Annotated in this window: 49 protein-coding genes (1 of these 49 running past the window's edge); 36 read left to right on the top strand and 13 right to left on the bottom strand. The window is 74.6% G+C overall.

Annotated features, from left to right (window positions below; all coding sequences use genetic code 11):
- Together MLV88_RS12125 and MLV88_RS12130 are read right to left on the bottom strand one after the other, a co-directional pair.
- Positions 1-1,632 (bottom strand): methyl-accepting chemotaxis protein (locus MLV88_RS12125; RefSeq protein ID WP_243337598.1); only part of this gene is annotated, 1,632 nt, incomplete at its 3' end.
- Positions 1,633-1,877: 245 nt separating this feature from the next.
- Positions 1,878-2,918, bottom strand: a complete 1,041-nt coding sequence (locus MLV88_RS12130; protein ID WP_242341117.1) for an aminoglycoside phosphotransferase family protein — start codon at positions 2,916-2,918, stop codon at positions 1,878-1,880.
- A 120-nt stretch (positions 2,919-3,038) separates the two neighbouring features.
- Between MLV88_RS12130 and MLV88_RS12135 the strand changes: the two genes are divergently transcribed.
- Together MLV88_RS12135 and MLV88_RS12140 are read left to right on the top strand one after the other, a co-directional pair.
- Positions 3,039-4,418 (top strand): pyridoxal-phosphate dependent enzyme, encoded by a 1,380-nt coding sequence (locus MLV88_RS12135; protein WP_242341118.1) that lies wholly within the window; start codon positions 3,039-3,041, stop codon positions 4,416-4,418.
- A 43-nt stretch (positions 4,419-4,461) separates the two neighbouring features.
- Positions 4,462-5,628 carry a cystathionine gamma-synthase gene (locus tag MLV88_RS12140; RefSeq protein WP_242341119.1) on the top strand — a complete coding sequence of 389 codons (1,167 nt, stop codon included), beginning with the start codon at positions 4,462-4,464 and terminating at the stop codon, positions 5,626-5,628.
- A gap of 14 nt (positions 5,629-5,642) precedes the next feature.
- Here the strand turns inward: MLV88_RS12140 and MLV88_RS12145 are convergent, their stop codons facing one another.
- A complete protein-coding gene (locus MLV88_RS12145; RefSeq protein ID WP_242341120.1) occupies positions 5,643-7,097 on the bottom strand; it encodes an MDR family MFS transporter in 1,455 nt (484 codons plus the stop codon).
- Positions 7,098-7,212: 115 nt separating this feature from the next.
- Between MLV88_RS12145 and MLV88_RS12150 the strand changes: the two genes are divergently transcribed.
- Entirely contained in the window at positions 7,213-9,300 is a 2,088-nt protein-coding gene (locus tag MLV88_RS12150; RefSeq protein ID WP_242341121.1) for a hypothetical protein, read from the top strand.
- 44 nt (positions 9,301-9,344) lie between these two features.
- Here the strand turns inward: MLV88_RS12150 and MLV88_RS12155 are convergent, their stop codons facing one another.
- Positions 9,345-9,632, bottom strand: a complete 288-nt coding sequence (locus MLV88_RS12155) for a P-loop NTPase family protein (RefSeq protein WP_242341122.1) — start codon at positions 9,630-9,632, stop codon at positions 9,345-9,347.
- 92 nt (positions 9,633-9,724) lie between these two features.
- On the opposite strand from MLV88_RS12155, the gene MLV88_RS12160 reads away from it, so the two are divergent.
- The 3 genes from MLV88_RS12160 to MLV88_RS12170 all read left to right on the top strand — a co-directional run bounded on the left by MLV88_RS12160 (position 9,725) and on the right by MLV88_RS12170 (position 12,435).
- Positions 9,725-10,078 (top strand): hypothetical protein, encoded by a 354-nt coding sequence (locus MLV88_RS12160; protein WP_242341123.1) that lies wholly within the window; start codon positions 9,725-9,727, stop codon positions 10,076-10,078.
- Positions 10,079-10,319: 241 nt separating this feature from the next.
- Positions 10,320-11,297 carry a BON domain-containing protein gene (locus tag MLV88_RS12165; protein WP_242361873.1) on the top strand — a complete coding sequence of 326 codons (978 nt, stop codon included), beginning with the start codon at positions 10,320-10,322 and terminating at the stop codon, positions 11,295-11,297.
- Between the two features lie 79 nt (positions 11,298-11,376).
- A complete protein-coding gene (locus MLV88_RS12170) occupies positions 11,377-12,435 on the top strand; it encodes an NADH:flavin oxidoreductase/NADH oxidase (protein WP_242341596.1) in 1,059 nt (352 codons plus the stop codon).
- Here the strand turns inward: MLV88_RS12170 and MLV88_RS12175 are convergent.
- From MLV88_RS12175 to MLV88_RS12185, 3 genes are all read right to left on the bottom strand, one after another.
- Complete coding sequence (locus MLV88_RS12175) at positions 12,332-13,117, bottom strand: hypothetical protein (RefSeq protein ID WP_243337600.1); 786 nt, start codon at positions 13,115-13,117, stop codon at positions 12,332-12,334. The two genes, MLV88_RS12170 and MLV88_RS12175, sit on opposite strands and share 104 nt — an antisense overlap.
- Positions 13,114-14,442, bottom strand: coding sequence for a purple acid phosphatase family protein (locus tag MLV88_RS12180; protein WP_243337602.1), 1,329 nt, complete (start codon positions 14,440-14,442; stop codon positions 13,114-13,116). Before MLV88_RS12180 ends, MLV88_RS12175 begins: the two co-directional genes overlap by 4 nt.
- A 231-nt stretch (positions 14,443-14,673) precedes the next feature.
- Positions 14,674-16,257, bottom strand: coding sequence for a CotH kinase family protein (locus tag MLV88_RS12185; protein ID WP_243337604.1), 1,584 nt, complete (start codon positions 16,255-16,257; stop codon positions 14,674-14,676).
- Between the two features lie 205 nt (positions 16,258-16,462).
- Between MLV88_RS12185 and MLV88_RS12190 the strand changes: the two genes are divergently transcribed.
- The 5 genes from MLV88_RS12190 to MLV88_RS12210 all read left to right on the top strand — a co-directional run bounded on the left by MLV88_RS12190 (position 16,463) and on the right by MLV88_RS12210 (position 24,566).
- Positions 16,463-17,308, top strand: coding sequence for an MBL fold metallo-hydrolase (locus tag MLV88_RS12190; RefSeq protein ID WP_242340951.1), 846 nt, complete (start codon positions 16,463-16,465; stop codon positions 17,306-17,308).
- 148 nt (positions 17,309-17,456) lie between these two features.
- Positions 17,457-18,623 carry a class I SAM-dependent rRNA methyltransferase gene (locus MLV88_RS12195; protein WP_242340949.1) on the top strand — a complete coding sequence of 389 codons (1,167 nt, stop codon included), beginning with the start codon at positions 17,457-17,459 and terminating at the stop codon, positions 18,621-18,623.
- 114 nt (positions 18,624-18,737) lie between these two features.
- Entirely contained in the window at positions 18,738-20,882 is a 2,145-nt protein-coding gene (locus tag MLV88_RS12200; protein ID WP_243337607.1) for a cyclic nucleotide-binding domain-containing protein, read from the top strand.
- Between the two features lie 8 nt (positions 20,883-20,890).
- Positions 20,891-22,669 carry a sensor histidine kinase gene (locus MLV88_RS12205; RefSeq protein ID WP_242340946.1) on the top strand — a complete coding sequence of 593 codons (1,779 nt, stop codon included), beginning with the start codon at positions 20,891-20,893 and terminating at the stop codon, positions 22,667-22,669.
- 694 nt (positions 22,670-23,363) lie between these two features.
- A complete protein-coding gene (locus tag MLV88_RS12210; RefSeq protein WP_242340945.1) occupies positions 23,364-24,566 on the top strand; it encodes an HNH endonuclease in 1,203 nt (400 codons plus the stop codon).
- Positions 24,567-24,693: 127 nt separating this feature from the next.
- Here the strand turns inward: MLV88_RS12210 and epmA are convergent, their stop codons facing one another.
- On the bottom strand, positions 24,694-25,710 hold the full coding sequence (epmA, locus tag MLV88_RS12215) for an EF-P lysine aminoacylase EpmA (protein ID WP_242340944.1): 1,017 nt from the start codon (positions 25,708-25,710) through the stop codon (positions 24,694-24,696).
- Between the two features lie 189 nt (positions 25,711-25,899).
- Here epmA and MLV88_RS12220 point away from each other — a divergent pair, with 189 nt between their 5' ends.
- Both MLV88_RS12220 and MLV88_RS12225 read left to right on the top strand, forming a co-directional pair.
- The gene (locus MLV88_RS12220; protein WP_242372629.1) at positions 25,900-26,712 is read left to right on the top strand and encodes an alpha/beta fold hydrolase; all 813 of its coding nucleotides are present in this window, start codon (positions 25,900-25,902) and stop codon (positions 26,710-26,712) included.
- On the top strand, positions 26,703-27,557 hold the full coding sequence (locus MLV88_RS12225) for a methyltransferase domain-containing protein (protein ID WP_242341513.1): 855 nt from the start codon (positions 26,703-26,705) through the stop codon (positions 27,555-27,557). The genes MLV88_RS12220 and MLV88_RS12225 overlap by 10 nt, the downstream gene beginning before the upstream one ends.
- Here MLV88_RS12225 and MLV88_RS12230 read toward each other — a convergent pair.
- Both MLV88_RS12230 and MLV88_RS12235 read right to left on the bottom strand, forming a co-directional pair.
- Positions 27,499-27,936, bottom strand: coding sequence for a PAS domain-containing protein (locus MLV88_RS12230; RefSeq protein WP_242357034.1), 438 nt, complete (start codon positions 27,934-27,936; stop codon positions 27,499-27,501). The two genes, MLV88_RS12225 and MLV88_RS12230, sit on opposite strands and share 59 nt — an antisense overlap.
- A gap of 93 nt (positions 27,937-28,029) precedes the next feature.
- The gene (locus MLV88_RS12235) at positions 28,030-28,242 is read right to left on the bottom strand and encodes a hypothetical protein (RefSeq protein WP_242341515.1); all 213 of its coding nucleotides are present in this window, start codon (positions 28,240-28,242) and stop codon (positions 28,030-28,032) included.
- Positions 28,243-28,435: 193 nt separating this feature from the next.
- On the opposite strand from MLV88_RS12235, the gene MLV88_RS12240 reads away from it, so the two are divergent.
- The gene (locus MLV88_RS12240; protein ID WP_242341516.1) at positions 28,436-30,142 is read left to right on the top strand and encodes a serine/threonine-protein kinase; all 1,707 of its coding nucleotides are present in this window, start codon (positions 28,436-28,438) and stop codon (positions 30,140-30,142) included.
- Positions 30,139-30,777: an FHA domain-containing protein gene (locus MLV88_RS12245; protein ID WP_243337608.1), complete on the top strand. Its 639-nt coding sequence runs from the start codon at positions 30,139-30,141 to the stop codon at positions 30,775-30,777. Before MLV88_RS12240 ends, MLV88_RS12245 begins: the two co-directional genes overlap by 4 nt.
- Here MLV88_RS12245 and MLV88_RS12250 read toward each other — a convergent pair.
- The gene (locus MLV88_RS12250) at positions 30,764-31,549 is read right to left on the bottom strand and encodes an enoyl-CoA hydratase-related protein (protein ID WP_242339114.1); all 786 of its coding nucleotides are present in this window, start codon (positions 31,547-31,549) and stop codon (positions 30,764-30,766) included. The genes MLV88_RS12245 and MLV88_RS12250 overlap by 14 nt on opposite strands.
- Before the next feature lie 218 nt (positions 31,550-31,767).
- Positions 31,768-32,319: a response regulator gene (locus tag MLV88_RS12255; RefSeq protein WP_242339116.1), complete on the bottom strand. Its 552-nt coding sequence runs from the start codon at positions 32,317-32,319 to the stop codon at positions 31,768-31,770.
- Between the two features lie 262 nt (positions 32,320-32,581).
- Here MLV88_RS12255 and MLV88_RS12260 point away from each other — a divergent pair, with 262 nt between their 5' ends.
- The 7 genes from MLV88_RS12260 to MLV88_RS12290 all read left to right on the top strand — a co-directional run bounded on the left by MLV88_RS12260 (position 32,582) and on the right by MLV88_RS12290 (position 40,517).
- The gene (locus tag MLV88_RS12260; RefSeq protein ID WP_242339118.1) at positions 32,582-33,355 is read left to right on the top strand and encodes an SDR family NAD(P)-dependent oxidoreductase; all 774 of its coding nucleotides are present in this window, start codon (positions 32,582-32,584) and stop codon (positions 33,353-33,355) included.
- Between the two features lie 115 nt (positions 33,356-33,470).
- A complete protein-coding gene (locus tag MLV88_RS12265; RefSeq protein WP_242339120.1) occupies positions 33,471-34,829 on the top strand; it encodes a TrpB-like pyridoxal phosphate-dependent enzyme in 1,359 nt (452 codons plus the stop codon).
- 14 nt (positions 34,830-34,843) lie between these two features.
- Positions 34,844-36,442: a cation:proton antiporter gene (locus MLV88_RS12270; protein ID WP_242355358.1), complete on the top strand. Its 1,599-nt coding sequence runs from the start codon at positions 34,844-34,846 to the stop codon at positions 36,440-36,442.
- Complete coding sequence (locus MLV88_RS12275; protein ID WP_242339124.1) at positions 36,439-37,764, top strand: cation:proton antiporter; 1,326 nt, start codon at positions 36,439-36,441, stop codon at positions 37,762-37,764. Before MLV88_RS12270 ends, MLV88_RS12275 begins: the two co-directional genes overlap by 4 nt.
- A 154-nt stretch (positions 37,765-37,918) precedes the next feature.
- A complete protein-coding gene (locus MLV88_RS12280) occupies positions 37,919-38,878 on the top strand; it encodes an ABC transporter substrate-binding protein (RefSeq protein WP_242339126.1) in 960 nt (319 codons plus the stop codon).
- Positions 38,875-39,702: an ABC transporter permease gene (locus MLV88_RS24600; protein ID WP_242339128.1), complete on the top strand. Its 828-nt coding sequence runs from the start codon at positions 38,875-38,877 to the stop codon at positions 39,700-39,702. The genes MLV88_RS12280 and MLV88_RS24600 overlap by 4 nt, the downstream gene beginning before the upstream one ends.
- Entirely contained in the window at positions 39,702-40,517 is an 816-nt protein-coding gene (locus MLV88_RS12290) for an ABC transporter ATP-binding protein (RefSeq protein WP_242339130.1), read from the top strand. The genes MLV88_RS24600 and MLV88_RS12290 overlap by 1 nt, the downstream gene beginning before the upstream one ends.
- A gap of 43 nt (positions 40,518-40,560) precedes the next feature.
- Here the strand turns inward: MLV88_RS12290 and MLV88_RS12295 are convergent, their stop codons facing one another.
- The gene (locus MLV88_RS12295; RefSeq protein ID WP_242339132.1) at positions 40,561-41,382 is read right to left on the bottom strand and encodes an SDR family oxidoreductase; all 822 of its coding nucleotides are present in this window, start codon (positions 41,380-41,382) and stop codon (positions 40,561-40,563) included.
- Between the two features lie 490 nt (positions 41,383-41,872).
- On the opposite strand from MLV88_RS12295, the gene MLV88_RS12300 reads away from it, so the two are divergent.
- The 14 genes from MLV88_RS12300 to MLV88_RS12365 form a co-directional block, all read left to right on the top strand.
- On the top strand, positions 41,873-42,310 hold the full coding sequence (locus MLV88_RS12300; protein ID WP_242339135.1) for a division/cell wall cluster transcriptional repressor MraZ: 438 nt from the start codon (positions 41,873-41,875) through the stop codon (positions 42,308-42,310).
- A gap of 20 nt (positions 42,311-42,330) precedes the next feature.
- Positions 42,331-42,633: an anti-anti-sigma factor gene (locus tag MLV88_RS12305; protein ID WP_242339138.1), complete on the top strand. Its 303-nt coding sequence runs from the start codon at positions 42,331-42,333 to the stop codon at positions 42,631-42,633.
- The gene (gene rsmH / locus MLV88_RS12310) at positions 42,630-43,562 is read left to right on the top strand and encodes a 16S rRNA (cytosine(1402)-N(4))-methyltransferase RsmH (RefSeq protein ID WP_242339141.1); all 933 of its coding nucleotides are present in this window, start codon (positions 42,630-42,632) and stop codon (positions 43,560-43,562) included. The genes MLV88_RS12305 and rsmH overlap by 4 nt, the downstream gene beginning before the upstream one ends.
- The gene (ftsL, locus tag MLV88_RS12315) at positions 43,559-44,068 is read left to right on the top strand and encodes a cell division protein FtsL (protein WP_242339144.1); all 510 of its coding nucleotides are present in this window, start codon (positions 43,559-43,561) and stop codon (positions 44,066-44,068) included. The genes rsmH and ftsL overlap by 4 nt, the downstream gene beginning before the upstream one ends.
- Before the next feature lie 4 nt (positions 44,069-44,072).
- Complete coding sequence (locus MLV88_RS12320) at positions 44,073-46,085, top strand: penicillin-binding protein (protein WP_243337610.1); 2,013 nt, start codon at positions 44,073-44,075, stop codon at positions 46,083-46,085.
- Positions 46,086-46,260: 175 nt separating this feature from the next.
- Positions 46,261-47,754: a UDP-N-acetylmuramoyl-L-alanyl-D-glutamate--2,6-diaminopimelate ligase gene (locus MLV88_RS12325; RefSeq protein WP_242339149.1), complete on the top strand. Its 1,494-nt coding sequence runs from the start codon at positions 46,261-46,263 to the stop codon at positions 47,752-47,754.
- A gap of 10 nt (positions 47,755-47,764) precedes the next feature.
- Positions 47,765-49,150 (top strand): UDP-N-acetylmuramoyl-tripeptide--D-alanyl-D-alanine ligase, encoded by a 1,386-nt coding sequence (locus tag MLV88_RS12330; protein ID WP_242339151.1) that lies wholly within the window; start codon positions 47,765-47,767, stop codon positions 49,148-49,150.
- Positions 49,151-50,293 carry a phospho-N-acetylmuramoyl-pentapeptide-transferase gene (mraY, locus tag MLV88_RS12335; RefSeq protein WP_242339153.1) on the top strand — a complete coding sequence of 381 codons (1,143 nt, stop codon included), beginning with the start codon at positions 49,151-49,153 and terminating at the stop codon, positions 50,291-50,293.
- Positions 50,294-50,298: 5 nt separating this feature from the next.
- Positions 50,299-51,690 carry a UDP-N-acetylmuramoyl-L-alanine--D-glutamate ligase gene (gene murD / locus MLV88_RS12340; RefSeq protein WP_242339155.1) on the top strand — a complete coding sequence of 464 codons (1,392 nt, stop codon included), beginning with the start codon at positions 50,299-50,301 and terminating at the stop codon, positions 51,688-51,690.
- Complete coding sequence (gene ftsW / locus MLV88_RS12345; RefSeq protein WP_242339158.1) at positions 51,687-52,919, top strand: putative lipid II flippase FtsW; 1,233 nt, start codon at positions 51,687-51,689, stop codon at positions 52,917-52,919. Before murD ends, ftsW begins: the two co-directional genes overlap by 4 nt.
- Positions 52,916-54,064 (top strand): undecaprenyldiphospho-muramoylpentapeptide beta-N-acetylglucosaminyltransferase, encoded by a 1,149-nt coding sequence (murG, locus tag MLV88_RS12350; RefSeq protein WP_242339160.1) that lies wholly within the window; start codon positions 52,916-52,918, stop codon positions 54,062-54,064. The genes ftsW and murG overlap by 4 nt, the downstream gene beginning before the upstream one ends.
- Before the next feature lie 19 nt (positions 54,065-54,083).
- Entirely contained in the window at positions 54,084-55,460 is a 1,377-nt protein-coding gene (gene murC / locus MLV88_RS12355) for a UDP-N-acetylmuramate--L-alanine ligase (RefSeq protein ID WP_242339163.1), read from the top strand.
- A 1-nt stretch (position 55,461) separates the two neighbouring features.
- The gene (gene murB, locus MLV88_RS12360; protein ID WP_242339166.1) at positions 55,462-56,421 is read left to right on the top strand and encodes a UDP-N-acetylmuramate dehydrogenase; all 960 of its coding nucleotides are present in this window, start codon (positions 55,462-55,464) and stop codon (positions 56,419-56,421) included.
- Between the two features lie 67 nt (positions 56,422-56,488).
- On the top strand, positions 56,489-56,636 hold the 5' end (the start) of the coding sequence (locus MLV88_RS12365; protein ID WP_242339168.1) for a D-alanine--D-alanine ligase. It continues 779 nt past the right edge of the window; the window shows 148 of its 927 coding nt (coding positions 1-148); its start codon is at positions 56,489-56,491; its stop codon lies off the right edge, out of view.

Genomic DNA, 56,636 nt, shown 5'->3' on the forward strand with positions numbered 1-56,636 from the left:
GGCCGCGGTGACGGCCGGGAGCGCGGGGGCCGGCCTCGCGCGCGGCGCGGCCGCCCTGGCGGGGCCCGGCGCGGCCGCGAGGCCCTGCTGCCTCGCGGGCGCCCCCGGCGCGGCGGCTGCCGGCCGGGCCGAGGCGAGCCCGGGCACCTGGAAGAAGCGGGTGAGCTGCTGGAGCGCCTCGGCCTGGGAGGCCATCTCCTCCGCGGTCGAGCTGAGCTCCTCCGCGGCGGACGCGTTCCGCTGCGTGACCTGATCGACGACCGCCATCGCGCGGGCGACCTGCTCCACGCCCTGCGACTGCTCCTGCGACGCGGCCGCGACCTCCTGGACGAGCTCGGCGGTGCGCCGGATGGCCGGCACGAGCGCGGAGATGAGCCCCCCGGAGCGCTCGGCGACGCCGACGCTCGACCCCGCCATCGCGCCGATCTCCTTCGCCGCCTTCTGCGACCGCTCCGCGAGCTTGCGCACCTCGGTCGCGACCACCGCGAAGCCCTTGCCGTGATCGCCCGCGCGCGCCGCCTCGATCGCGGCGTTCAGCGCGAGCAGGTTGGTCTGGTAGGCGATCTCCTCGACGATCGAGACCCGCTCGGCGATGCCGCGCATGGCCACCACGGTCTCGCGGACCGCCGCGCCGCCCTCCTCCGCGTTCTGCGCGCCCTCCCGCGCGGTCGTCTCGGTGTGCAGGGAGCTCTCGGCGTTGCGCGAGATCGACGCGTTCATCTCCTCGAGCGAGCTCGTCGTCTCCTCCACGCTCGCGGCCTGCTCGCCGGTGCCCTGCGAGAGCGCCTGCGAGGTCTCGGAGACCTGGGCGGACGCGCTCGAGAGCGCCTCGGCGCCGGCGCGGACCTCGCCGATGACCTGCGCGAGCCGCGCCGTCATGTCGGCCATGGCCGCCTGCAGCCGCCCGACCTCGTCCCGCCGGTCCACCGCGAGCCGCAGCGTGAGGTCGCCGCCCGCGATCCGCTGCGCCGCTTCGACCGCGCCGGCGAGCGGCACCGTCACCGAGCGGGTCACGAGGGCCGCGAACAGCGCCGCGATCACGAGCGCCGCCCCGACGAGGGCGAGCGCCAGCGCGCGGGCGTCGGCGTAGGCCGCGTCCTGGCGGACCATGGCGGCCTCCATGCCGGCCTCCGCGCCCGCGACGATCCCGCCGCAGGTCTCCGCGAGCCGCTCGAGCCCCGGGTCGAGCTCGGTCTCCATGGCCCGGACCGCCCCGGCACGATCGCCCGACTCGAGGAGCCGCTCGACACGCTCGTGGTGGAGCTCGACCTCGCCGAGCAGGCGCTGCGTCTCCCCGAGGGCGCGCAGGTCGCCCTCGCCGGCGAGCTTCGCGAGCCGGCCGCGGAGCTCCTCGGCCCGGCGCCGCGCCTCGTCGAGGCCGGCGACCGCGGTGCGGACCCCGGCGGCGTCGTCGGCGAGCAGCATCTCGTCGGCGAACGTGGAGATCGCGCGCGCCTCCTTCTCGAGGGCATGGGCGAGCTGCGCCTTCGTCCAGACTCCGCGCGCGATCTCCTCGTTCAGCCGGTGCATGTCGGCCATGGCGCGGAGCCCGAGGCCCCCGACGCCGACGAGAAACGCGCACAGGATCCCGAATGCGACGGTGAGGCGCGTCCCGATGCTGAGGTTCTTCACGTGGTCCTCCCGCGGCTGCGTGCCGCGCGGGACCCCTTTGCGGGGCACGTGCCGCCGCGACGCGGCATTCGACCGCAGCGGCCGCGCCGAATCCGTCAGTGACTTCGCCACGTTGGCGCAGCCGTCCCCGGTCCGCGGTGTCCGGGTGAACACCTACCCTGGGTCCCCGGTCGGGGCCAAGGCAGCGTCCCAGGGCCCTACGAGCGACGGGCGCAGCGGCGAGACCGCTCGCGCAAAAGGCGGCGTCAGGCGAGCTCGGGCACGTGCCGCGCGAGCACCCCTCGGAGCTCGGCGAGGTCGGGCCGCCGCGCGAGCGCGTCGCGCACGTAGCGCAGCGAGGCGGGGATGGAGACGAGGAAGCCGGGGTTCCCCTTCACGCGGTCGATGAAGACGAAGCGGCCCGCGTCCTTGAGCTTGCGCTGCACCGTGAGGAGGTCGAACACCTCGCGGAAGGGCTCGTACGCGAGGCGCGGCCCGCCCTCGGCGGCGAGGCGGTCGAGGTAGCGGCGGAGCATCGCCTCGACGAACGCGCCCTCGAGCTCGACGTAGCTGTCGCGCAGGAGCGCGACGAGATCGTACTGGCGCGGGCCGAGGAGCGCGTCCTGGAAGTCGATCACCGCCTGCTCGCCGCCGGGCAGGACCATGAGGTTTCGCGACTGGTAGTCTCGGTGAGTGAATCCCTTGGGCTCCGCGTCGAGGGCGCGGGCGATCCGGTCGAAGTCGCGGTCCACCACCTCGCGCTCGCCCGGCGTGAGCGTCGCGCCCTTCCAGGCCTCGAGCAGCCACTCGCGGAAGTGATCGAGCTCCCAGCGGTAGAGGTCGAAGTCGAAGCTGCGCGTGAACGCGATCGAGCCCGCGGGGCGCGCCTCGGCGGCGGCGCGGAGCCGCGCGAGCTGGTCGACCGCGCGCTCGTAGAGCGGCGCCTTCGGGTCGCCGGCGAGCAGCCGCGTCTCCAGCATGTCGTCGCCGAGGTCCTCGAGGACCATGAGCCCCTCCGCCTCGTCGAAGGAGAGGATGCGCGGGACCCGGACGCCCAGGGAGGCGAGGTAGCGCTGCACGTCGACGAACGGGTTCTCGGCGGGCGCCCCGCCCTTCGTCACCTCCTCGGGCTTCGCGTCGGGCGGGAGCACCATCACGACGTGGGAGGCGGGGGGCGCGCCGACGCGCCAGTAGCTCCGCAGCGAAGCATGGCCCGCGAGGCGCCGGACCGGCACGTCGCCGGTGGCGCGGCCGGTCGCGCGCGCGATCGCGCCGCGGAGGCGCGCTTCCGTCAGGGGATCGTTCATCTGGGTCGTCTCTCCTGCCCGTCGTCCGGAGCCGGCGGGTCGCGTTGACGGGGCTGGAACCGCCTGCCTATAACGCGCGGTCACCGGCCGATCTGCCGCGGCGGCCTGGACGGAGCGCCCATGCCCTACCACGAAGACGTCCTCTCCGCGATCGGCCACACCCCGCTCGTCCGGCTCCGCAAGCTCGTCGGTCCCGAGGACGCGACGGTGCTCGTGAAGCTCGAGTACCTGAACCCGGGCGGCTCCATCAAGGACCGGATGGCGGTGCACATCATCGAGAAGGCGGAGAAGGCGGGGCTCCTCCGCAAGGGCGGCACCATCGTCGAGAACACGAGCGGGAACACCGGCGTCGGCGTCGCCATCGCGGCGGCGGTGAAGGGCTACCGCTGCATCTTCACGATGCCGGACAAGATGTCGAAGGAGAAGCAGGACACGCTGAAGGCGTTCGGCGCCCAGGTCGTCATCACGCCGACGAACGTGCCCGCCGACTCGCCGGACAGCTACTACTCGGTCGCGAAGCGCATCGCGGCGGAGACGCCGAACAGCTTCTACCTGAACCAGTACCACAACGTGGACAACATCGAGGCGCACTACCGGAGCACCGCGCCCGAGATCTGGGAGCAGACGGGCGGGCAGCTCGACGCCTTCGTCGCGGGGCTCGGCACCGGCGGGACGATGAGCGGGTGCGGGAAGTACTTCAAGGAGAAGAACCCCAGGATCCTGAACGTCGGCGCGGACCCGATCGGCTCCGTCTACCACTCGATGTTCAAGACCGGGAAGCTCTCGCAGCCGCACGTCTACAAGGTGGAGGGGATCGGCGAGGACATGATGTGCGGGGCCATGGACCTGTCGGTCCTCGACGACGTGCGCCAGGTGAACGACCAGCAGGCGTTCACGATGGGTCGCCGCCTCGCCCGCGAGGAGGGCATCTTCGCCGGCGGCTCCTCGGGCGCCGCCGTCCACGTGGCCGTGCAGCTCGCCCGCGAGCTCGGCAAGGGGAAGACCATCGTCGTGCCCCTCCCCGACGGCGGCCGCGCCTACATCTCGAAGATGTACTCGGACGAGTGGATGCGCGACAACGGCTTCGCCCTCGACGGCGCGGAGCCGGTCGCGAGCGCCACCGTGAAGGACGTGCTCGGGCGCCGGCGCGGCGAGGTGATCACCGCGCGCAAGACCGACAAGGTCGAGGTGGTGGTCCGGGCGATGAAGGAGCACGACATCTCCCAGATGCCCGTGGTCGACGACGCGGGCCGCGCCATCGGGATGATCCACGAGTACGACCTGCTCAACTTCCTCATCGAGGGGAAGCACCGGCTCACCGAGCAGGTCGAGCCGCTCGTCCAGCCGCTGCAGGGCGTCGTCGGCGCCGACACGCCCGTCGGGCGCCTGCGCGACATCTTCAACGACGACCACGTCGCGGTGGTGAAGGAGGGCGACCGCGTGACGGGCATCGTCACGAAGATCGACCTCATCGAGTTCCTGGGCGAGCGGCTCAAGTAGGCGCGCTCGACCGTCGGAGAGCCGTCGCAGGAGGCACACGCACATGGACGACCGGAAGCTCTCGTTCGAGACCCTCGCCATCCACGCCGGTCAGTCCCCGGACCCCACGACGGGCGCGATCATGACGCCCGTCTACCTCACCTCGACGTACGTGCAGGAGAGCCCGGGCGTCCACAAGGGCTTCGAGTACTCCCGCACGCAGAACCCGACCCGGCACGCGCTGCAGGACTGCCTCGCCGCGCTCGAGGGCGCGCGCCACGGGCTCGCGTTCGCCTCCGGGCTCGCCGCCACCGACGCGATCCTCCACCTCCTCGACGCGGGCGACCACGTCGTCGCCTCCGACGACGTGTACGGCGGCACCTTCCGCATCTTCGACAAGGTCTACCGCCGGCACGGCCTCTCGTTCACGTACGTCGACATGAGCGACGCGCGGAACGTCGAGCGCGCGCTCACGCCGCGCACGAAGCTCGTCTGGATCGAGAGCCCCACGAATCCGATGCTGAAGATCGTGGACCTCGCGGCGGTGGCCGCCATCGCCCGCGCGCACGGCGCGCGCACGGTGGTCGACAACACCTTCGCCACCCCGTACTTCCAGCGGCCGCTCGCGCACGGCATCGACCTCGTCGCGCACTCGACGACGAAGTACCTGAACGGCCACTCCGACGTGATCGGCGGGGCCGCGGCCACGAACGACCCGGAGCTCCACGAGCGCCTCAAGTTCCTGCAGAACGCGGTCGGCGGCGTGCCCTCGCCCATGGACAGCTTCCTCGTGCTGCGCGGGCTCAAGACCCTGCACGTCCGGATGGACCGGCACGCCGAGAACGCGCTCGCGATCGCGCGCTGGCTCGAGAGCCACCCCCAGGTCGAGCGCGTCACCTACCCCGGCCTCCCCTCGCACTCGCAGCACGCGCTCGCCCGCCGGCAGATGACGGGGTTCGGCGGCATGCTGACGTTCGTCATCCGCGGCGGCCTCGACGCGGCGCGCGCCTTCCTCCAGAACGTGCGCATCTTCGCGTGCGCGGAGTCGCTCGGCGGCGTCGAGAGCCTCATCGAGCACCCGGCCATCATGACGCACGCGTCGGTGCCGAAGGAGACGCGCGAGGCGCTCGGCATCGCGGACGGGTTCATCCGCGTCTCGGCCGGCATCGAGCGCGCGGACGACCTGCTCGCGGACCTCGAGCGCGGCTTCGCGGCGGCGAAGCGGGCGTAGCTCCGCCGTCCGGCTCAGCCCTCCGCCCGCGCCGCCTCGGGCGCGGCGCTGCTCACCGGGAGGCGCGGGAAGCGCGTCGCGACGAGGAGCGCCGTCGCCGCGATGCCGGCGACGCTCCAGAACACGACGCCCATCGCCCCCTGCAGCGCGCCGCCCACCGCGGCGATCTCCGCCGGCGCGAGCGAGGCGCGCTCGGCGCCGAGCAGCTTCTCGGCGACGCCCGGCGCGGCGCCGGCGCGGCCGAGGGCCGCCGCGAGCACGGCGCCGAGGAGGCCGACCGAGAGCGTGCCGCCGATCGTCCGGAAGAACAGGGTGCTCGCGGTGGCCACGCCGCGCCGGTTCCAGGCCACGCTCGTCTGCACCGCGAGGATGAGCGGCGTGTTGGCGAGCCCGAGCCCGACGCCGTACGCGAAGGTGAGGACCTGCGGCACGAGCACGCTCGTCCCGGGCCTGAGGAGCAGCGCCAGCCCCGCACCCGCGACCGCGCTCGTCGCCAGGCCGCCGAGCAGGAGCCGCCGGTACCCGAGGCGCGGCAGGAGCCGGCCCGCGAGCGTGCTCGCGAGGGGCCAGCCGACGGCCATCGGCGCGATGGCCGCGCCCGCGGTGGTGGGCGAGCCGCCCAGGATGGCCTGCACCCAGAGCGGCACGTAGGTGACCATCGCGAGCATGGCCGCGCCGAGCAGCGCGCCGGTCGCGGACGAGACCGCCATCACCCGCTGCGCGAAGAGATCGAGCGGGAGGAGCGGCTCGGGCGCGCGCCGCTCCACCACGAGGAACGCCGCGAGCGCGGCCGCCGCGACGGGGAGCGCCGCGAGCCCCGCCGCGCTCGAGCGCGCCGCGGCGAGGAGCGCCACGACCGCCACGGAGAGGAGCGCGGCGCCGCCGAGATCGAGCCGGTGCGGGTGGCGCTCGGGGCGCTCGTGGTAGGCGACCGCCAGCACCGCGGCGCTCGCGAGGCCGAAGGGCAGGTTCACCCAGAAGATCCAGCGCCACCCGAGCGTGTGGACGATGGCGCCGCCGAGCACCGGCCCGACGAGGCCCGCGATCCCCCACACCGCGCCGAAGATGCCCTGCATGCGCGCGCGCTCGCGGAGCTCGAACAGGTCGCCGATGATCGTGAGCGAGACCGGCTGGATCGCGCCCGCGCCGAGGCCCTGGATGGCGCGCCACGCGATGAGCGCGCCCATGCTCCCGGCGAAGCCGCACCCGCTCGACCCGAGCAGGAAGAGCGCGATCCCCGCGAGGAGTACGGGCTTGCGGCCGTGGAGGTCCGCGAGCTTGCCGTGGATGGGCACCGTGACCGTCGCGGTGAGCATGTACGCGGCGAAGGCCCAGGCGTAGAGGGCGAGCCCGCCGAGCTCGCCGACCACCGTCGGCATCGCCGTCGAGACGACCGTCATCTCCATGGCGGCGAGGAACGTGCCGAGGAGCACGGAGACCACGGTGAGGGGACGGCTCGTCGCGCGCATGGAGGCGGACCCCTTAGCGCCGCCTGGCGAGAAGGTCAATCCGGCCCCACCGCGCGCATCCCCGCGGGCTGCGCCTTCCCTGGCGCAGCGCACGTTCCGCGCTACATTGCCGCGCATGGTCTCCCCCGCCGCGACCGTGCTCACGCTCATGGCCCTCGCCCTCCCGCCCTCCCGCCCCGCGATCCCTCCCCCGCCGCAGGCGCTCCGCCCCGCCGCGGCCCGCGCCGTGAAGGCGCTCGTGGCGAGGCACGGCGAGGCCGAGCGCGCGCGGGCCGAGCGCGGCGTCGCCCAGGCCGCCGCGTTCTGGCGGCCCGCCGACGGGGACGCGAAGGCGTTCGAGGCGTTCTGCGCCGAGCACTTCCTCCCCGCGGGCGAGGCGCTCGACGCGACGTTTGCGCGCCTCGAGGCGTCGTTCGAGGCGCTCGACGGGCACGCCCTCGAGATCTCCCGCGAGCTGTCGCGCTACGCCCAGCTCGACGAGGGGCCGATGCGGCCGGTGGACGCGCTCCTCGCCGCCTACGACGCCTCGGCCCACGCGATCGACGACCTCTTCGAGGGCAAGGTCGCGTTCGTGGCGCTCCTCAACTTCCCGCTCACCACGCTCGACGAGCGGCTCTCGGCCGGCGCGGGCTGGTCGCGGCGCGCCTGGGCCGAGGCGCGGCTCGCGAACCGCTTCGCGCGGCGCGTGCCGGCGGCGGTGAACCAGGGCATCGCCCGCGCCTCGGCGGACGCCGACCTCTACATCGCCGACTACAACCTCTTCATGCACCACGTGCTCGCCGAGGACGGGCAGCGCCTCTTCCCCAAGGGGAAGCGGCTCCTGTCCCACTGGAACCTGCGGGACGAGCTCAAGGCGCAGTACGCGCAGCCGGACGGCCTCGCGCGCCAGCGCGTGATCGCGAAGGCGATGGAGCGGATCGTCACGCAGACGATCCCCGCGGCGGTCGTGAACGATCCCGCGGTGGACTGGAACCCGTTCACGAACGAGGTGCGCCCCGCGCCCGCCGAGACGGTCGAGCCGGGCGCCGCCCCGCGCGCGGCGGCCGCGAAGGCCTCCGCGGCGCGCGAGCCGGACACCCGCTACGCGAAGATCCTCGCGAACTTCCGCGCGGTGAAGGCGGCCGATCCCTACTCGCCCTCCGCCCCCACCTACATCGCGCGGAAGTTCGAGCTCGAGCGCGAGATCCCGGAGGCGCGGGTCGTCGCGATGCTGGAGGAGGTGCTGGGCGCCCCCGAGATCGGGCGCATCGCGCGGCTCGTGGAGCAGCGCCTCGGGCGCAAGCTCGAGCCGTTCGACGTCTGGTACGCCGGGTTCAAGCCGCGCATCGAGCGGTCCGAGGCGGACCTCGACCGGCTGACGCGGAGCCGCTACCCCTCCGCGCTTGCGTTCGCGACGGAGCTGCCGGTCACGCTGCAGAAGCTCGGCTTCTCGGAGGAGAAGTCCCGCTTCCTTTCGGCCCACATCGCGGTCGATCCCGCCCGCGGCTCCGGCCACGCGATGGAGGCGGCCCGCCGCGGCGACCAGGCCCACCTGCGCACGCGCGTCGGTGCGGACGGCATGGACTACAAGGGCTTCAACATCGCGATCCACGAGCTCGGCCACAACGTCGAGCAGACGTTCTCGCTCTACGGCGTCGACCACACCCTCCTGCGCGGCGTCCCCAACACCGCCTTCACGGAGGCGATCGCGTTCGTCTTCCAGGCGCGCGACCTCGAGGTGCTGGGGCTCCCGCCGCCGTCTGCCGACGCGAAGCGGGTCCTCGCGCTGAACGACCTCTGGGCCGCGTACGAGATCGCCGGGGTGGCGCTCGTCGACCTCGGCATGTGGCACTGGATGTACGACCACCCGAAGGCGACGCCGGCCGAGCTGCGCGAGGCGACGCTGCGCCTCGCGCGAGACGTGTGGAATCGCTGGTACGCGCCGGTGTTCGGCGTGCGGGACGTGCTCATCCTGGCGATCTACTCGCACCTCGTCTCGAACCTGCTCTACCTGCCCGACTACCCCATCGGCCACCTCATCGCGGCGCAGCTCGAGGAGCACCTCGAGAAGCTCCCGCCGGGCAAGCGGCTCGGCGACGAGATCGAGCGCATCACGATCCAGGGGACCCTCGCGCCCGACCTCTGGATGAAGGGCGCGACGGGCGAGCCGGTCTCGGCGCAGCCGCTCATCCGCGCCGCGGCGCGCGCGCTCGAGCGGAGCTGAGGTCCCTCGGAGCCGGCGGCAGCAGCCGGCCGGCGCGGGATCGTTCAGGCCCGCGCGGCGACGTCCCGGGCGCCTCCGCACATCCACGCGCGCGCCGCGTCGGCCGTGCCGATGAACATGCGCCGCGCTCCGGGCGCGTCGTCGTACATGAACACGAGGCCGTTCACGCGGAACGTCACCTCGAACTCGTCCCAGCCGACGTCGCGCGCGTCGCACGGTTCTCCGGGCAGCGCGATCCACAGCCGCCCGCTCGCCTCGTCGCGGCACGGCCGGCCGCGCCTCGCCTCGGCCCAGTGCCGGATCTCCGTGACCGCCTGCGTGGCGCGCAGCATGTGAGGCCTCCTCGACGCGAGTGAGATCCATAACGCTCGAGCCCCCACGCGCACGCCCCGCCGCGGGCGCCTCCGATGCGCATCGTCCTCCCATGGCCAACAACGAATGGACCGACAGCGCGGCGGATGCGGCGGCGAGGGCGGCGCAGCGTCGGGAGACCGGCGGGGCGAGCGTACCGGCCGGCGGGGCGCACGCCCCCGCGGACGTGACGATTCCCGGGCGGCCGGAGCAGGAGGGGCGGACGCCCGGCCGCGAGGTGGGCGCCGACGTGAACGCTCCACCGAGGGCGGAGCCGGAGCAGCAGGTGCCAGGCCGGCGCGGTGCCGCTCCGGAGATCTCTCCGCCGGTGCGCGACCCGACCCCCGAGGAGGCGCCCGAGCTCCTGGGCGAACGCTCCGACTACCCGCTCCTCTACGGGGAGGACCCGGGCGACATCGGGCAGTGAGCAGGTCGAGCGTGGCGCTCGCGCTCCCTTCGCGGGCCGGCGAGCGGGCGGGCGGCTCCGACGCAAGGGCCCGCTCCCGGACACCCCGGCGCCGGGGCCGGCGGTCGAGCGTCCTTCGCAGCGGGACGCCTCCTGCCGGAACCTCCGCGCCGCCGGTGCGCCGCGCGACGCCCCGTGGTTAGGCTCTGTTCGGATCGCGCGGGAGGGACCGATGGGCGGGAGGCGGGGACGCGGCGCGTGGATGATGGGCGGACTCGGGGTGGTGGCGGCGGGCGCAGGCCTCGCGTGGATGGCCGATCCCCGCAGGCGTGGCGTGCTCGCCCGCAGCGCGGGGCGCGCGCTCCACGACGCGGAGGACTTCGTCGAGAGCGGGGCGCGCGACCTCGGCCATCGCGCGGCCGGCGCGGCGCACGAAGCGCGGGCGCGCCTCGCGCACGAGCTCCCCGACGACGACGTCCTGGCGGAGCGGGTCCGCGCGCGGCTCGGACACCTCACCGACCACGCGCACGCGATCCGCGTGACCGCGAACGACGGCGAGGTGGTGCTCGAGGGGCCGGTGTTCAGCGTCGAGCATGCGGCGCTCCTCGCCGGCGTGCGCATGGTGCGCGGGGTCCGCCGGGTGCACGACCGGATGAAGTCCCACGAGACCGCGGACGTGCGGGCGCTCCAGGGCCTCGGCCCGCGCCGGCGTGCCCGCGGCGCGATCCTGCCCATCTCCTCGCCCGCCTACCGCCTCGCGGCGGGGGCCGCGGGCGCGTTCCTCGTCGGGCGCGCCCTGCTCCGCGGCGGGCTCGGCCGGATCCCCGCCGGGCTCGTCGGCGCGTCGCTGCTCGGGCGCGTCCTCGGCGACGCCGGCGAGTCGCGGCGCGCCGACGCGCGCGAGGAGGCGGCGCTCGCGGGGCGCGGCCGGACCACGCCCGCCGGCGCGCAGGCTCGGTCGCGGCGCGCGCCGGAGGTCCACGAGGTGAAGAGCCCCGCGGAGCTCGAGCCGGGCCTCGCGTCGGCGCGGCCCGACCCGCTCCGGCCCGGGCGCGTCGACAGGCCCGATCTGCACGCGCAGGCGGGGAGGTCCGGTGAGGGAGGCGCGGCGGAGGACGTCGCGGAGCACGAGCTCGTGCACGTCGCGCCGCACGAGGGCTTCTCCGCCCCGCCCAAGGACGCCCACGTCCGCGAGGAGGACCTCGGGGCGGCGCTGCCGCACGAGGACGAGGAGCGATAGGCGAAGCTCGGGCCGCGGCGGATCGGTGACCCCGGAAGGCGCGCTTGCGCGCGCGCCCGGTCCGGGGCTTCATCGGGGGATGCACCTCTTCTCCCCGCTCACCCTCCGCTCCCTCACCCTCCGGAACCGGATCGCGGTGTCGCCGATGTGCCAGTACTCGGCCGTCGACGGACGCGCCAACGACTGGCACCTCGTCCACCTGGGCGCGCGCGCCGCCGGCGGCGCGGGGCTCGTCATGTTCGAGGCGACCGCGGTGGAGGCCCGGGGCCGCATCTCCCCGGCCGATCTCGGGCTCTGGGACGACGCCCAGGTGGAGCCCCTCGCGCGGATCGTGCGCTTCATCGAGGGCCAGGGCGCCGCGAGCTGCCTGCAGCTCGCCCACGCCGGCCGGAAGGCCTCGACCGCGCCGCCGTGGGAGGGAGGCGCGCAGCTCGGCCGGAGCGCCGGCGGGTGGCAGCCGGTGGCGCCGAGCGCGCTGCCGTTCAGGGACGGCGATGCGGCGCCGCACGCGCTCGACGCGGGCGAGCTCCGCGGCGTGGTCCACGCGTTCGCCGCCGCGGCGCGGCGCGCGGCGGCGGCGGGGTTCCGGGCCGTCGAGATCCACGCGGCGCACGGCTACCTCCTCCACCAGTTCCTCTCGCCGCTCTCGAACCGCCGCACCGACGCCTACGGCGGGCCGTTCGAGAACCGGACCCGGCTCCTGCGCGAGGTGGTGGCCGCGGTGCGCGCGGAGTGGCCCGAGCCGCTCCCGGTGATCCTGCGGATCTCCGCGACGGACTGGGCAGAGGGCGGCTGGGACGTCGAGCAGTCGGTGGAGCTCGCCCGCGGCCTCGCCCCGCTCGGCGTCGAGCTCGTCGACGTCTCGTCGGGCGGGCTCGTCCCCACCGCGAAGGTGCCCGCCGGACCGGGCTACCAGACCGGCTTCGCCGAGCGCATCCGCCGCGAGGCGCACGTCGCGACGGGGGCCGTCGGGATGATCAGCGCCCCCGAGCAGGCGGACCACGTGATCCGCTCCGGGCAGGCGGACCTCGTGCTCATGGCCCGCGAGCTGCTTCGCGATCCGCACTTCCCGCTGCGCGCGGCGGGGACGCTCGGGCAGGACGGGCCCTGGCCGAAGCAGTACCTCCGCGCGCGCTGAGCGTCGCGGCGAGGCCCACCGCGGCGGCGAGCGCCCCGAGGAGCGTGAGCGGCGGGAGCCGGCCCGGCCACGTCGCCGGCGCGAACCAGCCGGGCGCGCCGAGCGCGGCGCAGTGCACCCCGACGAGCGCGAGCGCGCCCTGGGCCGCCAGGCGCGCGGCGCCGGCGGCGAGCGCCGCCGGGCGCGCGAGCCGGAGCGCCCCGAAGGCGACGAGGGCGCTCGCACCGCACAGCACGGCGAGCTCCCCGGAGGCGCTGAGCCGGCCCGACGGCGCGTAGAGGCTCGCGAGGTAGGCGGGGCGGAGGAGCACCACCGACGCGAGCGCGTGGAGCGCCGCGGCGAGGAGGGCCGCCGTGCGCGCGGCGCTCCGCCACGCGGCCCGCGGACGCGCCGCGGCCGCGCCGACGAGGAGCACCGCGACGACGGCGAGCGCCTTGTTCGTCACGTACAGCGGCACGCTCGCGAGCGGCTCTCCCTTCACGAGGACGTACCGCACGAAGGCGTAGGCGAAGCAGCCCGCGAAGGCGAGCGCGCCCGCCACCGCCGGCTTCCACCCGAGCGCCGCCTCGCGGGCCGGGGCCGCGGGAGCGGCGAGCGCGGCCCGGAGGGCGGACCGCGCCGCGCGGGGCCGCGCGCGGGCGGAGAGGCGGGCGCAGCCGCGGGAGGCGTGGGGCGCCGTCACGGGCGCCTCCGGAGCAGGGCGACCCCGGCGATGGCGAGGAGCGAGGACAGCGTCGCGGCGCCGCCGCCGAGACCGCAGCCGCCGCCGGCGCTGCCGCTCGCCGCGCCCGCGGCCGGCGGGGCCGGCGTGTCGGTCTGCCCCGACCCGCCCGGCGTCGGCCCCGGCGTCGCGGGGGTCTCGGCGAGCGGCGAGGGGTGCGTGAGCGTCACGGAGTCGAACGCGTTGCCGTCCACGTCCCGCGCCTCGAGCGTGAGCGTGTTCGCCGTCACGTCCACCTCGACGAAGTGGTGTGTCGCGCGCGAGAACGCGGTGAAGTCGCTCGCACCCACCGTGTAGAGCGGCGCGCCCGCGCCGCCGGTCACGACGTACGTCACGCCGCCGTCTGCGGGCTGTCCTCCCACCATCGGCCGGCTGCGCTCGTAGTCGTGATCGTGGCCGTTCAGCACGAGATCCACGCCGTACTTCTCGAAGATGGGGCCCCACCGCTGGCGCAGCCCCGTGTCGCTGCCGTGCTCGCCGGAGGAGTACGGCGGGCGGTGGAACGCGACCACCGTCCAGCGGATGTCGGGGTTGCTCGCCGCGCGCGCCAGGTCGGCCTCGAGCCACTGGTCCTGGGCGTCGCCGGCCGTGCCGGCGGGCTCGGTGAAGAGCACGACGAAGTGGGTGTTGCCGTAGTCGAACGAGGAGTACGCCTCGTCCTCGTAGCCGGCGGCGCTCGGCGCGTGGCGCGGCAGCGCGAGCTGCGCGAAGAAGAGGCCGCCGCCGATGTCGTGGTTTCCGGCGGCGGACACGAACGGAGTCGTCGAGACGAGGGGCTCCATCGTCGTGAACCACCCGTCCCAGAGGGACTGCGTCCCGCCGCTCTCGACGAGGTCCCCCGAGTCGATCGAGAACGCCGGCTGGGACCGCTGCACGGCCGCGCGCACCTGCGCGCGCGCGGCGTCGTCCGTACGGCTGTCGCCGAAGGCGGCGAAGCGGAAGCTCGCGCTCGCCGAGGGCGTCGGTCCCGTCGTGAACGTGCGATCCGCGGACCAGCTCGCCGCGCTGCCGCACCGGAAGTGATAGGCGGTCCCCGCGGAGAGGCCGGTGAGCTGCGCCTCGTGCAGGTACGATCCCTGGTACGCGACCGACGCCGCAGCCTGCGTCTGGCCGTAGCCGGTGTCGCCCCCGTACTCGACCGCGCCGGTGGGCTCGCTGGAGCGCCAGGCGACGGTCATCGTGGTGTCGGTCGGCCCCTGCCAGCCGAGGTGGATCTGCGACGGTGCCGCGAGCGCGGGCGCCGCAGCCAGAAGGGTAGGCAGAAGGAGGAAAACCCGTGCATTCATCCGACCTCCGGACGGGAGAGCGGGACCTCGCCCGATCACCCGTGTCCCGGTTCGAACGCCCGCCCGGCCGGGAAACATCCCCTGGCGCGTGAGAGGCCACGAGCGGTTCCCTCCTCCGAGGGGAGGCAGCGGTCCCCGATCTCTCGAGTCGCATGCAATCGCCCGCGATGGCAGAGCGCATCACCGCTCGAGTCGAGCGAGGGATGCGTCGCAGGCTCAGGGGGCAGCACTTCAGTAGCGACCGGCCAGGTACGCCCAGCGCGCCGCGATCCAGCCGCGGGTGTACGCGAGCTCCTCCTCGCGCGACGGCCAGCCCACCCGCCCCTCTCGCGCGAAGAACGCGGCTTGCGCGTAGCGCCAGCGCGCCTCGTCGCGCGCCCCGGCGGCCTCGGTCTGCGCGGCGAGCGTGTCGAACGCGGCGAGCACGTCCGCGACGGGGACCCGCTCGCGCACCGCGGCGCCCAGCCGCGCGCGCGTGCCGGCGGCGAACGGCGGCGCGAGGAGCCGCCGGAAGAGGCCGTTCTCCCAGACGAACTCCTCGCCCGAGTCCGCCGCCTGGTGCTTTGTTTGCCACTCCTGGCCCAGGCTCGCGCCGTAGTCCCAGATCGTCGCGCGCCACGGACCGCCGGCGGGGTCGTGGAAGAGGAAGACGTTCTTCCGGGCGCAGTCGGAGGAGCGCGCGAGCATCACCATCACCCACCAGTCGCGCAGCTCGTCGACGTCGGCCACGGCCGCGAGGCGCGCCGCGAACGTCGCGTCGTCAGCGGTGGCGACGAGCTCGACGAGGGCGTCGAGATCGTCGAAGGCGCCGGGCTCGCCCTGCAGCGGCGTGCCCTCCTCCTTCTCGTAGCCGTCGTGCCAGGTGAGCTTCGGCTGGCCCTCGTTGCTGGTCGCGTAGAAGTTCGCGAGGTTCGTCTTCGACTGGTACAGGTTCCCGTCGCCGTCGAGCCCGTGCTCGCTCAGCACCTGCCCGCCGATCTTCTCGCTCATCATGTAGACGCCGCGGTACTCGCCGTTCACGTAGAGCACGGCGCTGGCCGTGCGGACGTCGATGGGCCGGTCGGCGACGCGCCTCCAGAGCCCGAGCGCCAGCCGATCGCGGATCTGCGTCACGTCGTCGAACGTCGTGACGAGCAGGAGCTTCTTCCGCGCGGGGAAGCCGAGCAGCGGATCCGAGAACTGGGCGGTGTCGGGGAACGAGAGCGTGTAGCTCTTCTTCGGGAAGTCGGCGGAGCGCGTGCCGCGGTACTTCACCTCGATGCCGCGGGTCCGGCCGCGGTAGGTGAGCGAGGCCGGCACGTAGGTGGTGAAGTTCACGGTGCCGTCGACGCGCAGGTGGAAGACGGGCAGTCCGTACTCCTCGGTGTAGCGGGCGGGGTCGGGCGGAGCGTTCCCGGGCGCGTCCCACCGATCGGCCACGCCCACGCGGAGGAGCGCCTCCCCGTCGCCGGGCACGCGCACGACGACGTCGTACACGCCCGCATCGGCCAGCCCGGTCTTCCAGGAGATGGTCCCGGCCGCGAGGTCGAGCAGCGCTCCTGCGGGCAAGCCCTCGAGCACCGACGAGGCGGGCAGGGGCTCGTTGCCCGAGCAGGCGACCGTGAGCCGGAGCGCGTCGCCCTCCAGGATCCAGGCGGGTCCGGTGATCTTCATCCCGCACGAGGTGGGCGGAGGCGGAGGTGGAGGAGGAGGCGGCGGCGGAACGATCGGGAGGCCGTCGCCGTCCGAGGTGTCGTGGATGGGAGGGGAGCTGCACGCCGCCGATAGCGCGAGCAGGGCGGTGGCCGCGAGCAGGGTGGCCTTCCGTCGGGTCATGCTACCTCCGGCCTCTCCGCTCACCGTGGAGCGGCGCCGCGCAGGGCGCACCTGCTCGACTGGGAGCCGACCCGGCGGCGCCTCGGACGGTGCACCCGGCGTGGGCGGCGGGCCGCCCACCGGGGAGCGCGACCCGGAGGCGGGCGCACGGCGGGGTGAAGAAGTAGCCGCTCCGGCCACGGCCGCGTAGGTTCGTCCCGTGCGCATGGGCCGCTACGACATCACCACCGTGGTCGACGCCTGGTTCGCGCTCGACGGGGGGGCGATGTTCGGGATCGTCCCCCGGCCACTGTGGGAGAAGAAGCTCGCCCCGGATGCGCGGAACCGGATCCGGCTCGCCGCGCGCTGCCTCGTCGCGATCGACCGGGACGCGCGCCGCGTCATCGTCGTGGACGACGGCTTGGGCGACAAGTGGGACCCGAAGCGCTCCGACATCTACGCGATCGATCGCTCCGCCGGAGGGCTCGACGCCGGGCTGGCCCGGCTCGGCCTCTCGCGCGACGACGTCACGGACGTCCTCCTCACCCACCTGCACTTCGATCACGCCGGCGGCACGACCCGGCGCGGCGCGGGCGGCCGGCTCGAGCTGTCCTTCCCGCGGGCGACGTACCACCTGCAGCGGCGCAACTGGCTGTGGGCACACGCGCCGTCCGACCGCGACGCGGGGAGCTTCCTGCCCGACGACTTCGCGCTGCTGCAGCACTCGAACCGGCTCCACCTCATCGACGGCGACGAGTCGCCCTTCCCCGACGTGGACCTCATCCTCTCCGAGGGCCACACCGTCGGGCAGCAGCTCCCGCGGTTCCGCGGGGAGGGCACGCACCTCGTGTTCTGCGGCGACATCATCCCGACGCACGCGCACCTCCGGCCGAGCTGGGTGATGGGGTACGACCTGTTCCCGGTCACCACCGTGGAGGAGAAGAAGGTGCTCCTCGCCGAGGTGCTCGAGGACGAAGGCGTGCTGGTGTTCGAGCACGATCCGCTCATGGCGGGGTGCCGGCTGCGCGAGGAGGCGGGGCAGCCGGTGTTCCACGAGGCGGTGGAGCTTTGACGCCGGGCCGCGCGACGGCGCGCTCCGCGGGCCGCTCCGGCGCGGCCTCGGCCGGCTCCGGCCGGGCTCGCGCGAGCCGCGCGACGCTGGCGCGGCGCGCTCACCTCGGGTAAGGGTCTCCGGCTTTCTGGCCGGAGGAGCCCGACGAATGGAAGAGCAGAAGGTCACCGTCAGCCGCCGGGGCGCCGAGCGCCTCGCCGCCGGGCACCTGTGGATCTACCGCGCGGACGTGGAGAAGCTGCCCGCGGCCGAGGCTGGCGACGTCGTCGCGGTGGTGGACGGCCGCGGCCGCTTCCTCGCGAAGGCGTTCTGGTCGGCGCGCTCCAAGATCGCGCTGCGCATCGTCACGCGCGACGAGGTGCCGGTGGACGAGGCGTTCCTCGCCGAGCGGCTCGAGGCGGCGGTGGACCTGCGCCGGCGCGCGTTCGGCGACGAGCGATTCGTCCGAGTCGTCCACGGCGAGGCGGATCTCCTGCCCGGCCTCGTGGTCGATCGGTACGGCGACGCCGCGGTGCTGCAGACGCTCGTCCCCGCGACCGACCGGCGCAAGGCGCTCCTCGCCGAGCTCGTCGCCGGGGCGCTCGGCGTACGGACGATCGTCGAGCGGAACGACGTGCGCGTCCGCGAGCTCGAGGGGCTCGCCCAGGTGAAGGGCGTGCTGCGCGGGGAGGCGCCGGGCCCGGTCGTCTACCCCGAGGGCGCGGTGCGCATGCGCATCGACCTCCTCGCCGGGCAGAAGACCGGCGCGTTCCTCGACCAGCGCGAGAACCACCTGCGCGCCGGCGAGTACGCGCGCGGCCGGTGCCTCGACTGCTTCAGCTACGCGGGCGGGTTCGCGCTGCAGCTCGCCCTGCGCGCCGAGCAGGTCACGGCCGTCGAGATGCAGCCCACCGCCGCGGGGCTCCTGCGCGAGAACGTGTCGCTGAACCGGGCGGCGAACGTCGAGGTCGTCGAGGCGAACGCGTTCGACTACCTGCGCGACCGCGCCGAGGAGCCGCCCGCCTACGACCTGGTCGTGCTCGACCCCCCTGCCTTCGCGAAGAACAAGGACGCCCTCGCCGCGGCGCGGCGCGGCTACAAGGAGGTGAACCTCCGGGCGATCCAGATCCTCAAGCCGGGCGGGATCCTCGTGACCGCCTCGTGCAGCTACCACCTGGCCGAGGCGATGCTCGAGGAGCTCGTCCTCGACGCCGCGAACGACGCGGGGCGGCGCGTGCAGCTCCTCGAGCGCCGCGGCGCGGGCCGCGACCACCCCGTGCTGCTCGGCGTCCCCGAGACGCGGTACCTGAAGTGCTTCGTCCTGCGGGTGGTTTGACGCTACGCGAAGGCCCCGCGCGGGCGCTCGCCGGGCGCAGGACCTCCTATCGGCGCGGGCGCGCGGCGGGGTAGGATCTCCAGCCGCACCTCTCTCGGAGGAGACGCGCCCGGAATGATCCGGCCCGATGAGCTCGGCACCGGCCCGCTCGACGCGCTCGCCCGCGCGCCGCTCCTCGCACGCCTCGACGCGGCCGAGCGCGCCCGGCTGCTCGCCCGCGCCGAGCTCGTCACGGTCCCGGCCCGCACGCGGGTGCACGCGGACGCCGACGCCGGGCGAGGCCTCGACCTCGTGCTGGAGGGGGCCGCCACGCTCCGCAGCGCCGACCTGCCGCTCCGGCGCCTGGGGCCCGGCGACCACTTCGGCGAGCTCGCGCCGCTCTCGGCGGACCACCGCGGCGAGACCGTCACGGCGGAGACCCCGCTCACGGTGGCGCGGCTCTCGGCGCGCGGCTGGGACGCGCTCGTCCGCGACGACCCGGCCCTCGCCGCCAAGCTCGCGACCGCCCTCGCGGCGGCGCTCTCGGAGGAGCTCCGGCGCGTGACCGGCGAGATGGGGCTCCTGCTCCGCGGCCGCTCGCTGCCGCGCGCGCCCGAGGTGACGGTGCACCTCCTCGGCGAGGTCCGGCACGTCCGCACCGGGACCCGCCTCGCGGAGCTGCTCCCGGCCGAGCTCGACGGCGCGCTCGTCGTCGGCGGGCTCCTCGCGCACAAGCCGGTCTCGCTCGCGACCCCGGTCTTCACCGACACCACGGTCGCGCCGCTCACCCTCCGTCACTGGGAAGGGCGCACCATCTACGCCCACTCGGTCGGGCTCCTCCTGCTCGAGGCGGCGCACCAGCTCGCGCCCGCGCTCGCCGTCCGCATGGGCCCGTCGCGCGGGACGCGGCAGGTCGTCCTGGTCCACGGCCTCGAGCCCGCGGAGCGGCCGGCGTACGCCGCGCACCTCGCGGAGCAGATGGCGCGCCTCGCCCAGGCCGACGCGCCCTTCCGGCTCGAGTACTGGCCGACCGACGAGGCCGCCGCGTACTTCGCGGAGCGCGGGTGGGAGGACGCGGCCCGGCTCCTGCGCGTTCGACGGCAGGCCACGGTGCGGCTCGTCTCGTGCGGCGAGCTGTACGCGCTCTCGATGGGCCCTCTCCTCCCGTCCACCGGCGCGGTGCGCGGGTTCCGGCTCGAGCCCGCCGAGGAGGGGCTCGCGCTCGATCTCGGCGACCGCGATCCGCGCAACGGCCACCGCGGCGGAGCGGCGCGCCGCGGGCAGCCCTCCCGCGACGGCGGGATGGTCGCGGAGCACCAGCGCTGGCTCGAGGCGCTCGGGGTGACGAGCGTCGGCGCCTTCAACGACCTGTGCATCTCCGGCCAGGTGTCGCAGCTCATCCGGGTGGCCGAGGGCTTCCACGAGAAGCGCATCGGCCAGATCGCCGACGCCATCGCGACCCGCCGCGACCGCCTGCGGGTCATCGCCATCGCGGGCCCGTCCTCGTCGGGCAAGTCGACCTTCATCAAGCGCCTCACCGTCCAGCTCCAGATCGACGGGGTGAACCCGGTGGCGCTCGGCCTCGACGACTACTACGTGGACCGCGAGCGCACCCCGCGCGACGACGCGGGCGAGTGGGACTTCGAGGCGCTCGAGGCGATCGACCTCCCGCTCCTCCAGGACCACGTCCGCCGCCTCATCGCCGGCGAGCCGGTGCGCACCGCGCGCTACGACTTCCTCACCGGCACGAGCCACCCGGACGGCGGCCCGGTCATCCAGCTCCGCCCCCGCGACGTGCTCCTCGTCGAGGGCATCCACGGCCTCGACCCGCGCCTGCTCGACGACATCCCGCCGGCGGGCTCGCTCTACCGGGTGTTCATCCACCCCGCCACCACCCTGCCCTTCGACCGGCTCACGCGCACGTCCGCGACGGACCTGCGGCTCCTCCGGCGCATCGTGCGCGACCGCCACCGCCGCGGGTACGGGGCGGCGGAGAACATCCTGCGCTGGCCCTCGGTGCAGGCCGGCGAGCGGGAGCACATCTTCCCGCACCAGCACGAGGCGGACGCGGTGTTCGACTCGTCGCTCGTGTACGAGCCCGCCGTCCTGAAGGTCTTCGCCGAGCGGTACCTCCTGGAGGTGCCCCCCAACCACGCCGCCTACCCGACCGCCCACCGGCTCCGCTACCTCGTCGATCGCTTCGTCTCCATCTACCCCGACCACGTCCCGCCCACCTCGCTCCTGCGCGAGTTCATCGGCGGGAGCGGGTTCGAGTACTGAGGGCCGGGATGCCCTTCAACGGCAGCGACTCGCGCCGTCTCCGCCGCTTCCGCGAGCTCGTGGAGGAGACCGCGCGCGCGTGCGCCCCGGAGGACGCGGCGGCGCTGCGCACGGAGCTCGACGAGCTCGTCGACGAGCGCGCGCTCGCGGAGGCGGTCATCGACCGGACCGGCGCGCTCGTGGTGGTGCTCGATCGCGAGGGCTACGTCCGCCGCTGGAACGCCGCCTGCGCCCGCGCGACGGGGTACTCCGCGGAGGAGATGCTGGGCCGGTCGCTGTGGGACCTCATCCTCCCCGAGGAGCGGGACGGGGTCCGGGCCACCCTCGACGCGCTCCGCGCCGGCCGCGCCACCACCACGCACGAGAACCACTGGATCGCGCGCGACGGGCAGCGCCGGCTCGTGTCCTGGAGCAACGCGTCGCTGCTCGACGAGGCCGGCGAGGTCCGGGCCATCGTGGCGACGGGCCTCGACATCACCGAGCGGACGCAGGCGGAGGTCGCGCTGCGGGCGCAGGCGAAGCGGCTCGAGGCGCTCGCGGAGGCGTCGCGGGTGTTCGCCTCCGGCCTCGACTACAAGACGACCCTCGACACCGTCGCGCGCCGGCTGTGCGAGCTCATCGGCGACGGGGCGCTCATCCGCGTCGTCTCGCCGGACGGCAACTGGCTCGTCCCGGTCGCGGTCTACCACCCCTCCCCGGAGCGGGCCGCGCTGCGCCGGCGCATCATCGCCGCCGCCCCGCAGCGGACCGACGAGGGCATCACCGCGGGCCCGCTCGCGACCGGGCGGACGCTGCGCATCCCTGCGCTCTCCCAGGAGAGGGTGCGCAACGAGATGAAGCCGGAGTACTGGCCCTACCTCGAGGGCGTGACGAGCCTGCTCATCGCGCCGCTCGCCCAGCGCCACGAGGTGTTCGGCCACATCACGCTCATGCGCGACGCAGGCGGCGCGCCGTACACCGCGGACGACGAGGCTCTGCTCGAGGACCTCGCCCACCGCGCCGCGCAGGCGATCGAGAACGCGCGGCTCTACTCCGACGCGCAGAACGCGGTCGCGGCGCGCGACGAGTTCCTCTCCATCGCCTCGCACGAGCTGCGCACCCCGCTCACGGCGCTCCGCCTCGCGCTCGGGAACATGCGGCGGGTCACCTCGCGCGAGGCGCTCGAGCGGCTCCCGCCCGAGCACGTGGAGCGCGTCCTCGGGGCTGCGGAGCGGCAGGGACAGCGGCTCGAGAAGCTCGTCGCGGCGCTGCTCGACGTCTCGCGCATCCACATGGGGAAGCTGGACCTCGACCTCGAGGAGGTGGAGCTCGGGGCGGTGGTGACGGACGCGCTCGCCCAGCTCGAGGACGAGGCCTCGCAGACGGGCTCGACGCTCTCCGCCTCGGGCACGCCGGTGCGCGGCGCCTGGGACCGGCTGCGGCTCTCGCAGGTCGTGACGAACCTGCTCTCGAACGCCGTGAAGTACGGGGCCGGGAAGCCCGTCGAGGTGAGCTACGGCCCCTCCGCCACCGGCGCGGTGCTCGTGGTCCGCGATCAGGGCATCGGGATCTCCGCGTCGGATCAGCCGCAGATCTTCGAGCGCTTCGAGCGGGCGGTCTCGTCCCGCAACTACGGCGGGCTCGGGCTCGGGCTCTACATCGTGCGGCGGATCGTGGAGGCTCACGGCGGCACCATCCGCGTCGAGAGCGCGCCGGGGAAGGGCTCCACGTTCCAGGTCGAGCTGCCGCTCCGGCCGCTCTGCGCCCGCCCGGGCCACGGCGCCCTGGACCCCGCGTCCGCGCACTGAGCGCGGGAGGGTGATTCCCGAACAGGCGACCGAAGCGGCGCCGAAGCGGAATCGGCGAAGCCGATCGCGTTGGCGCAGGGACCCGGCGAGCAGGGGTGGGGGCGCAGCCCTCATCATTCATGACAAGTGCAACTCGCCGGACGAGCGGCGGGTGGTTCGACCACGGCTTCCGTGCGCATGTCGGATTCGGGCATCGACGGGGGCCGCGCACGCGCTCGTGCTCGACCCCGATGAACGCGGGAAGGCGGCGGAGCAGGGGAGCGTCTCGTCGTGTCGAGGGGCGACGGAGTGACTTCGCGCGGGGTGCGCGCGGACTTCTCGAAGGCGCCTCCGCAGCTCGCCCCGGAGCGCGGGCTGGAGCGTCGTGGGAGGTCGACCGTATTCACCTATGGTGACAGCTATCGCCAGCGGTAGCGCCGGCCGGTGTCGCGGCTCTCCTCGCGCTAGGCGGGGCGTCCCAGTTGCGGTGGGTGAAACATTCCCCATTGACGCCTTCTCGCCCCGATTGCGCTCAGGCATACGGGCGGCGCGGGAAGGCTACTCTCGCGCACGCTTCTCGCGCGTGAAGCGCGCGCCGATCGCCTTGGGGCAACGACGAGGGTGCGCCGGAGAACGCCGCACAGACCCGAGCCTGGAGCGTCCCCGGAGCTTCGAAAATCGCGTGCTACGAAGGGTGTACTGGAGGTGCATCCCCATGTCTGCGCTCACTCCCGCTGCTCTCGAGTCGAACGTCCTCGCCCTGCGCCTGCGCGAGCTCGCCGGGGAGGAACGGAACGTCCAGGTCGACTTCCTCCTGCACCTCGACGAATTCGATCGGCGCCGCGCCTTCGTCGAGATCGGCCATGCGTCCCTCTGGGCGTACTGTTTGGAGGCGCTCCACCTCCGGGAGGGCGCCGCCGGCCGGCGCATCCAGGCGATGCGGGTGCTGCGCCGCTTCCCGATCCTGGAAGCTCCGCTGCGCGATGGGCGTCTTTGCCTCTCCACCGTGGCGCTCCTCGGCCAGGTGCTCACGGAGCAGAACGTGGACGACCTCCTCGCTCGCGCCGCCTTCCGGACCCGGGCCGAGGTCGAGCACCTCGTCGCCTCCGTCCAGGCGCGCACCGCTCCGCGTGCTGGCCTTCGCAAGCTCACCGAACGCGCGCCCGCCGTGGTGAGCGCAGCGCTAGAGCTCCCGCAGGCCGAGCGGGCCGAGGTGGCTACCGCACCCGGCCCTGCGGAGCCGACCCTCGGCCCCGGTCCCACGGCCGGCGCGCTGCCGGCGCCCCCGCCCCCCGTCGCGCAGGCGAAGCGACGGGCCGAGACGCTCGCCGTCTCGGAGAGCCACTGGTCGCTCTGTGTCACCCTCGACCGCGCCTGCAAGGAGGACCTCGAGACGCTCCGGTCGCTTCTGTCGCACAAGGTCCCGGACGGCGACCTCGCGGCGGTGCTCCACGAGGCGATCCGCTGCGCCATCGAGAAGCACGGCAAGCGCAAGGGCGCGGTCGCGCCGGAGCGGAAGACGAAGGGAGCGAAGCAGGCCACGGCTGAGCAGGCCGGGACGGCGGCCGCGGCGAAGCCTTCGGAGGGGAGGACCACGATCCCGGCGATAGTGCGCCGCGCCGTGTGGAAGCGCGACGGCGGGCGCTGCGCCTGGGTCGGCCCGGACGGCTGCCGCTGCAAGAGCCGCTGGAAGCTCGAGCTCGACCACATTCAACCCGCCTCCCTCGGGGGACCATCGACGATCGACAACCTTCGGCTCGCCTGCCGAGCTCACAATCTGCTTCACGCAGAGAGGAGCTTCGGGCGCGAGCACATGGATCGCTTCCGGCGAGAGTCGAGCGACGGGCCGACGCCGCCCGCGCACGCTGACGTGGCACCTCTGCGTCCGGTCATGCAGCTGGGGATGTGGGCGCCGTGATCCGCTGCCGCGCACGGGCAACGCGCCGATGCCGAACCGGAGCGCGCGGTGCGCCGCTCGGCCGACCAGTGCCGCCTCCGTCGGTCAGCAGCCGAAGATGTGACGAATCCTCAAAGCGCAGCCCCCGTCAGATCGACAAGAAGCCGCGCGCGGGGAAGAGCAGCACGTCCTCGATCGCCTCGGCGCCGGCGACGAGCATGAGCAGGCGGTCGAACCCGACCGCGACGCCGCCCGCGGGGGGCATGCGGCCCACCGCCTCGAGGAACGGCTCGTCGAGCGGGAACACCGGGCGCCCCAGGGCGCGACGGAGCGCCTGCTCCTCCACGAGCCGCGCGCGCTGCTCCGCCGCGTCGGTGAGCTCGGTGAAGCCGTTCGCGAGCTCGAGCCCGCCCGCGTAGAGCTCGAAGCGCTCGGCCCAGCGCGGGTCGTCCGGCTTCACCCGGGAGAGCGCGGCCATCGAGGCGGGCCAGTCGACGAGGTACTCGGGCCGCTCCACGCCGAGCCGTGGCTCGACCGCGTCGAGCATCACGCGGAAGAACACGTCGTCGAACCCCTCGCCGGGCGGTCCGGGGTCGTGTCCCGCGGCGCGGGCCGCCGCGGCGAGCCGGCCGGCGTCGCCCCCGCAGGCCGCGAGGTCCACGCCAGCGTGGCGACGGAACGCGTCCGCGACGGTGGTGCGCGGGAAGGGGGCGGCGAGGTCGATGGCGCGCCCGCCGCGGGCGACGCGGGTGCCCCCCGCGACCGCGCGCGCGCACGCCTCCAGGAGCCGCTCGAGGTCCTGCATCACGCCCTCGTAGTCGGTGCCCGCCCGGTAGAGCTCGAGCATCGTGAACTCGGGGTTGTGCGTGCGCGAGATCTCGCCGTTCCGGAACACGCGCGAGAGCTGGAAGATGCGCGGGAAGCCCTCGGCGAGGAGCCGCTTCATGGCGTACTCGGGGCTGGTGATGAGCCAGAGCGGCCGCGCCGCTCCCCCGCCCTCCGGCACGAAGGGCGCCTCGAAGGGCGACAGGTGCGGCTCCATGCCGGGCGCAGGCACGAGGGTGGGCGTCTCCACCTCCTCATAGCCGAGGCCGCCGAGGAACCGGCGCACCTCGGTGGCGAGCCGGGCGCGCTGGCGGGCGCGTTCGCGTCGGGAGACGGGCATGCGCGGGGAGAGTAACCGCGCGCGCGTCGGCGTGCCGAGGGGAACCGCCGATCCCGATCCCGACCCCGACCCCGACCCCGACCCCGACCCCGACCTCGTCCCCGACCCTCCTCCCCTCGTCAACCCCTCCGCCCTCCCCGGTTGACGACCCCCTCGCCCCTCGCGATACTGCCCCTCCGCTCGCGCGAGATGCCGTCCTTCCTCGACAGACCGGGCCTCACCCTCCATTGCGAGGACGAAGGCCAGGGGCCGGCGCTCCTCGCCGTTCACGGTTGGTCCCTGTCCGGCCGCTGGCTCCTCGACGCGCTCCCGCCCGCGCTCCTCGCCGGACGCCGCGCGCTCGCGCCGGACCTGCGCGGCCACGGCCGCTCCCAGGCGGGCGCGCCCTTCACGCTCGCCGAGCTCGCGAGCGATCTCGTGGCGGCCTTCGACGCCCTCGCCCTCGAGCGCGCGGTGCTCCTCGGCTGGTCGCTCGGCGCGCAGGCGGCGCTCGCCGCGCTGCCGCGCCTGCGCGGGCGGATCGCGGGGCTCGCGCTCGTCTCGGCGACCCCGCGCTTCACCGAGGGCGAAGGCTGGCCGCACGGCCTCCCCGCGCGCACGCTCGCGGCGCTCGCGCGCCACGTGGAGCGCGACCCCGCCCGCGCCGCCGCGCGCTTCCACGAGGGCATGTTCGTGCCGGGCGAGCTCGACGCGGGCGCCGCGGTTCGCGCCGCCGCCCTCCGGGCGCGGACGCCCTTGCCCTCCCCCGCCGCGCTCCGCGCCGGGCTCGACGTGCTCGCCGCCGCGGACCTGCGCGGCGCGCTCGGCGCCCTCGACGTGCCGGTCGCCGTCGTCCACGGCGAGCGCGACCCGGTCTGCCTGCCGGGCGCGGGACGCGCGCTCGCCGGGGCGCTGCCCGGCGCGCACCTCGCCGTCATCCCCGGGGCGGGCCACGCCCCCTTCCTCTCGCGCCCGGACGCGTTCGCCGCCGCGCTCGCGCCGCTCCTCGCCGCATGCGCCTGAACCCGGTCGACAAGCGGCGCGTCCGCGCCGCCTTCTCACGCTCCGCCGCGTCCTACGACGCCCGGGCCGAGGTGCAGCGCGCCGTGCAGGACCAGGTGCTGGCGCTCCTCGCCGGCGCGGCGCCGGGCGCGCGCCGCGTGCTCGACGTGGGCGCCGGCACGGGCGCGCTCCTCTCCCGGCTCCTCGCCGCGAGGCCCGGGCTCGCCGCCGCGGCCGTGGATCTCGCGCCCGGCATGTGCGGCGCCACGCGCCGCGCCGCCCCGCGGGCGGGGGTGGCCGCGGCGGACGCGGAGGCGCTCCCGTTCCGCGACGGCGCGTTCGATCTCGTGGTGACCACCTCCACGCTCCAGTGGCTGCCGCGCGTGGCGACCGCGCTCGAGGAGGCGCGCCGGGTCCTCGCGCCGGGCGGAGTCCTGTGCGTCGCGCTCTTCGGGGAGCGCACCCTCTTCGAGCTCCGCGAGGCCTTCCGCGACGCCTCCGCCGGGAGCCCAGCGCCGGTGCACCGCTTCCTCGCGCTCGAGGAGCTCGCGCGCGCGCTCGGGGCGGCGGGGCTCACGCTGGAGGCCACGCGCGACGAGGAGCTCGTCGAGCGCCACGCGGACGCGCGCGCGGTGCTCCGCGCCCTCAAGGCGGTGGGCGCGACGAGCGCCGTGCCCGGCCGCACCGGGCTCTCGGGGCGGCGCGCCACGCTCGAGACGATCCGGCGCTACGAGGAGCGGCACGGGGGCCCGGGCGGCGTGCCCGCGACCTACCACGTGCTGTACGCGATCGCCCGGCGGCCGGCGGCTACGTCCGCGTCGCCTCGAGCTCCTTCAGGCGCGCGCGCAGCTCCTTCTCCCGCTTGAAGCGGGCGGTCACGTCGCGGATCACCGCCGACGGCCCCAGGATGTGCCCCGACGCATCGCGGATGAGCTGGATCGTGAACTCGATCGAGATCGTCTGCCCGTCCTTGCGGATCGCCGGGACCGCCAGGACCTCCGTGCCGTAGCGGGTGACGCCCGTCTCCATGACGCGGTTCCAGCCGTCCCAGTGCCGCGCGCGGAGCCGCTCGGGGATGATGAGGTCCATCGACTTCCCGATGACCTCCGCCGCGCTCCACCCGAACATCCGCTCCGCGCCGCGATTCCACAGCCGCAGCACGCCGTCGCGATCCGCGAACAGGACGGCGTCACCCGTCTCCTCGATGATCCGCGCCGCGAGCGCGCCGAACCCAGGGTCGTCCATGGTGCCTCCGTCGCGCGAGCTTAGCCCGCCGCCCGCGCCGCACGGAGGCGGCGCCCGCCGGCCCGATGGGTGACGCCCCGCACCGGCGTCCCGCTATGGCTTGCGCGCTCCGGCGGAGCCGGGTGCGCCCGGCCCGCCCGCCTCGCGCTCCGCCGCGAGCCGCGCCCGCTCGCCGGGGCCGGCGTGCTCGCCGCCGCCCGTGTCTCCCTGCTCCTCGGCCTCGAACTCGGCTCGCTCCGCCTTGTTCAACGCGCGCAGCTGGTCGCGCGGGTCGTTCGCGTCGCGGCTCTCGCGGCTCTCGGCCATCGGGTCCTCGCTCTCCGCCGCCATCGCGTGGCGGCCGCACATCCACCTTGGAGACGCTCGTGCGCGGACGCACTACACCCCGCGCGCCGCGCCCGGGGCGCGCGCCTCACGCAGCGTGAGAGGGGTCGCCGCCACGTCCCGCGGTCGCCCGCCTTGTGGCCCTGCGGGGGCGCGGGCTAACATCCGCGGGATCGTGCCCCAGGCCGCACCCCAGGCGAGCGGCGCCGACTTCAAGCCGCACCTCTTCGGCAAGTTCTTCCTCCTGCAACGGCTCGCCGTGGGGGGGATGGCCGAGATCTACCGGGCGCGCGTCCCAGGGGCCGGCGGCTTCGAGAAGGAGCTCGTGGTGAAGCGGATCCTGCCCGCGCGAGCGCAGGATCAGGGCTTCATCAAGATGCTCGTGAACGAGGCGAAGCTGACCGTCCAGCTCACGCACTCGAACATCGCGCAGATCTACGAGTGCGGCAGCTTCGAGGGGAACTTCTTCATCTCGATGGAGCTCGTGAACGGCGTCTCCCTCAAGGAGATGATGGCCGCGTTCGCCAAGGCCGGCACGCAGCTCACGCCCGAGCAGGCGATGTTCCTCGTCCTGCAGCTCCTGCAGGGCCTCGACTACGCGCACCGGAAGACCGACGGCCAGGGCAACCCGCTCCGCATCGTGCACTGCGACGTCTCCCCGGACAACGCGCTCGTGTCGTACGAGGGCGAGGTGAAGCTCCTCGACTTCGGCATCGCGCGCGCGGCGACGAACCTCTCCAACTACAAGGAGGGGATGCTGATGGGGAAGCTCGGGTACGTCGCGCCCGAGCAGGCCTCGCTCGAGAAGCGCTGGGACCACCGCGTCGACCTCTTCGCGGCGGGGATCCTCCTCTACGAGCTCCTCACGAAGCAGAAGCCGTTCCCGAAGGCCACCGACGTCGAGTCCCTCGTCCAGGCGCGCAAGGCGAAGGTCGTCCCGCCGACCGCGATCGACCCCCGGCTGCCGAAGGACCTCGACGCGATCGTCGCCACCGCGCTCGCCTACGATCCCGACGACCGCTACCCCGACGCCCGCTCGTTCGCGGACGCGCTCGTGGACGTGCTGTTCCCCACGCCGCACTCGTCGATCCAGGATCTCCTCGCCAGCCAGATGAAGGCGGTGTTCGCGGACAAGGTGCAGCGCCAGCGCGCGGCCCGCGCCCACGACCCGCTCATCATGAAGGTCCTCACGAACGCGGCGGCGGCGGCCGGCGTGCTCCCGGGCGCGGCCGAGCAGACCCCGGTGAAGGCCTGGGAGCCGCAGGTCGAGGCCGCGCCCTCCCCCGAGCCGCGCCGCGCGCCCTCGCGCGCGCCGCGCACGCGGACGGTCGTGAAGGCCGGTGTCCGGCTGCGCACCGCCTTCCTCGTCGGCCTCGTGGTGGCGGTCGCCGGCTTCGCCGGGCTGCGCTACGCCGATCCCTGGCTGCGATCGGGCGTCCTCGTCGTGACCTCCGATCCTCCCGGCGCGGACGTCACGCTCGACGGCGCGCCGACCGGCCTCACCACGCCCGCGGTGATCGAGGACGTCCGGCTCGCGCGCCCCCACGAGATCGCGCTCGGCGGCGAGGGGCTCCGCGGAGTCACGCTCGCCACCCAGCCCACCCCGGGCCGGCTCGTGACGCGCGTGCACTCCGAGCTCGCCTCGGCGTTCGGCGCGCTCCGCGTCGAGAGCGATCCGCCCGGCGCCGAGGTGCGGTTCGACGAGCGGCCCGCCGGGAAGACCCCCATCACGATCCCGGGCGTGCGGCTCGACGAGCGCCACCGCATCGACCTCACGCTCACGGGCCACGAGATCGACCAGTTCGTGGTGCTGCCGGCGAAGGACGGGTCGCAGTTCGCGCGCAAGCTCGCGCGCCTCGACGGGGGCAAGCCGAGGCCGTGACCGCGGGCGCGATGCGGCTCGTCGTCGAGGACGAGGCGGGGACCCGCTCGACGGTGCCGTTCACCGGCGACGAGCTCGTCGTCGGCCGCGCCGCCGAGGGCGTCGCCGTGCGGCTCTCGGATCGCGACGTCTCGCGGCGCCACGCGCGGTTCCTGCGCGCGAGCGGGTCCGTTCACGTGGAGGACCTGGGGAGCCTCACCGGCACGCGGGTCAACGGCGAGCGGATCACCTCCCGCCGGCGCCTGCGCGAAGGCGACCTCGTCCAGATCGGGAGCTACGATCTCGCGCTGTTCGGCGAGGCCGTCACGGCGGCCCCCGGCTCGCCGCCGCCGCTGCCGCCCACGCCGCGCCCGCCGAGCGGCGAGACCCCGGCCCCGGCCACCGCCCCGGATCCTGCGGCGCAGCGCCCTCCCGCGCCCGCGACGCCGCTGCCGCCGCAGCCGGTGCGCGCGCCGCTGCCGCCCCGCCCCGCGACCGAGCCCGCCCGCGCCTCCCCGGGAGACGGCGCGGGCGCGATCGCCCGGCGCGCCCTCGTCGCGGGCCTCGCCGCGCTCCTGCTCGGTGCGGCCGCGGGGTACGCCATCGGGACCGCGACCGCTCCCCCCGCGCCGCCCGCGGCGCTCACTCGCCCCTGAAGCGCGGCCGGCGCCGCTCCTGCCAGGCGGCCCGCCCCTCGCGCATGTCCGCGCTCTCGAAGGCGCGCCGCCTGAGGTCCGCGATCTCCCCGCGCTCCGGGTCCGAGAGCCCGCGCTCGTGCGCGCCCTCGAGGAGCCGGAGGATCCGCTTCATGCCCCGCACCGCCAGCGGCGCGTTGGCCGCGATGTCGGCGGCGAGCGCGAGCGCGTCCCCCTCGGCCGCCTCCGCCGACGCGACGCGGTTCACGATCCCCCAGGCGAGCGCGGTCTCGGCGTCGATCGGGCGCCCCGTGAAGAACAGCTCGCGCGTGCGCGCCGCCCCGACGAGATCGGCGAAGCGCCGCAGGCCGCCCTCCGGGTACACGACGCCCAGCTTCGCGGGCGGCATCCCGAGCTTCACCCCCGCGCGCGCGACGCGCAGGTCGCAGGTGACCGCGAGCTCGAACCCGCCGCCGAACGCGCCGCCGTTCAGGAACGCCACCGTCGGGCACGGCACCGCGTCGAGCGCCGCGGCGGTGCGCTCGACCGCCTCGTCGGGCCGCTCGCCGCGCGCCGAGGTGAGCGAGATCTCGGCGAGGTCGAAGCCGGAGGAGAAGGCCTCCTCGCCGGCGCCGCGCAAGACGAGGCAGCGCACGCCGCCGTCCGACGCCGCGACGCACGCGGCCTCGAGCTCCTCCAGCGCCTGGAAGTCGAGCGCGTTCCGCTTCGCCGCGTTGTCGAGGACGAGGACGCGGACCGGGCCGTGATCCTCGGCGCGTACGCGAGGCGCCATCGGCTACTCCATCACAGCGGTGTGAATCCGTGACGTCATGCGCTCTCCGCTCGCCAGCCGTGAGGGACGCGCGACGTTAGCCCGGAGGCACGCATCCGGCAACCCGCGCGGAGGTCGAGGCGGGCGGCGAGGTGCTCGGCGCGCTCGCCGCAAATGAAAAGGGTCCGCGCGAAGGCGGACCCTTGCAGCGATGGTACCGGGGGCGACCACTCCTCGGTTTACCGGCGTGAGACCGGTATCGCGTGTAGTCGATGGATGGCCATCGGCTCGCGCGACGTCAACCCCGCGGAGCTCGTGGCCCCCGCGGGGGAAGCGGGCGCGCGCAGCGCCTCGCGCACCGCGTCGGCGAGCGCCTCGTAGCTCACGGGCTTTCGCAGGAAGCGCGCCACGCCGAGCGCGGCGAGCCGCGCCTCCTCGCTCGCGCCACCGCTCGAGGCCGCGATGACGGGGAGCGCGGCGAGCAACGGCGCGGCGCGGATCCGCTCGACGAGCGCCACGCCGGACATCGTCGGCATGAAGACGTCGGTGACGACGAGGTCCACCGTCGGCGCGCGCAGGAGGCGCGCGAGCGCCTCGCCGCCGTCGCGCGCGCGCTCGATGGCGAGCGGTCGCCGGTCGGCGCTCGAGAGCCGCCGCAGCGCGGCCTCGTACATCGACGCGACGAGCGTGTTGTCCTCGACGACGAGCACCCGCGGGACGGCCACGGCGGCGGACTCCCCGGAGCTGGCGGCGGCGAGGGGGATCGAGCGGGAGCGGATGTCGTCGTTCACGGTGCCTCCGGACTGTCGAGGCATCATCGCTCGATAGGGCGAACGTGGCACGCGCTACGGGTGAACCCTTCTCGGGCGTCATGGGGTCTCGGGACGCTCTTCGGCCGGGCGGGAGGGGTGGGCGATGCTCGCACCGGGTGCGACGTGCGCGCCGGTCACGGGAGCCCTCTGGGCCGCGAAGTTCGAGCCGGCTCGTTGCGAGCGGCGCCCGCCCGCCGATATCGTCCGAAGGTTCCCTCACACCTCACACCGAGGAGGCAGCATGCAGTCCCTGCAAGGACGGGTCGCGCTCGTGACCGGCGGCGGACGGGGCATCGGGCGGGCGATCGCGATCGCGCTCGCGCGCGCGGGCGCAGACGTCGCGGTGGCCGCCCGGACCGTGCCCGAGATCGAGGCGGTCGCGGCGGAGATCGCCGCGCTGGGCCGGCGGACGCACTTCTTCCCCCTCGACGTGTCCGACCGCGCGCGCGTGGCGGCGGCGCCGCGGGAGGTCGAGGCGCAGCTCGGGCCGGTCGACCTGCTCGTGAACAACGCCGGCATCCACGGCAGCGCGCCGCTGCAGCGGCTCGACGACGCGCAGTGGGACGGCATCCTCGCCGTGGACCTCACCGCGCCCTTCGTGCTCACCCGCGCCTGCCTGCCCGGCATGTACGAGCGCCGCTTCGGCCGCGTGATCAACGTCGCCTCGGTCGCCGGCAAGATCGGCCTCAAGTACGGAGCGGCCTACGCGGCGGCGAAGCACGGGCTCATCGGGCTCACCCGCAGCCTCGCGCTCGAGGGCGCGCGCAAGGGCGTCACGGCGAACGCGATCTGCCCGAGCTGGACCGAGACGCGGATGATGCAGGAGGCGGCGCACGACGTGGCGATCGCCACCGGGCGGAGCGAGGCGGAGGCACGCGAGGCGATGCTGCGCGAGAACCCGCTCGGCCGCGCCGCCCTGCCGGAGGAGGTCGCGGACGTCGCCGTGCTCCTCGCGTCGAACGGCGCCATCACCGGGCAGGCGATCCACGTGGACGGCGGCGAGGTGATGGCCTGACCGGCCCCGCTCGCGCGAACGACCGGGCGCTCTCCCGCCGCCCCGGAGCCCGGGCTCTTGACGCGCTGCGCCTCCACCTGCGCTAATCGGCCTCTTTTTTTCCTCGAGGAGACCCATGCAGCAGACCAAGTACCTGCTCGGCGAGGACCGCATCCCCACCCACTGGTACAACGTGGTGGCGGACCTCCCCGCGCCCCCGGCGCCCGTGCTCCACCCCGGCACCGGCGCGCCCGTGACGCCCGCGGACATGCTCCCGCTCTTCCCGCCGGCGGTCCTCGAGCAGGAGATGTCGGGCGAGCGGTGGATCCCCATCCCCGAGGAGGTCCGGCGGATCTACGCGCTGTGGCGCCCCTCGCCGCTCTTCCGCGCCCACCGGCTCGAGGCGGCGCTCGGGACCCCCGCGCGCATCTACTACAAGTACGAGGGCGTCTCACCGGCGGGCTCGCACAAGCCGAACACCGCCGTGCCGCAGGCCTACTACAACAAGCTCGCGGGCACGAAGCGGATCGCCACCGAGACCGGCGCCGGCCAGTGGGGCAGCTCGATGGCGCTCGCGTGCCGGATGTTCGGGCTCGAGTGCACCGTCTACATGGTGAAGGTTTCGTTCCAGCAGAAGCCCTACCGGAAGAGCATGATGCAGCTCTGGGGCGCGGAGGTGGTGCCCTCGCCCTCCCCCCGCACCGCCGCCGGGCGCGCCATCCTCGCGCAGGACCCGGAGAGCCCCGGGTCGCTCGGGATCGCCATCTCGGAGGCGGTCGAGGACGCCGTCTCGCGGGAGGACACCCGCTACGCGCTCGGCAGCGTGCTGAACCACGTCTGCCTGCACCAGACGGTGATCGGGCTCGAGGCGAAGGAGCAGCTCGCCCTCGCCGGCGACTACCCCGACGTCATCGTCGCCGCGCACGGCGGCGGCTCGAACTTCGCCGGCGTGGGGTTCCCCTTCGTCGCCGACAAGGCCGCCGGCAAGCAGGTCCGCATCGTCGCGGTCGAGCCGTCGTCCTGCCCGACGCTCACGAAGGGCGTCTACGCCTTCGACTACGGCGACACCGCCCGGATGGCGCCCATCACCAAGATGTACACCCTGGGTCACGACTTCATGCCGCCCGGCATCCACGCCGGCGGCCTGCGCTACCACGGCGCGTCGCCCCTCGTGTCGCAGCTCGTCCACCACGGGATCGTCGAGGCGCGCGCGGTCGGCCAGCTCGGCTGCTTCGAGGCCGCCACCCTCTTCGCGCGGACCGAGGCGATCATCCCGGCGCCCGAGTCGTCGCACGCGATCCGGGGCGCCGTGGACGAGGCGCTCCGGGCGAAGGAGGAGGGCAAGGAGCGGGTGATCCTCTTCAACCTCTCCGGCCACGGGCACGTCGACATGGCGGCCTACGACGACTACTTCGCGGGGCGGCTCGAGGACGCCGAGTACCCCGCCGAGAAGGTCGCGGCCTCGCTCGCGAACCTCCCGAAGGTGAAGCTCTAGCTTTGCCCGGCCGCATGCTCCCGGGCGGCGCGCGCCTCGCCGCGGCCACGCTCGCCGCCTGCCTCCTCGTCGCCTCGGCCGCTCCGGCCGTGGCCGCGGAGCCGCGCGCGCAACCAGGCTCCGTATCGACGGCGACGCCGGCCCCGGCCCCGGCCCCGACGCAGGCCCAGGACGCGACCGCGACTCCGACCCCGCTCCCCGCCCCCGCGGACGCCCCCGCCGATCCGGCCTTCCCGCGCCTCGACTTCGCTCCCCACGAGCCGACGCCCGACCGTCCCCCGCCGCGGGCCCTCCCGCCCGCGGCGCCGAACCCGTCGCTCGCGCCGGTGCTCGAGTCGCCCGAGCGACCCGAGGCGGTCACGCCGCCGCAGCGGCCGGCGGTGGTCATCCGCACCATCATCGGGCTCGCGCTGCTCGTCGCCCTCGCCTACGCGGCGGCGCACCCGGCCGTGGTGCGCTGGGAGCGGCGCATCCGCGTCTCGCAGCTCGTGGCCGCCGGGCTCCCCTTCATCGCGCTCGGGATGATCGCCCGCGCGCCGCCGTTCGCCGTGCTGTCGGACGACGTGCTCGCCCAGCTCGCCCCGGTGCTGCGGCTCGGCCTCGGCTGGATCGGCTTCATCGTGGGGTTCCGGCTCGACGCGCGGGAGCTCTCTGGCACCGACGAGCGAGCGGTCGCGTCGGCCGCGCTGCTCAGCTCGCTGCCGTTCGCCGCGGTCGTCGCCGGCGCAGCCGCGGTGCTCCTGCCGGCCGGCCCGCTCGCGGAGCGGCTCCGCGACCCGGTGTTCCTGCGCGACGCGCTCGTCCTCGGCACGGCCGCCTCGATGACGGCCGCGACGGTCCCGCACCTCCTGCCTGCTCGCACGCCGCCGGCCGCCGTCGCGGTCCTCGGCCGGATCGTCCGGCTCGAGGAGATCGCCGGCATCCTCGGGCTCGCCCTCGTCGCGGCGTACTTCCGCCCGCAGGGGGACGCCGTGACCTGGCGGCTCCCCGGGACGGCGTGGCTCATGCTCACCGCCGGCGCGGGCACGCTGCTCGGCCTCGTCGTCCTCGTCCTGCTGCGCCGGGCGCGGAGCGGGCCCGAGTTCTCCGTGCTGACGCTCGGCTCGGTCGCCTTCTCGTCGGGCCTCGCGGGCTACCTGCACCTCTCGTCGGTGGTGGTCTGCTTCGTGGCCGGCGTGATCCTCGCGAACTTCCCGGGGAAGCACCAGGCGCGCTTCCGCGCCGTGCTCGACCTGCTCGAGCGCCCGGTCTACCTCGTGCTCCTCGTCATCCTCGGCGCGCTCTGGCCCACCCGGTCGGTCACCGGCTGGCTCCTCATCCCGGTGTTCGTCGGCGCGCGCTTGCTGGGGCGCTGGGCCGGCGCGAGGGTGGCGGTGCGCATGGGCGCGCTCGACCTCGACGCGGGTGCCCGCCGCGTCGTCATCGTGGCGCCGGTCGGGTCGCTCGCGATCGCCATCGTCGTGAACGCGCAGCTCCTCTATCCCGGCGGCTCCATCGCCGACGCGGTGGTGGCGGTCGTGGGCGGCGCGCTCGCCACCGAGGCGCTCGTCCACACGTTCGGGCGGGGCCGGATCGCGCCCGCCCCCGAGCCGCGCGGGGAGCCGACGCCGTGATCGACGCGGTCCTCCTCGCCCTCCTCGCCGGCCTCATGCACGCGGCGCGCACGTTCTCGACGGGCGGCGCCCCGCCCGCGGGGACCTCCCTCGGCTTCGGCTACCTGCTCCTCACCGCCTTCCTCTCCGGCCGGATCTTCGCCGCGGTGCGGCTCCCGAAGCTCACCGGCTACATCGCGGCGGGCGTCGTGGTCGGCCCGTCCGTGCTCGGGTTCCTCGACTCGGCCGTCGTCGAGAACCTCCAGATCGTGAACGGGGTGGCGGTGTCGCTCATCGCCCTCACCGCCGGGACGGAGCTGCGCCTCGCCCGCATCCGGCCGCTCGCGCGCACCATCGGGATCACCACCGCGATGGGCGTCGTCGGGGGCGCGCTCGCCATCGCCGCGACCCTGCTCCTCCTGCGCGGTCAGCTCCCGTTCCTCTCCGCGCTGCCGGCCCTCCAGGCCGCCGCGGTCGCGCTCGTGCTCGGCGTGGTGCTCGTCGCCCAGTCCCCGGCGGTGGTGGTCGCGCTCTCGGACGAGCTCCGCGCGGACGGCCCCGTGACGCGCGTCGTGCTCGGGGTGGTGGTCCTCGCGGACCTGTTCGTCATCGTGCTCTTCGCCCTCGCCTCCGCGGCCGCGAAGGCGGCGCTCGGGGTCGCGGGCGGGGCGAGCGCCGCGGTCGGGCACATCGCCTGGGAGCTCCTCGGCTCGATCGTGGCGGGGTTCGTCCTCGCGGCGCTCCTCGCCGCCTACCTGCGCTGGGTCCGGCGGGGCGCGACGCTCTTCGTGCTCGCCGCCGCCTTCGTGGTCGCCGAGGTGGGCCAGCGCATCGGGTTCGACCCGCTCCTCGTCTCCCTCACCGCGGGCGTCCTCGTGCGCAACCTCACGCGGCACGGGGACGAGCTGCACGAGCTCGTCTCGGGGGCGTCCCTGCCGGTGTACGTCATCTTCTTCGCCGTCACCGGCGCGAAGCTGCACCTCTCGGCGGTCCCGCCGGTCGCGCTGCCGGTGCTCGCGATCGTGGCGGTGCGGGCGGCCTCGCTGCTCATCGCCGGACGGATGGGCGCGCGCGCGGCGGGCGCGCCGCCGGAGGTGGCCCGCTGGGCGCCGTTCGGGCTCTTGCCGCAGGCCGGGGTCGCGCTCGCGCTCGCGCTCCTCTTCGCGCGGGCGTTCCCGGAGTTCGGGGGCGAGGCCTCGGCGGTGGCGCTCGGGGTCGTGGCGATGAACGAGATCGTGGCGCCCGCCGTGTACCGGCTCGCGCTCCTCCGGAGCGGGGAGGCCGGGCGCGTCGAGGCGCGCCCGACGCCGGCGCCCACGACCGCGCGAGCCGAGCAGGGCTGATTGCGCGGCGCGTCGTGCCCGGCGCGGAGCCGCCGCCCGCCCGGGCGCCCCATGGGGGACCGGCGAGGGCCTCGCTCGCGGCGTAAGCCAGCATGTACGCCCCACGTCGGTGCCTGCGGAGCTGCGCCCGATACGCCCACCGGAGGAATCCCCCATGCCCCGTCTCGCCCTCGCCGCGCTCGCGCTCGCCCTCGCCGGGTCAGCCCGCGCGGAGGACGTCGTCCGCCTCGGCAACCTCAAGTTCGCGCACTACGGCGCGGTCTCGTACATGAAGGATCACTGCGGGAAGTTCGGCCTCAAGGTCGAGGAGATCGTCTTTCCGAAGGGCATCGACATCTTCCCCGCCATCGTGAAGGGCGAGGTGGACCTCGCCGCGAGCGCCGCGGACGCCGCCATCGCGAACCGAGCCGGCGGCGGCCAGATCTACATCGTCGCCGGCTTCGCGAAGGGCGGCGCCAGGCTCGTCGCCGCGACCGACGCGCCCATCAAGTCCGTGGCCGATCTGAAGGGCAAGAAGGTCGGCGTCGCGCGCGGCGGGGCGCAGGAGCTCCTGCTCCTCGCCGAGCTCTCGAAGCACGGGCTCACGTGGTCCGACCGCCCGGGCAAGGACGTCCAGCTCGTCTACCTGCCGTTCGCCGACCTGAACCAGGCGCTCATGCAGAAGCAGATCGACGCCATGTGCCAGTCCGAGCCGCAGTCGTCGCAGGCCATCAACAAGGGGTTCGGGCGCGAGCTCCTGAAGCCGTACGACACGCCGCTCGGCGAGCCGGTGCGCGCGCTCGTGATGACCGAGAAGCTCTACAAGGAGAAGCCGGACGTCGCGCAGCGCGTGCTCGATTGCTTCGTGGACGCGACGAACAAGTTCCTCGCCGATCCCAAGCTCGCCGAGAAGTACGTCGTGGAGCAGATGTTCAAGGGGCAGATCACGAGCCAGGACTACAAGGACGCGATCGCGAACTCGCCCTTCACGCACGACATCACGGTGGAGCACGTGCAGACGACGACCGACCTGATGGTGAAGTACGGGGTCGGCAAGCTGCAGCGCCCGCCGAGCGCGAAGGACTGGGTGAAGCTCGATCTGCTCCAGAAGGCGAAGGCCAAGTCCGAAAAGTGAAGACCGCCCGCTCCCACGCGGCCCGGCTCGCGCGCCAGCTCCTCGTCCCCGCGATCGTGCTCGTCGCGTGGGAGGGCATCTCGCGCGCGGGCTGGGTCTCGCCCATCATCCTCCCCGCGCCGTCGCAGGTGCTCGTCCGCTGGATCGACTACGCCCGCCCGCTCGCGCCCTACGACCCGGCGGAGGGGAGCCGGCTCCGCTGGCTCTTCTCCGGCGAGCTGCCGCACGACGCGCTCGCGAGCCTCATCCGAGTCGCGGGCGGGTTCGCCGTGGGCGCCGTGCTGGCGCTCCCGCTCGGCCTGCTCATGGGCGCGAAGCCCATCGTGTACGAGCTCATGAACCCGCTCGTGCAGATCCTCCGGCCGATCCCGCCCATCGCCTACATCCCGCTCGCGATCCTCTGGTTCGGCCTCGGCAACCCGCCCGCCTTCTTCCTCATCTCGCTCGGCGCCTTCTTCCCCATCCTCATGAACACCATCGCCGGGGTCCGGAACGTGGACGCCATCTACGTGCGCGCCGCGCGGAACCTCGGCGCCTCGGAGTGGACGCTGTTCTGGCGCGTCATGGTGCCGGCGGCGATGCCGTACATCCTCGCCGGCGTCCGCATCGGGTTCGGCGTCGCCTTCATCGTGGTGATCGTCGCGGAGATGATCGCGGTGAACTCCGGCCTCGGGTACCGCATCCTCGAGGCGCGCGAGTACTTCTGGTCCGACAAGGTGATCGCGGGGATGATCAGCATCGGGCTCGCGGGCCTCGGCATCGACGTCGGCATGAACAGCCTCAACGCGTGGCTGCTGCGCTGGCACCGGGGGGTGGAGGGGTGATGGCCGCGTCCGTCGCGGGCGCCGCGCCCGCCATCCAGGTGCGCGGAGTCCGCAAGGTCTTCAGCGGATCCGAGGGCGAGGTCGTGGCCCTCGACGGCATCGACCTCGACGTGGAGCCGGGTGAGCTCGTCTGCCTCCTCGGCCCGTCCGGCTGCGGGAAGTCCACCCTCCTGAACGCCATCGCCGGCTTCTCGCCGCCGACCTCCGGGACCATCGTCGCGAACGGCCGGGCCGTCACCGCCCCGGGCCCGGACCGGGCGATGGTGTTCCAGGAGTACGCGCTCTTCCCCTGGATGACGGTCGAGAAGAACGTGGCCTTCGGGCTCGAGATGGCGAGGGTGCCGGCGCGCGAGCGGCGCGAGCGGGTGGACGCGCTCCTCGGCATGCTCAACCTGCGCGAGTTCCGCGACCGCTTCCCGAAGGACCTCTCCGGCGGCATGCGCCAGCGCGTCGCCATCGCCCGCGTGCTCGCCATCGACTCGCCCATGCTCCTCATGGACGAGCCGTTCGGCGCGCTCGACGCGCTCACCCGCCGGAACCTCCAGGACGAGCTGCTGCGCATCTGGGCGAAGCTCCGCAAGACCATCGTCTTCGTGACGCACGGGATCGAGGAGTCGATCTACCTCGCCGACCGGGTGGTGGTGATGACCTACCGCCCCGGCACGGTGAAGCGGATCGTCCCGGTGACGCTCCCCCGCCCCCGCGATCCCGCCGCGCCGGAGTTCAACGCGCTGAAGCGCGAGATCTCGCAGATGGTGATGGAGGAGCAGGCGCGGCACGCGCAGGCCGAGGTGGGCGGGGCGACGGCGGACTGAGCCGGGCCGAGCCCGCCGGGCGGCGACGGCGCCCGGTCGCCGATCAATCCAGGAAGAGGTCCGGCATCAGCTCTTGCCCCGGCTCGACCGCGTACTTGCCGAGGTCGGTCACGCCGTCCTCGCGGAGCACGTCCTCGTCGATGAAGAAGTTGCCGGTGCAGCTCCGGCTCTCGCGCTTCAGGATCGCGATCGCCGCGTCGGCGACGATCTCGGGCGTGCGGCCGTGGCGCGCGGTGTCCTCGCCGCCGAGCAGGTTCAGCGCCGCGGTCGCGATGACGGTGCGCGGCCAGAGCGCGTTCACGGCGATCCCCTTCTCGCGCAGCTCCTCCGCCATGCCGAGCACGCACAGGCTCATGCCGTACTTCGCCATCGTGTAGGCGACGTGCGGCGCGAACCAGCGCGGGTTCAGGGACAGCGGCGGCGAGAGGTTCAGGATGTGCGGGTTCGCGCTCTTCTCGAGCAGCGGGATGCACGCCTGGGAGCAGGCGAAGGTCCCGCGCGCGTTCACCTGGTGCATGAGGTCGTAGCGCTTCATCGGCGTCTCGACCGTGCCGGCGAGGAAGATCGCGCTCGCGTTGTTCACGAGCACGTCGATCCCCCCGAACCGCTCCTGCGCGGCCTTCACCGCCGCCGCGATCTCCGCCTCGTCGCGCACGTCGCAGTGGACCGCGAGCGCCTTGCCGCCGGCCGCCTCGATCTCCTTTGCGGTCCCCTGGATGGTCCCCGGCAGCTTCGGGTTCGGGACGCTCGACTTCGCGGCGACGATCACGTTCGCGCCCTCGCGCCCGGCGGCGATCCCGATCGCCTTGCCGATGCCCCGGCTCGCGCCGGTGATGAAGAGCGTCTTCCCTTTGAGTGAAGGCATGGAGACCTCGCGCTGGGTTGGTCGGGCAGGATGACGGAGGGACCCGGCGGGGAGCAATGGGACGGACGGGGCGGGGACGATTCCCGATCCCGATCCCGACCTCGACTGGCGGCTGCGACCGCCGACCTCGACCCCCAACCCCGACTTCGACCCCCGATCCGACCCTGACGAGCCGCCGGCGACCCCCGCTCGAGCCTCCCGGGTGATCCAGATCGGCCCCTCCCGAGCCCCTCGCGCCGCCCTCCCACTCCCGGGCAGCCAGCCTCCCGAGCAAGCCTTCGTGCGACCCCACGGGACCCGAGCGCCTGCCGGTCGCGTGTGCGCTAACACCTACACCAACCGGCCGCGATCGCGCGCTGAACGCATTGCCAGCCCGTGAAACGGCCGATCCGGGCGCCCGTTGACTTCGACGGCCGTTGTCCGTAGATCGGGACCATTCAGTGGGAAAAAGTGGCAAGCAGCGGATCAGAGCGGCAGGATCGGCCAGCCCGTGTTCTTCGGAACCTTCAACCACGCGATCGACGCGAAGGGGCGAACGAGCCTCCCGGTGAAGTTCCGCGAGGCGCTGGCCGCGGCGGGCGAGCCGCGGATCGTGCTCATGCAGTACCCGCACTGGCGCGCGGTGCAGGCGCTCCCGCAGTCCGTCTGGAACGAGCTCGTGAAGAAGGTGATGGACGCCTCCCCGCTCGACGCCAGGACGCAGCGGAGCGTCCTCAAGTTCGTGTCCTCCGCGCACGAGGTGGACCTCGACGCGAACGGCCGCGTCCTCGTCCCGCCGGCGCTCCGCGAGTGGGCGGGGCTCGCGAAGGACGTCGTCTGGGTGGGGATGGGCCGGACCATCCACCTCTACGACAAGGCCGCGTACGAGCAGCAGGTGGCTGAGGAGATCCCGAGCGACCAGGTGGTCGACTTCTTCGGGAAGGTCTAGCGGGCGAAGGGAGACGGGCGATGTTCGAGGCGAGACACCAGGACGACGTGACGATCATCCGCGGCGTGGACGAGCTCACGAAGGACGAGCTGTCGGCGATCGCCGCGATCGCGCGGCGCGCCCGCGACGACGGGCGCCGCGTGGTCATCGACCTCAAGAACGTGACGCACCTCCACTACGCGGGCGCGGCGCTCCTCAAGGCGATCCCCGGGCTGCGCGCGGCGGGGGCGAGCCGTTACGTCCGTGATCTCGTCCACGCCGGCGGCGCGGGCGGGCACCTCGAGCTGTTCGAGGACGTGGAGGCGGCCTTCCGGGCGGCGTGAGCGGGGAATTCGTCCATGCTTCGGTACTTCCGAGAGAGATCGTCGAGATCCTGCGCCCCGAGCCGGGCAAGCTCCTGCTCGACGGGACGCTCGGCGGCGGCGGCCACTCGGAGCTCCTGCTCGAGCGGGGTGCGCGCGTGATCGGCCTCGACAAGGACCCGCGCGCCCTCGCGGCCGCCACCGCGCGCCTCGCGCGCTGGGGCGAGGCGTTCCGGGCGGTGCGCGCCGACTTCCGCGACGCGAAGAACGTGCTCTCCGCGCTGGGCCTGGCCGGCGTCGACGGCGCGCTCGTGGACCTCGGCGTCTCCTCCCCCCAGCTCGACCAGGCGGAGCGAGGCTTCTCGTTCTCGCGCCCCGGCCCGCTCGACATGCGCATGGGCGAGGAGGGCGAGCGCCTCGAGGACCTGCTCCGGCGCATCGACGAGCGCGAGCTCGCGCGCATCCTCCGCGAGTACGGCGAGGAGCCGTTCGCCCGCCCCATCGCGCGCGCGGTGAAGCGCGCCGTGGAGTCCGACGAGCGGCTCGACACCGGGCGCCTCGCCGAGATCGTCGCGAAGGCGATCCCCCGCAAGGCATGGCCGCGGCGCATCCACCCGGCGACCCGCACGTTCCAGGCGCTCCGCATCGCGGTGAACGACGAGCTCGGCGCCCTCGCGGCGTGGCTCGACGGGCTCCCCGCCATGCTGAACGTCGGCGGCCGGGCCGCGGCGATCTCCTTCCACTCGCTCGAGGACCGGATGGTGAAGGAGCGCTTCCGCGCGCTCACCCAGGCCTGCACCTGCCCGCCCGACCTGCCCGTGTGCGCCTGCGGCGCGCGCGCGGCGTTCGCGGCGGTGACGCGCAAGGCGATCGTACCGTCCGACGACGAGGTCCTGGGGAACGCCCGCGCCAGGAGCGCGAAGCTGCGCGCCGTGGAGAAGCTCCGGTGAGGCGCGCCCCCGCACGCGGCCGCCCGGCGGCCCCTCCCCGCGCCGCGGCGCGCGCGAGCGCCCTGCCCGTCGCCCGGGCGGCGACGGCGGCGCTCCTCGTCGTGGTCCTCGGCGTCTTCCACATCTGGTCCCGCACGCGCGTGGTCGCGGCGGGATACCGGCTCGGCGCGCTGCAGGCCGAGCACACGAAGCTCACCTCCGAGCACGACCGCCTCCGCATCGAGGTGGAGACCCTCCGCGCGCCGCGCGCGCTCGAGGAGTTCGCTCGGAACAAGCTGGGCATGGCTCCGCCGGACTCCGGTCCGGTGTGGGCGGCAGGCCCGCGCCCCGCTTCGGCGGGCGCGGGCGGGGCGGGCGTGGACGGTGTGGATCACCGATCCGGGCCGGCGGAGCCATCCCTCTCCACGAAGGCTGGGCGGGCGGCGGCGGGGCCCGCGGCGGACTCCGAGCGCGTCGCGCTCCGGGGCCCGCTGCGGGCGGGCCGCTCCGTGCCGCGCGAGAGGTAGCGCGTTGCGCACGGGGCCCGATCCGCGCGCGACCCGCTGGATCGCCGTCCGGATCGGCGCTCTGGCCGCCCTCTTGGCCGCCGGCTTCGCGATCGTCGCCGGCCGCGCGTTCCAGCTCCAGGTGCTGCGCCGGGACGCGCTCGTCGAGGAGATGGTCGACCAGTACCGGCGCCAGCTCGTGCTGAAGCCGCGGCGCGGCGTCATCACCGACCGCTCCGGCGTGCTCCTCGCGGGCAGCGCCGACGCGCGCTCGGTGTTCGCCGATCCCGTGGTCCTCGAGAAGGAGGACGGCCGCGGCGAGGCGCTCCGGAAGGTCTGCCAGGCGCTGAAGCTCGACCCGGGCGCCGTCCGCAGGAAGCTCGCCCAGGGCAGCCGCTTCGTCTGGATCGCGCGGCGGATCTCGCCGTCGCAGGCCGCGCAGGTCGAGGCGATCCTGAAGGCGAGCCGCGTGCGCGGGGTCGCGCTCGTCCCGGAGACGCGCCGCTACTACCCGAAGCTCGAGCTCGCGAGCCAGGTCCTCGGCCTCGTCGGCGACGACGGCGAGGGGCTCGAGGGGGTTGAGCTCGGGCTCGACGAGGTGCTGCGCGGCGAGCCCGCGAAGGTGCCGTCCCTGCGCGACGGCGCCGGCAAGACCGTCCTCGCCCAGGCGCCCACCGCCGGGCAGGCCCGCGAGGGCGCGCGCGTCGAGCTCACGCTCGACCAGGGCATCCAGCTCTCCGCGGAGCGTTCGCTCGGCGCGGCGGTGAGGCGCTCGCAGGCGCTCTCCGGCATGGCGGTCGCCATGGACCCGCGCACGGGCGAGGTGCTCGCCATGGCGAGCTATCCCCCCTCCAACCCGAACGCGCCCAAGCGCGGCGCGGAGCTCCGCAATCGCGTCGTCACCGACTCCTTCGAGCCCGGCTCGACGGTGAAGACCTTCACCATCGCCGGCGCCCTCGCGCGCGGCGCGCTCCACCCGCTCGACCCCATCGACTGCGGCAACGGCCGCTACGCCATCGGGGCCCACGTCATCCACGATCACGAGGCGCTCGGCTGGGCGGGCGCGTCGAAGATCCTGGCGGTGAGCTCGAACATCGGCGCCGCCAAGATCGGCGCGCGCCTGGGGCGCGCGGGGCTCCACGAGTCGCTCGCCGCGTTCGGGCTGGGCGAGCGAACCGGCGTCGGGCTCCCCGGCGAGATCCGCGGCCAGCTCCCGCCGCCGCGCTCCGAGGTCGCCCTCGCGACCCAGAGCTTCGGCCACGGCCTGACGGCGAACGCCCTCCAGATCACCGCCGGCATGGCGGCCATCGCGAACGGCGGCAAGCTCATGCGCCCCATCGCCGTGCGCCGGGTCGTCGATCCGGCGACGGGCGAGGTGCTCCAGGCGGCGTCGCCGGAGGTGGTCCGGCAGGCCGTGCCGCCGGACGTCGCGGAGACGATGACGCGCTTCCTCGTGGGGGTGGTGGAGGATCCGAAGGGGACCGGGAAGCGCGCGCGGCTCGCCGGGTGGCGCGTCGCCGGCAAGACCGGCACCGCGCGCAAGGTCGATCCGGTCTCCGGCGGCTACGCCTCGGACCGGCACTTCAGCTCCTTCGTCGGGTTCGCTCCCGCCGAGGCGCCGCGCGTGGTGGTGGGCGTGTTCCTCGACGAGCCGAAGGGCGACGTGCACGGCGGCGAGGTCGCGGCGCCCGCGTTCCGCGAGATCGTGGAGGACGCCATGCGGCTCATGGGCGTGCCCGCGAGCGGACCGGAGGCCGAGCGGCTCGCGCTCGCGGCGGCGCCTCCCGTCGAGGAGGAGCCGGAGGGGCCGCCCCCCGTCGAGCTGGCGGCGCGCGCGGCCGCCCCCGTGGACGGCGCGAGCGTGGCCGTGCCCTCGCTCGCCGGCCTGCCCGCTCGCTCGGCGATCCGGTCGCTCGAGCAGGCGGACCTCGCCGCCGAGGTAGACGGCTCCGGCAGGGTCGTGCAGCAGTGGCCGGCGGCGGGGAAGGTGGTCGAGCGCGGGACCCGGGTGCGGATGCGGCTCGCGCCGACCGGGTGACCTGGCGCCCACATGGCCGGAAGCCTTGCGGGCGGGCACTAGCGCCGGAGCCCGTTGCTGTAAGATGTGCCGCGCCGCGCCGTGGCGCGTGTCCCAGGTGACACGCCGGCGCGTAACCGGGCGAGCGCACAGGGGAAGAGATTCCGGAGGGCGGCTTGCATTCCGGTGTGGTGAGATGAAGCTCTCGGCAGTCATCCAGGGAACGGGCGCGCGAGGCGAGGTGGCTGGCGATCCCGAGATCGCCCGCGTCACGGGGGACTCTCGCGAGGTCGTCCCGGGCGCGGTGTTCTTCGCCCTCCCCGGGGCGGTGCACGACGGCCACGACTTCGCCGCGCAGGCGGCGGAACGCGGGGCGGTGGCCGTCGTCGCCGAGCGGAAGATCGCGTGCGCTCCGGCCACGCTCCTCCTCGCCCCGTCGTCGCGCCGCGCGATGGCCATCGCCGCCGCGAACTTCCACGGCCGGCCCGCCGACGCGCTCCGCGTGGCGGGCGTCACCGGCACGAACGGCAAGACGACGATCACCTACCTCGTCGAGGCCTGCGCGCGCGCGGCGGACCTGCCCATCGGCCTGCTCGGCACCGTCACGCAGCGCTTCCCCGGCGTCGAGCGGACGGCGACGCACACGACCCCCGAGTCGACGGCCATCCAGGCGGTGCTCGCGGAGATGCGCGACGCCGGCGCGCGGGCGGTGGTGCTCGAGGTCTCCTCGCACGCGCTCGCGCAGGAGCGGGTCGCCGGCATGCGCTTCGCCGCCGCCGGCTTCACGAACCTCACCCGCGATCACCTCGACTACCACGGCGACATGGAGGCGTACTTCGCCGCCAAGCGCCGGCTCTTCACGGAGCACCTCGCACCCGACGGCGTGGCCGTGGTGAACGCGCGCGATCCGTACGGCGCCCGGCTCGCAGACCAGCTCGGCCCCGGGCGTCGCGTCTGGCGCTACGGCACCCGCGCCGAGGACGCCCTCCGCGCCGAGGGCGTCGCCCTGGGGCTCGCCGGCATCGCGGCGACCTTCGTGACGCCGAAGGGGGAGATCGCGATCCGCTCCCCGCTCGTCGGCGCGCACAACCTCGAGAACCTCCTCTGCGCGGCCGGGCTCGCGCTCGCCCTCGGCATCCCGCCGGAGGCGATCGCGCGCGGGCTCTCCGCCTCCCCCGGCGCCCCCGGACGGCTCGAGCGGATCGACGGCCGCGGCATCTCGGCGTTCGTGGACTACGCCCACACCGACGACGCGCTCGCGCGCGCCCTCGAGGCGCTCCGCGCCACCGGACCCCGCCGGCTCCTCTGCGTCTTCGGCTGCGGCGGCGACCGCGATCGCGGCAAGCGCCCGCTCATGGGCGAGGTCGCCGCCCGCGGGGCCGATCTCGTCGTCGTCACGAGCGACAACCCGCGCACCGAGGCGCCGGACGCGATCATCTCGGACGTGCTGCCCGGCCTCGAGCGGGCGGGCGCGCCGCGGCTCACGACCGCGGCGGCGCAGGGCGGCGGGCGCGGCTTCCTCGTCGAGCCGGAGCGCCGCGCGGCGATCGCGCTCGCCCTGTCCCTCGCGCGCGCGGGCGACGCCGTGCTCATCGCCGGCAAGGGGCACGAGGACTACCAGATCGTCGGCACGACGAAGCACCCCTTCTCCGACCGCGAGGAGGCCCAGAGGGCCCTCCGCACCGCATGATGGCGACGCAATGACCGTCCCCCACTTCTCCTCCGACGAGCTCGCCGCCGCGACCGGCGGGCGCTGGATCGGCGCCCCGCCCGCGGAGGTCGCCGGCGTCTCGACCGACACCCGCACGCTCGCGCCGGGCGCGCTGTTCGTCGCCCTCGTGGGCGAGCGCTTCGACGCGCACGCCTACCTCGCCGAGGCGGCCGCGAAGGGCGCCGTCGCCGCGGTCGTGGCCGACGGCCGCGCGCCGGCCGGGGCGCCGCTGCCGCTCCTCTCGGTCCCGGACACCCTCCCCGCGCTCGGCGCCATCGCGCGCCACCACCGCCGCCGGTTCCAGATCCCCGTCGTCGGCGTCACCGGCTCGAACGGCAAGACCACGACCCGCGAGATGATCGCGGCGATCCTGGCGACGCGCGGCCCCGCCCTGAAGACCGAGGGCAACCTCAACAACGAGGTGGGCGTCCCGCTGACGCTCCTCGGCCTCGGGCCGGAGCACCGCTCGGCAGTCGTCGAGATGGGGATGAGCCACCCCGGGGAGATCACGCGCCTCGCCGCCATCGCCGAGCCGTACGTGGGGGTCGTGACGCTCGCCGCGCCCGCCCACCTCGAGGGGCTCGGCACCCTGGACGCGGTCGCCGACGCGAAGGCCGAGCTGTACCGGGGGCTGCCGGAGACCGGCATCGTCATCGCCAACGCGGACGATCCCCGCATGCTGCGGCGCGCCCAGGCGAGCGGCCACCGGATGCTCACCTTCGCCGCGGCGGCGGGCCGGCGCGGCGACGTCGTCGTGCTCGAGATCGCCTCGCAGGGGGACGACGGGCTCCGCTTCGTGCTCGGCATCGGCAACCGCGAGGTGGAGGTGCACATCCCGGCGCTGGTGGGCGCGCACAACGCCGCGAACGCGGCGGCGGCCGCGGCGACCGGCGTCGCCCTCGGCTGCAGCGATCGCGAGATCGCGCAGGGGCTCGCGGCGGTCCGCCCGGTGGGGCGCCGCCTGCGCCTCGACCGGCTCGCCTCGGGCCTCCGGCTCGTCGACGACTGCTACAACGCGAACCCCTCCTCGATGTCCGCGGCGCTCCGCACGCTCGTCGATCTCGCGCGGCCCGACGCCCGGCCGGTGGCGGTGCTCGGCGACATGCTCGAGCTCGGCGCGTTCGAGGAGGAGGCCCACCGCGCCCTCGGCGCGGAGGCCGCCCGCGCGGGCGTCTCCCTCCTCGCCGCGTTCGGGCCGAGGGCCCGCGCCACCGCCGAGGCGGCGCGCGCCGCCGGCCTCGAGACCTTCCACACCGACGACATGGACGCGCTCGTCCGCTGGGCCCGGGCCGCGATCGCGCCGTCGAACGACGTCCTCCTCGTCAAGGGCAGCCGCGGCATGAAGCTCGAGCGGCTCGTCGAGGCCCTCCGCTAGATGCTCTACCACCTCCTCTACCCGCTCTCCGGGCAGTTCGGGCTCTTCAACGTCCTGCGCTACCCGTCGTTCCGCATCGTGGCGGCGGGCCTCGTCGCGCTCCTCATCGGGCTCCTCTTCGGGCCGCTGTTCATCGAGCGGATGCGCGTGCTCCAGTACGGGCACACGAACGTCCGCGAGGACACGCCGGAGCGGCACAAGAAGAAGGCCGGCACGCCGTCGATGGGCGGCGCGCTCATCCTCTTCGCCGTCACCGTGTCGACGCTGCTCTTCGCCGACCTCGCGAACCGGCTCGTCTGGGCGGCGCTCCTCGTGACGCTCGGCTACGGCGCCATCGGCTTCTGGGACGACTGGCTCAAGATCTCCAAGAAGAACTCGAAGGGGCTCGCCGGGAAGAAGAAGCTCCTCCTCCAGGTGCTCGTGGTGCTCGTCGTCTACTACGGGTTCCTCACCGACGGGCAGCTCCGCCGGGTGGACGGGTTCCCGTTCGTCACGGTGGGCAGCCTCGTCGACCTGCACCTCACGCTGCCGTTCGTGCCGACGCACCTCTTCGCGCCGTCGCTCGGCGCGCTCTACCTGCCGTTCATGATCTTCGTCGTGGTCGCCACGTCGAACGCGGTGAACCTCACCGACGGCCTCGACGGCCTGGCCATCGGCCCGACGATCGTCTCGTCGATGACGTTCCTCGCGCTCTCGTACGTCGCGGGCGCGACCATCGCGGGCTTCAGCCTCGCCGAGTACCTGCGCATCGCGTACATCCCGGGGGCCGAGGAGCTGGGCGTCTTCTGCTCGGCCATCTTCGGCGCCAGCATCGCCTTCCTCTGGTACAACACGTACCCTGCGTCGGTGTTCATGGGCGACGTCGGCTCGCTGGCGCTCGGCGGCGGCCTCGGCATGCTCGCCGTGCTCACCAAGAACGAGGTGGCGAGCGCGATCCTCCACGGCGTGTTCCTCGCCGAGACGGTCAGCGTCATCCTGCAGGTCTGGTCCTTCCGGACCACCGGCAAGCGCATCTTCCGCATGGCGCCCATCCACCACCACTACGAGCTCAAGGGCTGGGCGGAGCCGAAGATCATCGTGCGCTTCTGGATCATGTCGATCATGCTCGCCCTCGTGGCGCTCATGTCGCTCAAGCTGAGGTAGCGGCCTTGAGCACCCCCGATCTGAAGGGCAAGCGCGTCACCGTCGTCGGCCTCGCCAAGAGCGGCGTGGCGGCGGCGCGCCTCTGCGCGCGCGAGGGCGCGCGCGTCACCGTCACCGACCGGCGCGGCGAGGAGCACCTCTCCGCCCCGCTCGCCGCGCTCGCCGGCGCGAGCGTGCGCCGCGCGCTCGGCGGCCACGATCCCGCCGACTTCGAGCACGCCGACCTCGTCGTGGTCTCGCCCGGCGTCCCCATGGCGATCCCCGAGCTCCGCGCGGCCCGCGCGGCAGGCGTGCCCGTGTGGGGCGAGGCGGAGCTCGCCGCCCGCTTCCTCCCCGCGGTGCCGATCGTCGCGATCACCGGGACGAACGGGAAGAGCACGACGACCGCGCTCGCCGGCGCCCTCTTCGCGCGCCACCGGCGGACGTTCACCGGCGGGAACCTCGGCACCCCCCTCTGCGAGCACGTCCTCGAGGGCGGCGGCGCGGAGGTGGTCGTCCTCGAGCTCTCGTCCTTCCAGATCGAGGGGCTCCTCTCGCTCCGCCCGCGCGTGGCGGCCATCCTGAACGTCACCCCGGATCACCTCGACCGCTACCGCGACGTGGACGACTACGCCGCCGCGAAGGCGCGGCTCTTCGCGCTCCAGCAGGCGGACAACCACGCCGTCGCGAACGCCCGCGACCCGCGCGCGCTCGCCATGGCCGAGAGCTCGCGCGCCGCGCTGCACACCTTCGGCTTCGGCCCCCCCGCGCCCGACGGCGCGCGCGATCCGGGCGGCGAGCCGGGGGCGGGCGGCGCGACCGAGCTGTGGGTCCGGCGCGGCGGCGGCGCGCCCGAGCGGTTCCGCCTGGCCAACCGGGCGCTCCGCGGACGGCACAACCGCGAGAACGCGATGGCCGCCGTGCTCTCGGCGCGGCTCCTCGGCGTGCCGGGCGACGCGGTGCAGGCGGGGCTCGACGCGTTCCCCGGCCTGCCGCACCGGCTCGAGCTCGTCTCCGAGCGGGGCGGGGTGGAGTGGGTGAACGACTCGAAGGCGACCAACGTCGACTCCACCTACGTCGGCCTCTCCGCCTTCCCGGCCGGCGCGCCGCGCGTCGTGCTCGTCATGGGCGGCCGCGGCAAGGGAGCGCCGTACGCCCCCCTCCGTCCGCTCTTCCCCGGCCGCGTGAAGGCGCTCCTCACCGTCGGCGAGGACGCGCCCGCCGTCGAGCGCGAGCTCGGCGATCTCTGCCCCACCGAGCCCTGCGGCACGCTCGAGGCCGCGGTGCGTCGGGCGGCGGCCCTCGCCCGTCCGGGGGACGCGGTCCTCCTCTCTCCGGCCTGCGCGAGCTACGATCAGTTCCGCAGCTACGAGGAGCGTGGCGCCGCGTTCCGCCGCCACGTCGCGGAGCTCTCATGAGTCGAGCCGAGGACACGTCCGCGCCGCGCGCCGGGGCCCACATCGACGGGCTCCTCCTCGGCGCGCTGCTCGCGCTCACCGCGCTCGGCGCGGTGATGGTGTACTCGGCGAGCGCGATCCCGGCGTCACAGAGCGCGCGGCTCGGGCACGACGAGTTCTACTACCTGAAGCGGCAGCTCCTCGCGGCCGGGGTGGGCGTCGGGCTGCTCGTGGCCGCGCTCCGCCTCGGCGCCCGGAGGATCTCGGCGCTCGCCTACCCGCTCCTCGCCGTCACCTTCTTCACGCTCCTCCTCGTCCCGGTGCTCGGGAAGACCGCCGGCGGCGCGCAGCGCTGGATCCCGCTCGGCCCCCTGCAGTTCCAGCCCGCCGAGGCGGCGAAGGTGGCGCTCGTCCTCTACCTCGCGCGCTCGCTCGCGCGGAAGCAGGAGAAGGTCCGGATCTTCTCCATCGGGCTCCTCCCCCACCTCCTCGTGACGGGCGCGCTCGTCGCCCTCTGCCTGTGGCAGAGCGACATGGGGACGGGGGTCATCCTCTTCCTCGTCCTCTTCGCGATGCTCTTCGCGGCGGGCGCGCGCGTCTCCTACCTCCTCGGCGCCGGGCTGCTCGCCCTGCCCGTCGCCTGGCACCTCGTGAAGTCCACGCCCTACCGGTACGAGCGCGTCATGGCGTTCCTCGATCCGGAGCGCTACCGGTACGGGCCCGGGTTCCAGCTCTGGGAGTCGCTCCTCGGCACCGCGCACGGCGGCTGGCTCGGCCAGGGGCTCGGCCAGGGCAAGGGCAAGCTCTTCTACCTGCCGGCGGCGCACACGGACTTCATCGCGGCGGTGATCGCGGAGGAGACGGGGCTGCTCGGGATCCTGCTGCTCGTCTCGCTGTACGCGGTGGTGGTCTGGCGCGGCGTGCGCGCCGCGCTGCACGCGTCCGAGCCGTTCGGCTGCTACGCGGCGCTCGGCGTGACCTCGCTCGTCGGCGCGCAGGCGCTCGTGAACCTGGCGGTGGTGTTCGGCCTGTTGCCGACGAAGGGGCTCACCCTGCCCTTCGTCTCCTACGGCGGCTCCTCGCTCATGACGCTCCTCGGGGCGGCGGGCGTCCTGCTCACGGTGAGCGGCGAGCGCGGCGGGTTCTTGCGCCGCGCGCCCTCGGCGGTGATCGTGCGCCCGAGCGCCGAGCGGTCGCGGGCGGCCGGGGACGCACGGCTCGACACGGGTGTGGAAGGGACGACGCCATGAGGATGCTCATCGCCGGCGGCGGCACCGGGGGCCACGTCTTCCCCGGCATCGCCCTCGCGGAGGAGGTGGTCGGGCGCCACCCCGCGAACGACGTCGTCTTCGTCGGCACCGGGCGCGGGCTCGAGGCGAAGGTCGTCCCCGCGGCGGGGTTCCCGATCGAGCTCATCGACGTGAAGGGGCTGAAGGGCAAGGGGCTCCTCTCGCTCCTCGTGAACCTGCTCCTCATCCCGCGCGCGCTCCTCCAGTCCTACCGGATCCTGCGCAAGTGGCGGCCGGACGTGGTGATCGGGGTGGGCGGCTACGCGAGCGGGCCCGTCGTGCTCGTGGCCTCGCTGCTCAGGATCCCGACGGCGGTCCAGGAGCAGAACGCGATCGCCGGGTTCACCAACCGGGTGCTCGGGCGGTTCGTCGAGGCGGTCTTCACCGCCTTCCCGGAGGCCGCGCGGCACTTCCCCGGCCGCAAGGTGTACCAGCTCGGCAACCCCATCCGCCGCAAGCTCATGGAGAACTACATGCGGCCGGACGTCGAGCACGACCGGCTGCGGCTCCTCGTCTTCGGCGGATCGCAGGGCGCGCACGCGCTCAACATGCGCGTCGTCGAGGCGCTCCCGCACCTCGCCGACCTGCGCGACGGGCTCCGCGTCACCCACCAGACCGGCGCGCGCGACCGCGAGCAGGTCGAGAAGGGCTACCGCGCCTGCGGGTTCGAGCCGGACGTGCGCGAGTTCATCCACGACATGAGCGCGGCGTACGCCGGGGCCGACCTCGTCGTGTGCCGCGCCGGCGCGACCACGCTCGCCGAGCTCACCGTCTGCAAGAAGCCGTCGATCCTGGTCCCCTTCCCCGCCGCCGCCGACAACCACCAGGTGCTGAACGCGCGCAGCCTCGTGGACGCGGGCGCGGCGGTCATGATCGAGGAGCGCGACCTCACCGGCGAGCTGCTCGCCGCGGAGATCCGCTCCGTCCTCACCCACCCCGAGCGGCGCGAGCGGATGGTGCGCGCCGCGGGGCGGCTCGGCAGCCCGCAGGCGGCGAAGGAGATCGGCGACGTGTGCGCCGAGCTCGTGCGCCGCCGCTGGGGCTCCCCCGCCGGCCAGGAGCGCGCCCCCGGCCACGGCCCCGTCCGCCCACCCGACCTCGCCTGACCGCCCGGACCCCCACGCGATGAGCCTCTTCCGTTCCAGACCCGCCAAGATCCACTTCGTCGGCATCGGCGGCATCGGCATGAGCGGCATCGCCGAGGTGCTGCTGAACCTCGGCTACGCCGTCTCCGGCTCCGACCTGAAGGAGTCGGAGATCACCCGCCGCCTCGCCGGCCTCGGCGGCCGGATCGAGCGGGGCCACGCGGCGCAGCACGTCGAGCAGGTCGACGTGGTCGTCACCTCCTCGGCGGTCCGCCGGGACAACCCGGAGGTCGTCGAGGCGCGCCGCCGCAAGATCCCGATCATCCCCCGCGCGGAGATGCTCGCCGAGCTCATGCGGCTCAAGTACGGGGTGGCCATCGCCGGCTCGCACGGGAAGACCACGACCACCTCGCTCGCGGCGCACCTCCTCGCCCACGCGGGCCTCGACCCGACGGCGGTGGTGGGCGGCAAGGTGAACACCTTCGGCTCGAACGCGAAGCTCGGCCGGGGTGACTACATGGTCGTCGAGGCGGACGAGTCGGACGGCTCGTTCCTCCACATCCCGCCGACCATCGCGATCGTCACGAACATCGACCCGGAGCACCTCGATCACTGGAAGACCGAGGAGGCGCTGCGGCGGGGCTTCCTCGACTTCGTGAACCGCGTCCCGTTCTACGGCCGCGCGATCCTGTGCATCGACCACCCCACCGTGCAGTCGCTCCTGCCCGAGGTGGAGAGCCGCTACGTCACCTACGGCGAGGGCCACCAGGCCGACTACCGCGCCGAGGCGATCGAGGTCTCCGGCCACGCGGTCCGCTTCGACGCCTTCCGGCGCGAGGAGCCGCTGGGCCGCTTCGAGGTGAAGCTCGTCGGGCGCCACAACGCGCTCAACGCCCTCGCGGTCGTGGCGCTCGCCGACGAGATGGGCGTGCCGCCCGACGTCACCCGCGCGGCGCTCGCCTCGTTCGGCGGCGTGCAGCGCCGCTTCACGGTGCGCGGGGAGGCGGGCGGCGTGACGGTGGTCGACGACTACGGCCACCACCCGGCGGAGGTGAAGGCGACCCTGCTCGGCGCGCGCGAGGCCTTCCGCCGGCGGGTGGTGTGCCTGTTCCAGCCGCACCGCTACACGCGCACGCGCGACCTGCTCCCGGAGTTCGCGACCGCCTTCAACGACGCGGACGTGCTCGTCCTCACCGACATCTACGCCGCCGGCGAGGAGCCCATCCCCGGCGCGACCTCCGAGGCGCTCGCCGAGGCGATCCGCGCCTGCGGCCACCGCGACGTCTCGCTCGCGCCCCGCGCCGAGCTCGCCCGCGCGGCGCGCGCGCGGGTGCGGCCCGGCGACATCGTCCTCACCCTCGGCGCGGGCGACATCACCGCGGTCGGCCCCGAGCTGCTCGGGCTGCTCGAGGGCTAGCGTGCCGGGCGCGGTCTTCGGGGCGGGCGCCGCCGACTGGCGCGCGGAGCTCGCGCGGCGGGTGCGCGGGGAGCTCGTGCGCGACGCGCCCCTCGCGCCGCGCACGGCCGTGCGGGTCGGCGGTCCGGCCGACCTCCTCGTCCGCCCGGAGGATCCCGACGCGCTCGCGGCGCTGCTCCGCGCGGTCCGCGAGCTCGGGGTGCCGCTCACGATCCTGGGCGGCGGCGCGAACACCCTCGTCGCCGACGCGGGCGTGCGCGGCGTCGTCCTCCGGCTGCCGCAGGGGTTCGGGGAGGAGCGCCGGGAGGGCTCCCGGCTCGTGCTCGGCGCCGGCGCGCCCACCACCCGGCTGTGGATCCAGGCCCACGCAGCGGGCCTCGTCGGGGTGGAGTTCGTGGCGGGCATCCCCGGCACGCTCGGCGGCGCGGTGGCGATGAACGCCGGGACGACCCTCGGCGAGATGAAGGACGTCGTCACCGAGGTCGAGCTCGCGACCGCCGACGGCGCGGGGTTCGTCCCCGCCGCGGCGCTCGGCTTCGCCTACCGCACCTGCCTCCTCCCCGCGGGCGCCGTCGTCACGCGGCTCGCGGTGACCCTGCGGCCGGGCGACGTGGCCGAGAGCGCGCGCGTCATGCAGGAGGACCGCGATCGGCGCCGGCGGACGCAGCCGCTCGACCGTCCCACCTTCGGCTCGACGTTCACGAACCCCCCGGGCGACTTCGCCGGCCGGCTCATCGAGGCCGTCGGCCTCAAGGGGTACCGTGTCGGGAACGCCACGTGGTCGGACGTCCACGCGAACTTCATCTCGAACCTCGGCGGGGCCACCGCGCGCGACGTCCTCGCGCTCATGGCGCTCGCGCGGCGCAAGGTGAAGGAGCGGTTCGGCCTCGCGCTCGAGACCGAGGTCCGGCTCGTGGGCGAGTTCCTTGCAGAGGAGCTCGAGGCGCTGCGCGGGGAGTGAGCCGCGGAATGGTGAGCGAGGTCGCGGTAGGGTTCGAGGTCGCTGTCTGAGGATCGGGAGACGGACAATGGGCAAGTGGACGGGCAAGAAGGTCGCGGTGCTGTACGGCGGTCGCTCCTCGGAGCGCGAGGTCTCGCTCCGCACCGGCGCCGCCTGCGCCGACGCGCTCCGCACGAAGGGCCACGACGTCACGCTCGTGGACGTGGACACCGAGC

It is taken from the genome of Anaeromyxobacter soli (genome assembly GCF_022808855.1).
GTDB lineage: Bacteria > Myxococcota > Myxococcia > Myxococcales > Anaeromyxobacteraceae > Anaeromyxobacter > Anaeromyxobacter soli.

Excerpts from the sequence above, each read along its gene's own strand:
- MLV88_RS12295 (WP_242339132.1), bottom strand. The coding sequence starts at position 41,382 with ATGCCTTCACTCAAAGGGAAGACGCTCTTCATCACCGGCGCGAGCCGG.
- MLV88_RS12290 (WP_242339130.1), top strand. The coding sequence starts at position 39,702 with ATGGCCGCGTCCGTCGCGGGCGCCGCGCCCGCCATCCAGGTGCGCGGA.
- MLV88_RS12200 (WP_243337607.1), top strand. The coding sequence starts at position 18,738 with ATGATCCGGCCCGATGAGCTCGGCACCGGCCCGCTCGACGCGCTCGCC.
- MLV88_RS12140 (WP_242341119.1), top strand. The coding sequence starts at position 4,462 with ATGGACGACCGGAAGCTCTCGTTCGAGACCCTCGCCATCCACGCCGGT.
- MLV88_RS12190 (WP_242340951.1), top strand. The coding sequence starts at position 16,463 with ATGGGCCGCTACGACATCACCACCGTGGTCGACGCCTGGTTCGCGCTC.
- MLV88_RS12160 (WP_242341123.1), top strand. The coding sequence starts at position 9,725 with ATGGCCAACAACGAATGGACCGACAGCGCGGCGGATGCGGCGGCGAGG.
- MLV88_RS12230 (WP_242357034.1), bottom strand. The coding sequence starts at position 27,936 with ATGGACGACCCTGGGTTCGGCGCGCTCGCGGCGCGGATCATCGAGGAG.
- epmA (WP_242340944.1), bottom strand. The coding sequence starts at position 25,710 with ATGCCCGTCTCCCGACGCGAACGCGCCCGCCAGCGCGCCCGGCTCGCC.
- MLV88_RS12170 (WP_242341596.1), top strand. The coding sequence starts at position 11,377 with ATGCACCTCTTCTCCCCGCTCACCCTCCGCTCCCTCACCCTCCGGAAC.
- MLV88_RS12235 (WP_242341515.1), bottom strand. The coding sequence starts at position 28,242 with ATGGCCGAGAGCCGCGAGAGCCGCGACGCGAACGACCCGCGCGACCAG.
- MLV88_RS12155 (WP_242341122.1), bottom strand. The coding sequence starts at position 9,632 with ATGCTGCGCGCCACGCAGGCGGTCACGGAGATCCGGCACTGGGCCGAG.
- MLV88_RS12330 (WP_242339151.1), top strand. The coding sequence starts at position 47,765 with ATGACCGTCCCCCACTTCTCCTCCGACGAGCTCGCCGCCGCGACCGGC.
- MLV88_RS12145 (WP_242341120.1), bottom strand. The coding sequence starts at position 7,097 with ATGCGCGCGACGAGCCGTCCCCTCACCGTGGTCTCCGTGCTCCTCGGC.
- MLV88_RS12165 (WP_242361873.1), top strand. The coding sequence starts at position 10,320 with ATGATGGGCGGACTCGGGGTGGTGGCGGCGGGCGCAGGCCTCGCGTGG.
- mraY (WP_242339153.1), top strand. The coding sequence starts at position 49,151 with ATGCTCTACCACCTCCTCTACCCGCTCTCCGGGCAGTTCGGGCTCTTC.
- MLV88_RS12210 (WP_242340945.1), top strand. The coding sequence starts at position 23,364 with ATGTCTGCGCTCACTCCCGCTGCTCTCGAGTCGAACGTCCTCGCCCTG.
- MLV88_RS12220 (WP_242372629.1), top strand. The coding sequence starts at position 25,900 with ATGCCGTCCTTCCTCGACAGACCGGGCCTCACCCTCCATTGCGAGGAC.
- MLV88_RS12185 (WP_243337604.1), bottom strand. The coding sequence starts at position 16,257 with ATGACCCGACGGAAGGCCACCCTGCTCGCGGCCACCGCCCTGCTCGCG.
- MLV88_RS12305 (WP_242339138.1), top strand. The coding sequence starts at position 42,331 with ATGTTCGAGGCGAGACACCAGGACGACGTGACGATCATCCGCGGCGTG.
- MLV88_RS12180 (WP_243337602.1), bottom strand. The coding sequence starts at position 14,442 with ATGAATGCACGGGTTTTCCTCCTTCTGCCTACCCTTCTGGCTGCGGCG.
- ftsW (WP_242339158.1), top strand. The coding sequence starts at position 51,687 with ATGAGTCGAGCCGAGGACACGTCCGCGCCGCGCGCCGGGGCCCACATC.
- MLV88_RS12270 (WP_242355358.1), top strand. The coding sequence starts at position 34,844 with ATGCTCCCGGGCGGCGCGCGCCTCGCCGCGGCCACGCTCGCCGCCTGC.
- MLV88_RS12260 (WP_242339118.1), top strand. The coding sequence starts at position 32,582 with ATGCAGTCCCTGCAAGGACGGGTCGCGCTCGTGACCGGCGGCGGACGG.
- MLV88_RS12280 (WP_242339126.1), top strand. The coding sequence starts at position 37,919 with ATGCCCCGTCTCGCCCTCGCCGCGCTCGCGCTCGCCCTCGCCGGGTCA.
- MLV88_RS12250 (WP_242339114.1), bottom strand. The coding sequence starts at position 31,549 with ATGGCGCCTCGCGTACGCGCCGAGGATCACGGCCCGGTCCGCGTCCTC.
- MLV88_RS12135 (WP_242341118.1), top strand. The coding sequence starts at position 3,039 with ATGCCCTACCACGAAGACGTCCTCTCCGCGATCGGCCACACCCCGCTC.
- murG (WP_242339160.1), top strand. The coding sequence starts at position 52,916 with ATGAGGATGCTCATCGCCGGCGGCGGCACCGGGGGCCACGTCTTCCCC.
- MLV88_RS12150 (WP_242341121.1), top strand. The coding sequence starts at position 7,213 with ATGGTCTCCCCCGCCGCGACCGTGCTCACGCTCATGGCCCTCGCCCTC.
- MLV88_RS12205 (WP_242340946.1), top strand. The coding sequence starts at position 20,891 with ATGCCCTTCAACGGCAGCGACTCGCGCCGTCTCCGCCGCTTCCGCGAG.
- MLV88_RS12225 (WP_242341513.1), top strand. The coding sequence starts at position 26,703 with ATGCGCCTGAACCCGGTCGACAAGCGGCGCGTCCGCGCCGCCTTCTCA.
- MLV88_RS12265 (WP_242339120.1), top strand. The coding sequence starts at position 33,471 with ATGCAGCAGACCAAGTACCTGCTCGGCGAGGACCGCATCCCCACCCAC.
- MLV88_RS12325 (WP_242339149.1), top strand. The coding sequence starts at position 46,261 with ATGAAGCTCTCGGCAGTCATCCAGGGAACGGGCGCGCGAGGCGAGGTG.
- MLV88_RS12195 (WP_242340949.1), top strand. The coding sequence starts at position 17,457 with ATGGAAGAGCAGAAGGTCACCGTCAGCCGCCGGGGCGCCGAGCGCCTC.
- MLV88_RS12130 (WP_242341117.1), bottom strand. The coding sequence starts at position 2,918 with ATGAACGATCCCCTGACGGAAGCGCGCCTCCGCGGCGCGATCGCGCGC.
- murC (WP_242339163.1), top strand. The coding sequence starts at position 54,084 with ATGAGCCTCTTCCGTTCCAGACCCGCCAAGATCCACTTCGTCGGCATC.